General features: G+C 43.8%; 54 protein-coding genes (2 of these 54 cut by a window edge). 29 read left to right on the top strand and 25 right to left on the bottom strand.

All coding sequences use genetic code 11. The features are described 5' to 3' along the window. Positions 1-3125 carry the 3' portion of an exodeoxyribonuclease V subunit beta gene (recB, locus tag IW644_RS13620; RefSeq protein ID WP_269918064.1) on the top strand. 733 nt of this gene lie to the left of the window's left edge, so only the last 3125 of its 3858 coding nucleotides appear in the window; the start codon falls outside the window, past its left edge; its stop codon occupies positions 3123-3125. Between the two features lie 31 nt (positions 3126-3156). After that, positions 3157-5370, top strand: coding sequence for an exodeoxyribonuclease V subunit alpha (gene recD / locus IW644_RS13615; protein ID WP_269918063.1), 2214 nt, complete (start codon positions 3157-3159; stop codon positions 5368-5370). A gap of 53 nt (positions 5371-5423) precedes the next feature. Here the strand turns inward: recD and IW644_RS13610 are convergent, their stop codons facing one another. The 3 genes from IW644_RS13610 to IW644_RS13600 form a co-directional block, all read right to left on the bottom strand. After that, a complete protein-coding gene (locus tag IW644_RS13610; protein WP_269918062.1) occupies positions 5424-5819 on the bottom strand; it encodes a hypothetical protein in 396 nt (131 codons plus the stop codon). Positions 5820-5988: 169 nt separating this feature from the next. Beyond that, on the bottom strand, positions 5989-6201 hold the full coding sequence (locus IW644_RS13605) for a hypothetical protein (protein ID WP_269918061.1): 213 nt from the start codon (positions 6199-6201) through the stop codon (positions 5989-5991). 15 nt (positions 6202-6216) lie between these two features. Then, the gene (locus tag IW644_RS13600; protein WP_269918060.1) at positions 6217-7416 is read right to left on the bottom strand and encodes an aminotransferase-like domain-containing protein; all 1200 of its coding nucleotides are present in this window, start codon (positions 7414-7416) and stop codon (positions 6217-6219) included. Between the two features lie 256 nt (positions 7417-7672). Here IW644_RS13600 and IW644_RS13595 point away from each other — a divergent pair, with 256 nt between their 5' ends. The 4 genes from IW644_RS13595 to IW644_RS13580 all read left to right on the top strand — a co-directional run bounded on the left by IW644_RS13595 (position 7673) and on the right by IW644_RS13580 (position 9480). Beyond that, entirely contained in the window at positions 7673-8275 is a 603-nt protein-coding gene (locus tag IW644_RS13595; RefSeq protein ID WP_269918059.1) for a LysE family translocator, read from the top strand. Between the two features lie 83 nt (positions 8276-8358). Next, positions 8359-8697, top strand: coding sequence for a nuclear transport factor 2 family protein (locus IW644_RS13590; protein WP_269918058.1), 339 nt, complete (start codon positions 8359-8361; stop codon positions 8695-8697). A 37-nt stretch (positions 8698-8734) separates the two neighbouring features. After that, on the top strand, positions 8735-9115 hold the full coding sequence (locus tag IW644_RS13585) for a VOC family protein (RefSeq protein WP_269918057.1): 381 nt from the start codon (positions 8735-8737) through the stop codon (positions 9113-9115). Between the two features lie 29 nt (positions 9116-9144). After that, positions 9145-9480: a hypothetical protein gene (locus tag IW644_RS13580; RefSeq protein WP_269918056.1), complete on the top strand. Its 336-nt coding sequence runs from the start codon at positions 9145-9147 to the stop codon at positions 9478-9480. 35 nt (positions 9481-9515) lie between these two features. Here IW644_RS13580 and IW644_RS13575 read toward each other — a convergent pair whose 3' ends face one another. The 5 genes from IW644_RS13575 to IW644_RS13555 all read right to left on the bottom strand — a co-directional run bounded on the left by IW644_RS13575 (position 9516) and on the right by IW644_RS13555 (position 13883). Continuing rightward, complete coding sequence (locus tag IW644_RS13575; RefSeq protein WP_269918055.1) at positions 9516-10136, bottom strand: DNA-3-methyladenine glycosylase; 621 nt, start codon at positions 10134-10136, stop codon at positions 9516-9518. Positions 10137-10163: 27 nt separating this feature from the next. After that, positions 10164-10382, bottom strand: a complete 219-nt coding sequence (locus IW644_RS13570) for a DUF2945 domain-containing protein (RefSeq protein WP_269918054.1) — start codon at positions 10380-10382, stop codon at positions 10164-10166. A gap of 209 nt (positions 10383-10591) precedes the next feature. Continuing rightward, on the bottom strand, positions 10592-11476 hold the full coding sequence (locus IW644_RS13565; protein WP_269918053.1) for an EamA family transporter: 885 nt from the start codon (positions 11474-11476) through the stop codon (positions 10592-10594). 152 nt (positions 11477-11628) lie between these two features. Then, entirely contained in the window at positions 11629-12978 is a 1350-nt protein-coding gene (locus IW644_RS13560; protein ID WP_269918052.1) for an MBL fold metallo-hydrolase, read from the bottom strand. An 8-nt stretch (positions 12979-12986) separates the two neighbouring features. Then, positions 12987-13883 (bottom strand): class I SAM-dependent methyltransferase, encoded by an 897-nt coding sequence (locus IW644_RS13555; protein WP_269918051.1) that lies wholly within the window; start codon positions 13881-13883, stop codon positions 12987-12989. Between the two features lie 187 nt (positions 13884-14070). On the opposite strand from IW644_RS13555, the gene IW644_RS13550 reads away from it, so the two are divergent. After that, positions 14071-14520 (top strand): GyrI-like domain-containing protein, encoded by a 450-nt coding sequence (locus IW644_RS13550; RefSeq protein ID WP_269918050.1) that lies wholly within the window; start codon positions 14071-14073, stop codon positions 14518-14520. 203 nt (positions 14521-14723) lie between these two features. Next, positions 14724-15578, top strand: coding sequence for a hypothetical protein (locus tag IW644_RS13545; RefSeq protein WP_269918049.1), 855 nt, complete (start codon positions 14724-14726; stop codon positions 15576-15578). 17 nt (positions 15579-15595) lie between these two features. Here IW644_RS13545 and IW644_RS13540 read toward each other — a convergent pair whose 3' ends face one another. Together IW644_RS13540 and IW644_RS13535 are read right to left on the bottom strand one after the other, a co-directional pair. Further along, complete coding sequence (locus tag IW644_RS13540; RefSeq protein WP_269918048.1) at positions 15596-16084, bottom strand: hypothetical protein; 489 nt, start codon at positions 16082-16084, stop codon at positions 15596-15598. A gap of 107 nt (positions 16085-16191) precedes the next feature. Beyond that, positions 16192-17382: a DUF3500 domain-containing protein gene (locus IW644_RS13535; protein WP_269918047.1), complete on the bottom strand. Its 1191-nt coding sequence runs from the start codon at positions 17380-17382 to the stop codon at positions 16192-16194. Positions 17383-17686: 304 nt separating this feature from the next. Between IW644_RS13535 and IW644_RS13530 the strand changes: the two genes are divergently transcribed. From IW644_RS13530 to IW644_RS13520, 3 genes are read left to right on the top strand one after another with little or no spacing between them, the layout of a single operon-like run. After that, entirely contained in the window at positions 17687-18571 is an 885-nt protein-coding gene (locus IW644_RS13530; RefSeq protein WP_269918046.1) for a YHYH protein, read from the top strand. A 13-nt stretch (positions 18572-18584) separates the two neighbouring features. Next, positions 18585-19190, top strand: a complete 606-nt coding sequence (locus IW644_RS13525; RefSeq protein WP_269918045.1) for a toxin-antitoxin system YwqK family antitoxin — start codon at positions 18585-18587, stop codon at positions 19188-19190. Further along, complete coding sequence (locus tag IW644_RS13520) at positions 19141-19827, top strand: SCO family protein (protein ID WP_269918044.1); 687 nt, start codon at positions 19141-19143, stop codon at positions 19825-19827. The genes IW644_RS13525 and IW644_RS13520 overlap by 50 nt, the downstream gene beginning before the upstream one ends. A gap of 156 nt (positions 19828-19983) precedes the next feature. On the opposite strand, the gene IW644_RS13515 is transcribed toward IW644_RS13520, so the two are convergent. The 5 genes from IW644_RS13515 to IW644_RS13495 form a co-directional block, all read right to left on the bottom strand. Next, complete coding sequence (locus IW644_RS13515) at positions 19984-22827, bottom strand: TonB-dependent receptor plug domain-containing protein (protein WP_269918043.1); 2844 nt, start codon at positions 22825-22827, stop codon at positions 19984-19986. Between the two features lie 601 nt (positions 22828-23428). After that, positions 23429-25171: a GGDEF domain-containing protein gene (locus tag IW644_RS13510; RefSeq protein ID WP_269918042.1), complete on the bottom strand. Its 1743-nt coding sequence runs from the start codon at positions 25169-25171 to the stop codon at positions 23429-23431. 299 nt (positions 25172-25470) lie between these two features. Then, positions 25471-26511: a methionine synthase gene (locus IW644_RS13505; RefSeq protein ID WP_269918041.1), complete on the bottom strand. Its 1041-nt coding sequence runs from the start codon at positions 26509-26511 to the stop codon at positions 25471-25473. Positions 26512-26656: 145 nt separating this feature from the next. Next, on the bottom strand, positions 26657-27646 hold the full coding sequence (locus IW644_RS13500; RefSeq protein WP_269918040.1) for a DUF1852 domain-containing protein: 990 nt from the start codon (positions 27644-27646) through the stop codon (positions 26657-26659). A gap of 150 nt (positions 27647-27796) precedes the next feature. Beyond that, a complete protein-coding gene (locus IW644_RS13495) occupies positions 27797-28375 on the bottom strand; it encodes a GrpB family protein (RefSeq protein WP_269918039.1) in 579 nt (192 codons plus the stop codon). Between the two features lie 206 nt (positions 28376-28581). Between IW644_RS13495 and IW644_RS13490 the strand changes: the two genes are divergently transcribed. Next, the gene (locus IW644_RS13490) at positions 28582-29451 is read left to right on the top strand and encodes a sterol desaturase family protein (RefSeq protein ID WP_269918038.1); all 870 of its coding nucleotides are present in this window, start codon (positions 28582-28584) and stop codon (positions 29449-29451) included. A 319-nt stretch (positions 29452-29770) separates the two neighbouring features. Next, a complete protein-coding gene (locus IW644_RS13485; RefSeq protein ID WP_269918037.1) occupies positions 29771-30313 on the top strand; it encodes a hypothetical protein in 543 nt (180 codons plus the stop codon). A 188-nt stretch (positions 30314-30501) separates the two neighbouring features. Here the strand turns inward: IW644_RS13485 and IW644_RS13480 are convergent, their stop codons facing one another. Continuing rightward, positions 30502-30765 (bottom strand): DUF7218 family protein, encoded by a 264-nt coding sequence (locus IW644_RS13480; protein WP_269918036.1) that lies wholly within the window; start codon positions 30763-30765, stop codon positions 30502-30504. Positions 30766-31139: 374 nt separating this feature from the next. Between IW644_RS13480 and IW644_RS13475 the strand changes: the two genes are divergently transcribed. Next, positions 31140-32321 carry a pyridoxal phosphate-dependent aminotransferase gene (locus IW644_RS13475; protein WP_269918035.1) on the top strand — a complete coding sequence of 394 codons (1182 nt, stop codon included), beginning with the start codon at positions 31140-31142 and terminating at the stop codon, positions 32319-32321. Between the two features lie 89 nt (positions 32322-32410). Here the strand turns inward: IW644_RS13475 and IW644_RS13470 are convergent, their stop codons facing one another. Beyond that, complete coding sequence (locus tag IW644_RS13470) at positions 32411-33586, bottom strand: saccharopine dehydrogenase family protein (protein ID WP_269918034.1); 1176 nt, start codon at positions 33584-33586, stop codon at positions 32411-32413. A gap of 136 nt (positions 33587-33722) precedes the next feature. Then, positions 33723-34937, bottom strand: coding sequence for an aminotransferase class I/II-fold pyridoxal phosphate-dependent enzyme (locus IW644_RS13465; protein ID WP_269918033.1), 1215 nt, complete (start codon positions 34935-34937; stop codon positions 33723-33725). 194 nt (positions 34938-35131) lie between these two features. Between IW644_RS13465 and IW644_RS20015 the strand changes: the two genes are divergently transcribed. The 3 genes from IW644_RS20015 (at position 35132) to IW644_RS13455 (ending at position 37842) form a co-directional block, all read left to right on the top strand. Beyond that, complete coding sequence (locus tag IW644_RS20015) at positions 35132-35326, top strand: type II toxin-antitoxin system CcdA family antitoxin (RefSeq protein ID WP_442864445.1); 195 nt, start codon at positions 35132-35134, stop codon at positions 35324-35326. Between the two features lie 425 nt (positions 35327-35751). Continuing rightward, entirely contained in the window at positions 35752-37164 is a 1413-nt protein-coding gene (locus IW644_RS13460) for a choice-of-anchor L domain-containing protein (RefSeq protein ID WP_269918032.1), read from the top strand. Between the two features lie 60 nt (positions 37165-37224). Further along, positions 37225-37842, top strand: coding sequence for a peptidoglycan-binding domain-containing protein (locus IW644_RS13455; protein ID WP_269918031.1), 618 nt, complete (start codon positions 37225-37227; stop codon positions 37840-37842). Positions 37843-37901: 59 nt separating this feature from the next. Here IW644_RS13455 and IW644_RS13450 read toward each other — a convergent pair whose 3' ends face one another. Continuing rightward, complete coding sequence (locus IW644_RS13450; RefSeq protein ID WP_269918030.1) at positions 37902-38144, bottom strand: YdcH family protein; 243 nt, start codon at positions 38142-38144, stop codon at positions 37902-37904. 223 nt (positions 38145-38367) lie between these two features. Between IW644_RS13450 and IW644_RS13445 the strand changes: the two genes are divergently transcribed. Both IW644_RS13445 and IW644_RS13440 read left to right on the top strand, forming a co-directional pair. After that, the gene (locus tag IW644_RS13445) at positions 38368-40815 is read left to right on the top strand and encodes a zinc-dependent metalloprotease (RefSeq protein ID WP_269918029.1); all 2448 of its coding nucleotides are present in this window, start codon (positions 38368-38370) and stop codon (positions 40813-40815) included. 15 nt (positions 40816-40830) lie between these two features. Further along, entirely contained in the window at positions 40831-41487 is a 657-nt protein-coding gene (locus IW644_RS13440) for a hypothetical protein (protein ID WP_269918028.1), read from the top strand. A 315-nt stretch (positions 41488-41802) separates the two neighbouring features. Here IW644_RS13440 and IW644_RS13435 read toward each other — a convergent pair whose 3' ends face one another. The 4 genes from IW644_RS13435 to IW644_RS13420 all read right to left on the bottom strand — a co-directional run bounded on the left by IW644_RS13435 (position 41803) and on the right by IW644_RS13420 (position 47323). Then, the gene (locus IW644_RS13435; RefSeq protein ID WP_014950646.1) at positions 41803-42276 is read right to left on the bottom strand and encodes a (2Fe-2S)-binding protein; all 474 of its coding nucleotides are present in this window, start codon (positions 42274-42276) and stop codon (positions 41803-41805) included. A gap of 3 nt (positions 42277-42279) precedes the next feature. Next, on the bottom strand, positions 42280-44601 hold the full coding sequence (locus IW644_RS13430) for a molybdopterin cofactor-binding domain-containing protein (RefSeq protein ID WP_269918027.1): 2322 nt from the start codon (positions 44599-44601) through the stop codon (positions 42280-42282). A 741-nt stretch (positions 44602-45342) separates the two neighbouring features. Beyond that, on the bottom strand, positions 45343-46461 hold the full coding sequence (locus IW644_RS13425) for a succinylglutamate desuccinylase/aspartoacylase domain-containing protein (RefSeq protein WP_269918026.1): 1119 nt from the start codon (positions 46459-46461) through the stop codon (positions 45343-45345). Positions 46462-46552: 91 nt separating this feature from the next. Then, on the bottom strand, positions 46553-47323 hold the full coding sequence (locus IW644_RS13420) for a HesA/MoeB/ThiF family protein (protein WP_269918025.1): 771 nt from the start codon (positions 47321-47323) through the stop codon (positions 46553-46555). Positions 47324-47447: 124 nt separating this feature from the next. Between IW644_RS13420 and moaB the strand changes: the two genes are divergently transcribed. The 7 genes from moaB to IW644_RS13385 all read left to right on the top strand — a co-directional run bounded on the left by moaB (position 47448) and on the right by IW644_RS13385 (position 52445). After that, a complete protein-coding gene (moaB, locus tag IW644_RS13415; RefSeq protein ID WP_269918024.1) occupies positions 47448-47954 on the top strand; it encodes a molybdenum cofactor biosynthesis protein B in 507 nt (168 codons plus the stop codon). Continuing rightward, positions 47951-48430 (top strand): cyclic pyranopterin monophosphate synthase MoaC, encoded by a 480-nt coding sequence (moaC, locus tag IW644_RS13410; RefSeq protein WP_269918023.1) that lies wholly within the window; start codon positions 47951-47953, stop codon positions 48428-48430. The genes moaB and moaC overlap by 4 nt, the downstream gene beginning before the upstream one ends. A 153-nt stretch (positions 48431-48583) precedes the next feature. Then, positions 48584-48832, top strand: a complete 249-nt coding sequence (locus tag IW644_RS13405; protein ID WP_269918022.1) for a MoaD/ThiS family protein — start codon at positions 48584-48586, stop codon at positions 48830-48832. 2 nt (positions 48833-48834) lie between these two features. Next, entirely contained in the window at positions 48835-49308 is a 474-nt protein-coding gene (locus IW644_RS13400) for a molybdenum cofactor biosynthesis protein MoaE (protein WP_269918021.1), read from the top strand. Beyond that, positions 49308-50534: a molybdate ABC transporter substrate-binding protein gene (gene modA / locus IW644_RS13395; RefSeq protein ID WP_269918020.1), complete on the top strand. Its 1227-nt coding sequence runs from the start codon at positions 49308-49310 to the stop codon at positions 50532-50534. The genes IW644_RS13400 and modA overlap by 1 nt, the downstream gene beginning before the upstream one ends. Before the next feature lie 2 nt (positions 50535-50536). Further along, positions 50537-51232, top strand: coding sequence for a molybdate ABC transporter permease subunit (modB, locus tag IW644_RS13390; protein ID WP_269918019.1), 696 nt, complete (start codon positions 50537-50539; stop codon positions 51230-51232). A 1-nt stretch (position 51233) separates the two neighbouring features. Next, complete coding sequence (locus IW644_RS13385) at positions 51234-52445, top strand: ATP-binding cassette domain-containing protein (RefSeq protein ID WP_269918018.1); 1212 nt, start codon at positions 51234-51236, stop codon at positions 52443-52445. 2 nt (positions 52446-52447) lie between these two features. Here IW644_RS13385 and hemN read toward each other — a convergent pair whose 3' ends face one another. Next, positions 52448-53824, bottom strand: coding sequence for an oxygen-independent coproporphyrinogen III oxidase (gene hemN / locus IW644_RS13380; protein WP_269918017.1), 1377 nt, complete (start codon positions 53822-53824; stop codon positions 52448-52450). Positions 53825-53903: 79 nt separating this feature from the next. On the opposite strand from hemN, the gene IW644_RS13375 reads away from it, so the two are divergent. From IW644_RS13375 to IW644_RS13365, 3 genes are all read left to right on the top strand, one after another. After that, positions 53904-54692 carry an SGNH/GDSL hydrolase family protein gene (locus IW644_RS13375; RefSeq protein ID WP_269918016.1) on the top strand — a complete coding sequence of 263 codons (789 nt, stop codon included), beginning with the start codon at positions 53904-53906 and terminating at the stop codon, positions 54690-54692. Between the two features lie 107 nt (positions 54693-54799). Then, the gene (locus tag IW644_RS13370; protein ID WP_269918015.1) at positions 54800-55468 is read left to right on the top strand and encodes a DsbA family oxidoreductase; all 669 of its coding nucleotides are present in this window, start codon (positions 54800-54802) and stop codon (positions 55466-55468) included. A 27-nt stretch (positions 55469-55495) separates the two neighbouring features. Beyond that, positions 55496-56488, top strand: a complete 993-nt coding sequence (locus tag IW644_RS13365) for an XdhC family protein (RefSeq protein ID WP_269918014.1) — start codon at positions 55496-55498, stop codon at positions 56486-56488. On the opposite strand, the gene IW644_RS13360 is transcribed toward IW644_RS13365, so the two are convergent. After that, positions 56485-57671: the final stretch of a TonB-dependent receptor gene (locus IW644_RS13360; RefSeq protein ID WP_269918013.1), read on the bottom strand. It continues 1426 nt past the right edge of the window; only the last 1187 of its 2613 coding nucleotides appear in the window; its start codon lies beyond the right edge, outside the window; the stop codon is at positions 56485-56487. The two genes, IW644_RS13365 and IW644_RS13360, sit on opposite strands and share 4 nt — an antisense overlap.

Here is a 57671-nt window from a genome sequence, read left to right as displayed (position 1 = left end):
CCTATGTGAAATCTTTACTGCAAAGTGTGGAAGAAAACGAAGGCCTAATCGTAGAGCAGCTTATTAAAACACCGGCCCATAAAAAAGAAAGGCCCCAAGAATTGGCAGCGCTTAAAGCATGGTTAGGCTCTTGCGTAAGTGAGCAGCAGTATTATCTTGCACCACCAGAAGCAGAGGCTTTTGTTAAGGGGAATCGATATGCTCGGAATTCTTCAGGCGTAAAGGAGATTTTAACGCCAATTAAGGAATTTGCTAGTGCGCTTAAAAAAGCATTTGCCGAGAAAGATAAAGCACTAGGTAAAGTACCTGTTTTCAAGTTGGTTATTGAAGCTATTGCTTTTATCAAAGAGCGAGTTGAAAAGCAGAAAAAACAGTTGGGTGTTATCGACTTCGACGACCTTATTCGCATGTTAGCTGATGAGGTTATAAAGCCAAACAATACCCTTGTGCCAGAACTTCGTAAGAAGTTTCCAGTCGCGCTAATCGATGAGTTTCAGGACACTGATGCTAAGCAATACGCTATTTTAGACTCGGTATATCCTAATTTAGCTGAAGCTGATGAAAGTGCGCTGCTAATGATTGGCGACCCGAAACAGGCTATTTATCGCTTTCGGGGAGGCGATATTTTTACCTATTTAAAAGCGGGTAGGCAGGCGGATTACCGCTGGGTTATGAACACTAACTGGCGTTCAGTGGAAGGTATGGTAAGGGCCTACAATCGATTATTCTACGGTGCGCCAGTGGCATCGGGTAAACCCGCTGATGTATTTGGCTTCGGTATTAATTACAACCCTGTTGAATTTACCCCTAAAGCCGCAGCTGCTAAGGCACCTTTGGTAGACCCCGCTGAGCAAAATAATGTAGCGAAACGCAGTGCAATGAATTACGTGAGCATGTGTTTAGAGGAGAAAGAAAACACTAACATTATGCGGCGTAAAATGGCGCAGTGGATTGCGCAAGAAATTTATCGCTTGTTGAATGAAGCGCATTTTAAAGCGGCGGACGGTCACACTACGCCAGTAAAACCTCAAGATATCGCCATTCTGGTCAAAGACAGAACCGAAGCAGGCGCTATCAAAAATGTATTACAGCAAAAAGGGCTGGCCTGTGTTTATTTAAGCGATCGCAGTAATCTATTTGCCAGTGCTGAGGCGAAAGACGTGCTTAGGTTGCTTAATGGCATTTGGCATGCGAACGACACCAGTAAAGTAGCGTCCAGTTTGGCATCTCCGCTTTGGGGCTATAGCGCAAATACCCTTATCGAACTGCTTTATCACGAAGATGATGCTCAGTGGGATGCCGCTATCGATAAAGTACTATCCCTGCGTGAGATGTGGCTGCAAAAAGGCTGTATGAGCGTACTGCTGCACTTAATGCAAGACAGTTATCAGCCCCATGCCGACAGTGTGGAGCGGGCGTTAACCAACTATCAGCATTTAGCGGAAGTACTGGAAAAAGCTAGCACTACACACCAGCGCCCTGAGCAACTATTGGATTGGTTGAATAAGCAAATCCACAAGCCGGAAAGTGACGAAGAGCTAACGCTTCGCCTTGAGAGTGATAGTCAGCTTATTCGTCTTATTACTCAGCATGGCTCAAAAGGCCTTGAGTATCCAATAGTTTTTGTACCCTATGCCACGGGCTATAAAGACGCGTCGAAAAATGGAAAGGCGACATCGCAAATCTTTACCTATTACGACGAAGAGAAGCAAGACTTGCAGATGCAGCTGGGGCAAACGCCACAAGCCATAGCTCGGGTTCAACGTGAAAGCGAAGCGGAAGATATGCGCTTGGCCTATGTGGCAGTAACCCGTGCAGCGCACCGCTGCTACATGGGGGTTGTACCTCTTGCCAACAATGAAAAAAGCGCACTGGCTCGAGCCTTAGGCGTAAGTGGGGATAGCGGCAACAACGATTGGCCAAGTGTATTAAGTAGGGTCGCCGCAGAAGTTGCGTCTCATGCAAGCCACATCGATGGTGACGAGTTCGAAGAAGTGTATTCAGGCTTTGAGCAAGAAGATGAGCTGCCACAACTTAGCGCGTTGCAATTTACCGGCACGGCGAGCGAAGAATGGCGGCTGTATTCATTTTCAGCGATGAGCCGTTTAACTACGGTAAGCACGAGCGCGAACACGACACCAGTAGAAGCTTCAGGTCAAACACTTCCGAGTGTGCCCGTACTTCAAACCATTCGTGATGAAGAGGTGTATGCGGCGGATTCACTTGTGGGGAGAGAAGAGCTGTTAGGCGCAAGTAATGCAGATCCTTCTTTTAGCACTACAACTATAATCAGTAAAAGTGACTTGCGTTTTACTTTGGAAAAAGGTGCAAGCGCAGGTAACTTACTTCACGATATTCTTGAGAACAGTGATTTTAGTGCGCCTGAATGGGAAGAAACTGGCAAAGAACTCGTTAAACGCTTTGGTCTAGATGAAAAGCGCACGCCGCTACTTTACGAGTGGCTTGAAGAAACGTTACAGACGCCTTTGTATCCTAAAATGCAATTAAGCATGAGTGATTTACCGTTAGCGCAAACCCTGCGTGAAGCGGAGTTCTACTTTCCCATGAACGATACGCAATGGGTACAGCTTCGTGATGTTCTTACTCGCCACCGCCAATCTGTAGCTGACTCCATTGGTGGTAAGGCCGAGGCCGCGCCTCAGCTAATCACGACGAAATTGCAAGGAATGATGCACGGTTTCATCGACTTGATTTTTGAGCATGATGGTCAGTTTTTTGTGGCGGATTACAAATCAACCTGGCTGGGAGATACCTTAGATAGCTACTTACCCGTTGCGCTGTTTCACAATAATCAGCACCACCTTTACGATCTTCAATATTTAATTTACTGCTTAGCGTTACATCGCTATTTAAAAAATACCCTGCCTGATTACGACCCTGATGTTCATTTCGGCGGTGTGTATTACCTATATTTACGCGGCATGCACCCAGAGAACGAACGGGGTGAAGGCGTGTTTTATACCGATATTCCTTCGTCTTTGCTCATGCAAATAGATTCAGTATTTGAAAGTGGTGGCAATAGTCAGCAAAGCGATAATTTGAAAAGTGCAGGCACTACTCAACAGCATTCAGAACAGCAGCAGTTTAGTTTCGATGACAAGTAGTGGCATCAAGGACAATATAGTTAGGAAAATAATGAACAACAATCAACATTCTGTATCGTCGTTTTTCGATAACTTGTTTGGCATCGAAGCTATCGACAAATTTGTCGCGAAAGAATTTGGCTTTATTGATGAACTAGCACAAGAAGAGAGGTTTATCTGGGCTGGGGTACTGGCGTATTTGTCATACATGCAGCGTAACGGGCATAGCTGTATCTATCTTAAAGAAGTAGCTGGAACGACCCTTTTCAAAGAGACTGACACCGAACAAGCGGCTGGCTTGTCGGCACAAGTGCAAGAAAGCGAAAGTGCATCATCTATTCACAATCCCCAAGGGGTCATATATCAACAAGAGCCAGAACAACAAGAGTCAGAACAGACCCTTAAGCCAGGTTTAGAACTACCTCAGCTTACTCCGTTACTAAAAATCGTAAAAAGCGCGCTGGGAAATGAACAAGTTGCTCAATTATTTGTTTATGAAAACGGTAGGCTTTATAGCCGTCGTTATTATGAGTTTGAACAAGAGGTAGCGCGAGACATAGTGAAACGGGCGGCGCTTACGCCGTTAACAGAAGACGCGAATGACAAAGTAAAGCAACTTTGGCCCGCTATATTCCCTACCGAAACTACAGATCAACAAGATTGGCAGCAAATTGCTGTTGCTAAAAGTTTAATGCAGGGTTTCTGTGTCATAAATGGTGGACCTGGAACCGGTAAAACCTATACCGTATTGCGCCTATTACTGGCGCTGCAGGCGTGTGACAAAGACCTAAATATTGTATTAGCTGCCCCAACCGGCAAGGCGCAGCAACGTATGACCGAGTCTATCGTTAACAGTATTGAAGGGCTTCGCGGCAAGGTGAACGATGCTGCGCTTGATAATGTTCCTACTGACGCTGTAACGCTGCATAGATTGTTAGGATTGCGAGAATACGGTGTATCAACCAAGTACAATCAGCACAATCAATTAGCCGCAGATGTGCTCATTGTCGATGAGGCAAGTATGGTCGACCTAGCGTTAATGACGCGCATTGTCCGCGCATTGCCGGACCATGCACGACTCTATTTTATCGGTGATGCCGACCAGCTTCCAGCCGTTGAGCTTGGCAATGTGTTAGAGCAACTGGTTAGTGACACAACAAGCTTTGACGTAGTAGAGAATGTATCGTCGAGCAGCGAAAGTAGTTCACACAGTGATAACGGCCCGCTTTCATTGGGGGGCGTGCCTTCGTTAATACGCCAGCATATTGCCACGCTATGCCCACATCTTCCTATGTTACCTGTTAATGAGCAAGCCAAAAGCTATGTGGCAACACTGCAAGCACCGCAGCGTTTCAAAGGCCAAGTCGCAAAAGTAGCGACGGCCATCCAGAGAGGGGATGCTGGTGGAGCGATCACTGCCATCGCCGAAGGAGGTGATGAAAGTAGCAAAAAAGCAAAGCTACCTCCAAACGTAGCTTCAAACTCGGATTCAAATAGCAAGCCTCGCTTAAAAGAAGGCGTGCATTTATGGTCAGAAGATGAAGTTGGCAGTCGTGATCTACATGAGTTGGCTAAAGAAAGCTTCTTTCCCATTTTTGATGCCGATAGTGCCGAAGAAGCGCTTAACCGCTTAAACTATGTCAGGTGGCTCACACCGGTTCGCAAGGGTGCAATGGGAGTAGAGGGCTTAAATAGCTTAGTGTTCGATGCCATCAAGCACAAAATCAAAAAGCGAGAAGGGCATTTCTATCAAGGTCAGCCCATAATGATTGTAAAAAATCATCATCCACAGCGGCTATCTAATGGTGAAGTAGGCGTAATCTGGCCTGATAGCACGGGTAAGCTGTATGCATGGTTTTACCAAGACGCAAAAGGTGCAGACCAACAAGCCTCGCCAGGTACGGGCGAAAATGCTACTGGCGTACAAAACCAAATGCAAAAACAAGTGTTACGCAGCATATCGTTATCAAGAGTGCCACAGTTTGAAACCGTATATGCCATGACCATTCACAAATCCCAAGGCTCTGAATTCAACCACGTTGTACTCATACTGCCCAAGCCCGATAGTGAGAAAGCCGCCAACCTATTTCATCGGGGTTTAGTGTATACCGGCTTAACCCGTGCAAAAGGCGGTTGTTTGATCATTTCAAACAACACGACATTTAGCCATATGGTTCAGCGAGTAGATAAGCGCTATTCAGGACTGTCAGAAGCAATCAGCCAATACCTAGAGGGTAAGACTGGCGAAGTCACAAAAACAGAGTAGAACAAATGTACTCTGACCCCCAAATTTTGGGGTCAGAGTACATTTCTGCGTTGTTATTTCACAGGCGTAAACAGACAAAGGCCGTTTTTGTTAATAGCAATTGGCGTTTTGCTTATCAAATAAATACGGGTGGGTGCGCTTACGCGCAAAATACCGCCTTCAGCGTTTAAAAACTGTGAAGGCAAAAGCACAGAATTGTCATCATCTTCAAGGCGATTAGTTTCAGCTTTTATGGAGAAGTGCGATAAGCCGAAATGATCTAGCCAGCCCAATATATTATTTGGTGTCGCAACAAAATGATCGTGCTTTAATAAGCTGCTGTGTAACGTAATGTTCGCACCGAAAACGGGTTTGTTTTCTATAGCCATCTGCGTATTCGGCTTTATATGCAGCCGATATAGCCCATGTGACTCCGGCACAATATCATCATTTGCATCTGTATCATTCACTAGCGTTAGCATACAAAGTTTCACGGGGTAATTCTGATGACTTTATTGTGGTGGAGTTACGTTTGTCCTGCGTTGATGTGGATCAATCAGAGGCAAATACTGGGCTACAAGCTATTTTTAAAACGGTGGTCGTATGAAAAGGTCAGCACCAAATATTTTGGATAGTGAACTAAGCTATTTGCGCATTAAGCAATTCGCCAAGGCGCCTAATAGCTTCGGTCCGTTCAGATTGAGTACTATCAATAAAATTAAAACGCAAACAATGCCGATATTTCCCCGTCGCTGAAAACAGCTGTCCGGGCGCGACATAAATACCCTGTTGTTTGGCCTCATCGGCAAGCTTAACACTGTCGTAACGGCTGTTGAGCTCGACCCACAGCACATAGCCACCTTGAGGCTAGCTAATACACGTGTCTGAAGGGAAAAAGCGTTTAATGTCTGCACGCAGAGCATCTCGCGCGCTCACGTAGTAATGGCGCATGGACCTAATGTGTTTGTCGTAGCCACCCTGCTCAATAAAGCTTGCTATAGCTAACTGGGGCAAGGTAGGGCACATAGAGCTACTGACATACTTAGCATGTAGTACTTTGTTTCTATAGCTACCGGGCGCTATCCAACCTACGCGAAAGCCAGGTGCGAGGGTTTTTGAAAACGACGAACATAGCAAAACGCGACCGTCCTCATCGAACGATTTTATCGTTTTTGGTCGGGGGTAAGAATAAGCTATATCGCCGTAAATATCGTCTTCGATAATGGCAATGTCGTATTCTCTCGCCAACTCGTATAGCGCTTGCTTTTTTGCCTCAGGCATAACGAATCCCTGCGGGTTATTCACCGTTGGAGCGACTAAAATTGCCTTTATCGGCCATTGGTCAAGCGCTAGTTTTAATGCCTCTATACTTAGCCCCGTTTCAGAGTCGGTGGGAATTTCTAACGCTTTCAACTCTGCGCCCTTTATAGCCTGCATAGCACCGTAGAACCCAGGAGATTCTACCGCTATCACGTCACCAGCGCTTGCCACTGCACGAAGACACACTGATAGTGCTTCTTGGCAGCCAGAGGTCACAATAAATTCATCGCTTTGTAACACACAGCCAGATGCTGCGGCCAATCGGCTTAGCTGTTTTCGCAGAGTTTCATCACCTTTTACGTCACCGTATATCATGCCGTCTAAGGCTCTATGTTTGGTTAGTTCATGCAGACGTTTTATCAGCGGTTTAAGGGTTTTGGCGGTCATGTTAGGCATGGCATGCTGGAACTGACAAAGGGTATTAACATTGTGGTCTTTACTGAAGGTATTCAGCAAAGTGTCTAGCACATCTTCCCATTGAGACACATCCATAGGACGCTGAGGTGGCTTCGTCATGCGTGGCGTGTTGTCTATTAATACACTACGGGCAACAAAATAACCTGATTTAGGCTTTGCCTCTACCAGTTGCTGCGCTTCTAAAACACGATAAGCTTCCTGCACGGTAGCAATACTTACTTTATGCTCCGTTGACAGCTGCCTTACAGAAGGTAATTTGTTTCCCACCTCAAAAACACCACGTTCGATTTGGGCTTTAAGTTCATGGGCTAATGTTTCATAAAGCGTCATCGTAACCTTTATTCTTCTGAAGTCACCTGCATACAGATAACTATATCTTAGATAACGGGTGCTTTTAACCATACAGATTAGTCAAATAACAACCATACAGAGATGAATATGGCTAAACTGTATGGCTGTTTTTAAAAGTGTTTGAGTCTGATGCATACAGAAATATGGCTGTAATGTGTTAGCGAAAAACAAGCGTTTGGTTAACCCAGTTTCTCTCAAAGAAACGCATTACTTACCTCAACACATAAGGACTGTCATGGAAACATCTCTTCTCATCGCACTGGCGACATTCGCATTCATCAGCACGGTAACGCCTGGCCCAAATAATATGATGCTTTTGGCTTCAGGGGCACAATACGGTTATAAACGTTCGCTGCCGCACATGTTGGGTATCGTGATTGGCGTTGCAGGGCTAATGGTAAGCACATTGCTAGGCATTGGCGCGCTGTTCAACATATTCCCTGTGCTGTACAGTGTGCTTAAGATACTTGGCGTTGCATATCTGTTATGGTTAGCATTTAAAATTGCCACCGGGCCAGTGGATGAAATTGAGATAAAATCAGCCAGACGTCAGGAGCCACTCAAATGGTGGGAAGGGGCATTATTTCAGTTGATAAACCCTAAAGCATGGATGATGGCGTTAGCGAGTGTAGGCACATTTTCCCTGCCTGGAGAGCATTATACGGAATCTGGCATTGCAATTGTTGCCGCCTTTGCAGTTATTGGGTTTCCTTGTATTTCGCTATGGGCTGCAGTAGGTGCAAGAATTCGTGTATGGTTGAGTTCGCCAATTCGAAGACGACAATTTAACCTTACAATGGGCGCGGCCACAGCTGCAACGTTGTTTTTAATTGTGTAACCTTTGTATTAACTTGGTGCAAGCTCTTAGAGAAAGGCGACTAACTAGTATCTCTTAAAAACTTGATGAAAGGAACGCGAATAATGAATTTGGTCGGTAACTTCATTCAATACCTAAATGCTTATGAAAAAAAGAACTTAGACAGCATTTCCGACATGTTTTCAGATGACATCGCATTACGTGATTGGAAAATTTCCGTACAAGGTAAATCTTTAGCAATTGACGAAACACGCAAAAACTTTGCGAATGCAGACTCAATAGAAATACACGTGCTATCAACCATGGCAAACGATAATATGGTGTCTGGAGAGCTTAAAATTGTGGTTGATAAAGCAGAAACATTATTTGTCGTCGATGTCTTAACATTTGATGAAGACGGTAAAATCACCTCTATTCATGCTTATCTAGGACGTGAAGATTAAGCTAAGTTGCAGTAAAACCCTATAGGAGCAAGTGCTCATGGAATTGAATCAAGTTACACTACCTGTTACCAATATGGCTGAAGCGGTTGAGTTTTATCTTACCCTTGGGTTTACACAAATAGTAGATACACCGCATTATGCAAGGTTTACGTGCCCAGAAGGCACCTCCACATTTTCACTCTCTTTAGAAAGCGAAAACGTGCAAAATCACAGCGTGATTTACTTTGAACATGAAGCGTTAGACGAGCTATATGCATCGCTCGTAGAAAAGGGTATTCATTTTGATCAACCGCCCACTGAACAACGTTATCTTTGGAAAGAAGCTATTTTAAAAGACCCATCTGGCAATAAAATAAAGCTTTATTGGGCGGGAGAAAACAGAGTAAACCCGCCGTGGAAAGTAGAAATTAAGCAGTAACTATTTAAATAAATATACCGAGACAATTAGTGACAGAACCCCTAATAAGCGTGCACTTTCGCTTAACAAAGTTAGATGCCATGCAGGCCTATACGCTAAAAAGAGAAATTGAAGGCGCTTATTTTATTAAGCGTGAAGGGAGTGTTGATGACCAAAAAGCTGACGTTTTTGTCGGCATGGTGCCTTTAAAAGAAACGTTGTTTGACGAACTCAACGACTATGTTATACGCCAGCAAATTAAGTACGATGACTGTGATATTTTTGTAGAAGCCAAAAATGCTAATGGGGATATCGCCGTACCAAGGGTAGTCAACAAACTGCTGAAGTATATAGACTGTAAGCTCACGTATGCCCTAACTAACTAAGGTCTTCGCGAAGGAAATTGTCACATTAAGCCTTTTTATACACCCTGTTTCAGTGTGAAGCGCCAAGGTAGGCTTGTATCATCCCTTGCGGGACGCGGTTTACCTTTATCGTCTTTTTTATCTTCTTTGGCGTAATCTATGCCTATGCGAGGTGCGCTGATGATACTTTCGGCCGCATTAAATTCGGCGTTGCTCTCAATCCAAATAGTATTGTTGTTTACCACAGGTTCGCCATTTAGCGCTGGTGTTAACGCTAAAGCTTGTGAAAGCTTCGCCGGGCCAGAACATAAGTTACGCACCGCAATGTTTGACCCTCGTCGTTCCTGCATTATATCTAAGCCCACGGTAGGACTGATTGCTCGGATAAGCACAGAATCAGTATAGCCCACCTCGTTAGTGACAATATTGAACATGCTGTGGTAACCGTAAACCGTATAGATGTAGGCTATGCCGCCCTTTTTCTTAAGCGTTGTTACAGATGAGGGCCGGCGCAATAGGTGTTTTTGCATGGCAAGATCCCGTTCACCGCAATAAGCTTCAGTTTCTGTGATCATTCCTCCGGTAAGTGAACCACCGACACTGCTAAAAAGAAAATTGCCAACAAGTGACCTAGCAATGTTGACCACATCACTGTCGGTGAAAAAAGAAAGCTGCATTTATTTCAAAGTAGATTAAAAGGTAAGTTATGACGATTTTTTAATTTCGCTGTGAGATTTTAAAACCTTACTGCCGTCGTCTTGTTCAATAAGGTAGGCAGGGTCGCTGTCGCTTGCTTCACGCTTTACCGATGAGCCTTTAATAGTGCGTGTAACATCATTGGTAAATTTCTCTCTTATATTGCCTGTGGCACTGCCATTACCCCATTCCCATTCAACTTCTGTATTTACCGCGTAGTGCTTCATCATCATTCCCTGTAGCGTAAGTTTTACTATTTACACAGTGTTAAACGGGGAAAATAGTCGCTTAGTTCATAAAGCAATACAGTGGAAAGGCGAAAGGTAAAGAAAAAGCCAGGTAAGGTACAAGAAACTAAGGTAAAAAGAACTAAGGTAGAAAGAGCTAAAGCCAAAAGACCTAAAGCAAAAAAAGCTAAGCAACTGAGCTTGAAACACTAAGAAAGCGTTTCAAGCTGTTTTTGTTTGGGCACTTGTTTCTGAGTAGCAGAACTTCCAGCGGTAGCTATGACCACTAAAGCTACTGCAAGCCACTGAGTCGGAGTGAGGGTTTCATCAATAATGATAAACGCTGCTACAGCTGCAACAGCAGGCTCTACACTCATCATTATGCTGAAAGTTTGCTTGGGCATATTGCGCATGGCACTCATTTCTAAGGTGTAGGGAATAGCAGATGAAAAAATCCCTACGGCGCAGCCTATAAGGACCGCCTCTGAAGATAATAAAGCACTGCCTTGACTCACTATACCAATGGGTACCACACAAATGGCGGCTACTAGCATACCTAAGGTAACCGACACGCCGCCTGAACCTTCATTGCCCGTTTTGTTACCAAATACAATGTAGCCGGCCCAAAAAGCTCCCGCGGTTAGCGCTAGCATTACACCGATAGGATCTAGCCCTTCTGCTGATGCACCGAAAATATCAGGAAGCAGTAAGCAAACGCCAGCAACAGCCAAAATGGCCCACGCAAAATCACGTTTTTTTCTTGCACTAAAAAAGGCCACTGCCAATGGACCTGTAAATTCAAGCGCAACGCCTATACCTAATGGAATACGTGCAATGGCAAGGTAGAAGATGATATTCATTGCCCCTAAACAGGTGCCATAAATAATGACGTTTCGCCATCCTTTCGCACTTAAACTTGCTTTCCAGGGTTTAAAAATTACTGTTAACACCAAGGCTGCGAAGAATGCACGCAGGGCGCTTGTACCTTCAGGCCCCACGATAGGAAAGAGTTGTTTGGCAAATGATGCACCCGATTGGATAGTTATCATGGCCAAAAGCACTGCGAGTATGGCAAGTAAAAAACGTTTATTCACAATGTATTGCAGTTTCAAAGAGATAAAGCAGAATTATATTTGTTCTGAAGGGGAAATGCGCGTTGATAAGAGTAAGTATTGAAAATAAACGTTCAACAACTAGTGTCTACTGACACTAGTTGATTATGTACTCGTATCACTATTTCAAGTTGTTACAATTTGAAATAGGCCATTAGACTTCGTAACGTTGGGTCGAACTGGTCGGGAACCCGTTCAATAGTCATGTGGTATTCAGCCACGTTCCAGAACGTTCCGCCTAAAAGCAGAGCGATAAGCACTTGGGTCGTCATCGAGAACACAATATAGGGTTTGTCTTTTGTAGGTTCAAAAATTGTGTCTATCTTAACCCGCTCACTGTCCATGCTTATCTTGGCGTAGATTGGGCTCTTTAACCCAGCTGGTAGCATCTCTACTGGCTCAATATGCAAAAACACATCAGTGTCTGGGTACGTAGATAATTTCTCTTGAGCACGCCAAACGTTTGCTCTAGCTTTAAATAACAAGCTGTTAATGGGCATCATTAGCCCCTCAGGCCAAGCTATACTGTGAAGCTCGCAAGGGAAATTTTTAAGCGATTTTGCGTAATCTATCCTATCTTGCTGAGTAAAGTCTCTATCAAGAGCAAGCGGTGAGAGCGACGTTGAACGCGAAGATAAATCGAGCACGTCTCCAGTAGATAACATAGCCAGTTTAGACTCTTCAAGTTTGTGCTGATGCCAAGTTGATTTTATTTCAGAGGGGCATGCTTGGTGTTGATACTGCGCATATTTATAACCTGTGCCACCTATCACAAAAGAGCCTGCTGCTGGAATGCTAAAATCGGCATCGATGATTTCGGCTAGCTGACAGAATTTTTTCAATCGAGATGACTTTAACTGCTCTACGCGAGCTTTTTTCTCATCATCAGAATAGTGAGAAAAAACGAAGGGGTAAATGCTAGCACCACTATACGCAAGAATAGCAGCATCAAGCTTGCCAAAGGTTGTTTTAATCTGCTCAGCGTGTCTAATTTGCATTGGATTATCGACGGCGAAAAACACGCTGTAGCCGTTTTTGTCCTCTAGATATATAGAAGAATCTACAGGTATGTTGGTTTCATTAACAATGTCATCGGACGACCCAGAGAATTCCTTTATGATGGTGACACTGTTTTCACCCAACTTCCAAGGTTCATCAAAGGAACATTCTTTTATATTGGTAAACCCCAATTGCTGTAAAGCTAGACGAAGTGCGGGAGTGGGAAACTTGCCGATAAGTATGGGAATACCTTTATCAAAATGGGAGAGCGTGAAAGGATTAAAGTGGTCACCATGTATGTGGCTGATATATAAATAATCGGGCTTTAAATTAAGGTAGCGCTCTCGCTGCTTGCTATGAATAGGAGGATAATTAAATAAAAGCCCATGATAAATACCGTCTTCATACCATGGGTCAGTAAGAACGGTAGTCCCATCACTGAAAGTAAACAAAAAGCTAGCATTGGTTACGTATTCAATCTTCATCGACAGTCCTAAGGCTTTCGAGCAATAACAATGGCTTCTCTACCCAAATTTAGGTTAGAAAAAGCCCGGTATATATCTTGGCGTAAGTTGCTCAACCCTGCATTTTCCATAAACCATTCAAAATTAACCCTTTTAAGATGGCATTCGCGGCCGACGCTGGGTGTTTCGATATAGTTAACGCCCATTGTTAGGAATAGGTCCAGAGGAAAACTTGAAAAACGACTCACTGGCTTGAAACCGCATTTTTCTACAAGTGCTTCAAGCGAGTCGAAGTCAAAGTAATTCAAGTGATGTGGAACTGAAACCCACCATGGTTTGTAGTCTTGCGTTTTTCTTAGGCCTTCTTGAAGTGGGTTGAAGTCGTTGGGTACACCCACAACGAGTATTCCACCACTAGCAAGTTTGTCGTACGCTACTTTGATAAGCGAAAAGGGGTCAGGCACATGTTCAAGAATATTCCGCATGTGAACAACCTCAATATTTTTAGGAAGGTCATCTAGGTCCGCATCAAAACTACTATTGACGATAGACAGACCTTTGTCACGGCAATGTTTTGCCGCGATAGTGCTTATTTCTACACCAACAGAATTCCACCCTTCACCTTGAGCAGCTTCCAAAAAAAGCCCTGCACCGCATCCAATATCTACTAATGTATTGTTATCACTAGGCGAAACAAACTGCGCGATTTCACCGAGAACATCTCGATAGCTCATAAGCCACCAATCTCGGTCTCGCTCATAATAGTTTAGCCTATCGCGTTCACCGTCGTCATAGTGACTATCACGATAAAGATTTTCATTTTCCTGTTTGTCTGGAAGTGGCGTTACATGCTTGAATCCGCACGTTTTGCAGTCGATAACATCATAACCATCGCCTGAAATAACGACGTTTCCTGAATGTGCCATGGCGTGTCCTAAATTTGTTCTTTGTTTTGTAAATCATTTGTCATTTTATCAAAAAATAGCATCAAGAAACGTACCACTAAAATCTATACTTAGGTTAATGTATATCTAACCCTCCAAACGAGTGTGACTTAACTTTTACTTTTTTCGCTTAAGTAAAAACAGCATGTATATTGATTAGGAAGCAAATATGGAAGTACGGCACCTTGCCAAACCGATAGACATTGGCGGTTTTTCGGTGGTAACGAATAACGAAGCAGAGTTTTCTCAAAACGAAAAAATTCCTGGGCTATGGCAACGCTTCGACAACACCATACCTGTAGATTATGTGGCTGGCGAACGCGTATATGGTGTGTATTTTAACTATGAAAGTGATCATGCTGGAAACTTTTCAGTGCTAGCAGGCTATGATGGTGAGAAAGAGCCAGAAAATGCAGAAGTCGAAAACATTACTATTCCACCGGGGAAGTATCTTGTTTTTACGAAGCAAGGAGAAATGCCGCAAATCGCTATTGATGCTTGGACCGATGTTTGGAAATACTTTACCCAAGAAAACGCGGAGTATGAAAGAACATTTACGGTAGATTTCGAGCACTATGTGAACGGCAATCACATTGATGTATATATAGCGATAAAGTAATGCTTTTTAGCGAAGTTGTAATAATCGGCATGAAATTAGAAATAGAAAATAGAAACTAGTTGCAATCGCTAGCGTACTCTATACTGAAATGTAGATTATGGCGTGAAGTCGTCGAATTCACTTAATTTCAGTGATTTTAAATACACGAGGTTTGTGTCTAATTACTAAATAATCAGTTGATGTTCCTCTTTTAAGGAAAGCAATTGCACAAGCTTACCCAATTACACATAGACATCGCTCGAAATGCCACGGACGATTTCAATTTATTTCACGACCCTATGCGTTGGCAGTGCATTTCGGGTAACCCGTTTCAAGGCACTATAGCGTTGGGGTTTCAACTTGGCCTTTATGTAGAAACTCAAATAAATCAAAGTGCACCTGCCATCGAGCAAAGGCAATATTCAGTTTACGAGTTTACTTTCGTTAACCCAGCGAAAGTGGGAGACGAACTCAATCTAGTATTAAAACGCGCCCGTGTTGCTCAAACGGAAAAGGGAGATCAAGAATCGCAGCGTTTAATTTTAAAAGCCTCGGGCAAAACTTGTTTAATGGGCTTTTATCGTCAGTCTGACTACCAGTCTATTACTTCCTCGTTATTGAAATATAGCAAAGACCAAGTTTCAAAGAAGGCTGACCGAACGCTGTTAGACGACGGCGTTTTTTTAAAACGAAAGTGGATGATTGTTGGAAACGTTAAAAATTATCTATTAAGCGCTTTCGCTGATCAAGCACAGTATGTAGATGAGTTTGCGAATAAGGTTCGCTTTCCCAAATTTTACCCGCTTTCTTTGATGTCATCGGCGATGTTAGAAAGGGCGCAGGCCCTTGATTACGACTTAACACAAAACCCAATGATCTATGTTTCGCAAAACATGTGCATCGACAACCAGCAGTTAGCACAACTTAAAAGCAACGACTGTCTAAATATATTGGTTGCGCCCGTTGAAACAGATCCCTGCCATCTTACCTGCGCTGGCTGGGTAAACAGTGAACAGCCGCTCTTTTGTGCTGAGGTAAAGCTTATGCCGTTGTCAGATATGCTAAAGGCAGATGACTAACCGCTAAGTGCTTTCGCTCAACTAACTGGGGAAAGGACATGCACGGTAGGATTGCCATTAGTTTCGCTGTAAACAAAGTCTGTAAGTCTTGTTTTACCGCTTCGCGCACTCTTAAAAAATACCGCTACTCTGTGACTTCTTATCTCATGCATAATCGCGTCATAGCGCAGGGCTAGCGGGAACAAATCACGCTGTAGTCTTCCTATATCTAATGAAAATTGCACTTTAACCCGTTTATAGTTTCCAACATGCTCATTAAATGCTTCAGTAACAATAAGGGAGTGCAATGAGGGCGATAAGAATGCGTGTTTTGACTGGTCATTGACGGGTTTAAGCTGAATATGCTGGCTGAAATACTTATTTAATTGTGACTTCTCGACATTTGTTAAGTCGCCAAGATTGGAAGCACGCTCGATGAAGTCTAGTTCTGGCGCTGCAATTATAAACTCTTCTAAAGGAAAGCTTAAAGATAACGCCGCTTTCGGATCTACATCCTTGAATACCAATTCACTGCCCGGTAATGAATGGGCATTTACGCAGCATGTAAGCGCAGTTAAACAGCAAAATAAAGCGCGCAAAAATAAGTGAAAGGCCTTCAAGGAATTGGAGGTTATCACTGGTCTTGCCCACCATAATCGGTTTGTCTGTCACGCCAAACAGAATGAGGGTGGTTACCTGGTTTATTGGTAGACTTATTAGATTGCATTGAGAATTCTATCCATAGAGAAGGCCCGTGAACGCGCACATAATCATCCTCAGAGTTCAGCGCTGTCGTACCAGAAAATCCAATAACCGTACTATCAAACTCATTCGCATATTTCTCCATGTACTTTTTAGCCTCGGATTCATGGATATCACCAACATAGGTATAAATGGCTTCTTTTAGTAAAGAGACTTGTTCCTTAGATAAAGAGGACACCGCTAAACCTTCTTGGTCACTGGGTATGGCATCATCGAACTGCGGGCCTGCAATAATGTCTCTGTAAGTCCCTTTTAACGTCGCTTGTTCTTGCTGTTTGCTGGTGAGTGATGTGAGCAATTTTGCAAAAGCATCGCGTTCTTGCAAAAGCGGTTTATTTTCACGCCCGTTCATTTCAAAAGAAGGGAAGGGCTCAATCCCCCGAAAGGACGGCGTAGCGCCTATAAGCTTTCCGTTGCAATAAGTGTTTGAAAAGGCGAAATGATGGCCGCCGTAATATAGTTCCCAAAGTCCGTCTTCTGTGGGCTCACCTAAAAAAGCGAGTTTACCGTTGTAGGATGAATACGCCGCCTTATAGTCTGTGCTAATGGTGCCAATATAGTCATCCGCATTAAGTGTTTGCACCATCTCGTCAAAACCTTCATCCATGGTTTCACTGGCGGCCTCTTTCAAAATCGCTTTAACAATGCCCCTTTGCTCAATGGATAGTTCACCCAAAAAGATACCGGGGCGATCGGGAAAAGCACCGGCTGGTAAATTACTCCAGTTTTTCGCCTCTTCCACAGAGTATTCGGTTTGTATGTGTGACAACGCGTCTTCAGATAAAGTTGATTTTAGAAGTGAGGTAAGACATATCAGCGACGTAATATGATCATCATTCTCGCACTCTTTGGTTGAAGCAGGAACACTAATATCGCCCATAAGCGTACTTGTATCGCCCATTCGAGCTTTTATAGCTAAGGTCTCAGGCGTGTCGGGGCGCGGAGGCGGTGGCCCATCAGGGTGCGGGCCTTTTGGATGTTCCTGAGAAAATGTACAAGGTGATAACGCGAGGGCGATAGCAAGAATACTGGTAGAGACTTTGTATCGTTTAGCTACATTCATGGGCAAGTGTTCCTGCTTTGTTAGGTCTGCTTAATTACTCTGATACTTCATTAAAGTATTTCGACCTCTTTACTATTTCATTGACAACAATAAGGATCAACGCCGACCACTTTGTGACTCTGACAATGTGTTTATCTTTATAGTTATCAACACTGCGCTACAGATAATGATAAGTAGTGCCATTACAGTTTTATCGTCGCTATTTTAATTACTATTTGTGCGATTTCTGCACATTCTCTGCACAAACTTTCAGTATCTTAAAAACACAAACTAATAAAAATTACGGTTGCTGAGGTAGTCAGTTATGAAAAAGCCCATTTCTTTGGCGCGTCCATTTATCACAATGGCGTTGGTTGGAGCGCTTGTCGCTTGCGGAGGCTCAGACAGTGATAGTTTAACCGTCGATGCTGACTCATCTACAGACAGCGGCGCAGATTCAGGCGACACTGGTAATACTGGAGCCGATAGTACCGCTGGTACTTGCGATAACCCGGCAACAACTTTACCCGCCATTTTCCTTGAATTTAACGCCTCACCAAACGTGACTGCTGTACTTTCCTCAGACGGCTGTACTGTAACCGTTGAAGCGAATGGTAAGCCTAACCACACTTCTTCGTATTGGGACTCAGGGAATGAAAGCGGCCTTTATGTAGCGCCTGAAGACGCAGATTTATTTAATCAAAAGCGTTCACCCGGTGATATCGAAGATTATGTAAATTTATTTCAACTTACGGTACCAGTTAACCCTGAGTTGGCTGAATCTTCTTCTGCGACTCCGTTAGGTGCAATAGGTATTGCCACCAGTGGTGCGCCTATTTTTAATGACTCTGAAGGCAACGGCGATGTTTCACTGGGCGTAATTCAAGGTTTTGATAGAAACGGTGCACATACCGGCCCACAAACCTATCATTATCATCTTGAGCCTAAAGCTATTACCTATGACGACGATAGCTTGGTCGGTATTATGTCAGACGGCTTCTTTATCTACGGTAGACGTTGTTATTCAAGCGCAGACTATCCCACCGATCTCGATGCATCAAACGGCCATGTGGGTATCACTCAATTCACCGACCCGTCAAATGAGGAAGGCGAGTACCATTACCATGTCTCAACTGAACAATACCTAAACGGCGATTATTACCTTATTTTTCCAGGCGATTTTCAGGGTACGCCAAACGGAGTGAATTAAGCTGCGCTTTTTTATGAAGTATTTAATCGCTTTAATCATAGGGTTGTCTGTATTAAGCGCGGTTGTGTATTTAAAACCCCTTTTTCATGGGAACGAAAAGCAGACTGTGTCTAATAGCGATATTTCGATAAGTCGCGAAGGTCTTCGTATATTCCAAGGAAAGCCTTTTACTGGAGAAGTCGTCACACGATACCCGAACGGTACTATTGCAGCTCGTGAGCAGTTTAAAAGCGGCCGACGTCACGGTGAAACGAAGAAATGGTTTAAAAACGGCACACTTGCGTTTAGCGCCACTTTTAACGACGCGAAACGGGAAGGGGAAGCAACTAGCTGGTGGGCTAACGGCAATATACGTTCACAGCGTTACTTTGAAAAAGGAAAAATTCAAGGTGTTGCGATGGAATGGTATCGCAGTGGCGAAATATTCAAACGCTTTAATTTCAAGTCAGGGCAGCCAAACGGGCTACAGCAAGCGTGGCTAAAAAACGGCAAGCTCTTTAGTAATTTTGAGTACAAGAATGGCCGAATATTCGGCTTAAGAAAAGCAAATAACTGTGTAGGATTAGAAGATGAAGAAATTTCTATTGATTACTATCGCCTGCAATCTCTTGGTCTGTAGCGGTTTTTCCCATGCTGAAAAGCCCGAAGTATTGACCGAAAAGAACAACAGCGCCAGTGTTGAAGAGTTGCCATACTATCAAGATGCCTCATTTTCGCCTTATTGGTTATCAGAGGGTGAGGTAGACTTAACCTCTTTTCACAGTATTCCTGCCTTTAGCTTTACCGACCAAAGCGGTAACACAATTAGTGACAAGGATCTCGACAACAAAATTTACGTCGCGGGTTTTTTCTTCAGCACATGCCCAGGTATTTGCCCCACAGTGCGTTCAAAACTTATACGAGTACAAGAAACGTTTAAAGGAAATGATAACGTAAGAATAGTTCAGCATTCGATAAGGCCTTCAACAGATACTATCGAAGTGCTGCAAGCCTATGCCAATAAAAACAAAATAAATAACGATCAGTGGTATTTGCTAACCGGTGATAAAGACGAAATTTATACTATTGCCAAACAAGCTTATTTTGCCAGTGAAGATCTAGGTAATGTGCAAAAGAATAAAGATTTTCTGCATACAGAAAGCCTGTTACTTATTGATAAAAACAAACATATTCGAGGGATATATAATGGCTTAAATGCCGCCTCTGTTCAGTACTTGATAAAAGACATCCAGACCTTACAGAATGAGAAATCTTAGAGGGTATGTCAGAGATTATGGGGTTGGCACCGAAACTACCACTATAACAAGTCTTGAAAGATCCCAGATTCTGCAGCTTACCAAAGTTAAGAAAAACTCAAATAAAAAAACCGGCGTAAAAACGCCGGTTTTTTGGTTTACGTACTAAATCGTAAATTACATTTTGTACGCTACAGTTACATAGCCAAAACGCCCGATGTTGTCGTATGCAGCGTCAGTTGAACCAGTACCTGTTGTACCTGTAGGTAATGCGCGGTTGAACAGGTTATCAATACCCACGGTTAGGCTTATACCATTTTTAAAGTTATAACCCGCAGTTACATCAGTTACTGCGTATGAAGGCAGTTCCATACGGTTACTTGGGTTAGGGTTACGTGCTAGTTCTTGATTGTCGTAAATGCTTGCGCGCTCAATGTAGCGCGTTTTCCAGCTTGCTTCCCAATCGCCACGGCTGTAGTTAACCGTGAATACACCTTGCCAATCAGATTCACCAGCAGTGCCAGCGTTTTGATAAAATAGCTCTGGGTTGTCTTGGAATGGAAACTCTTTACGATCTTTTAGGTAAGTCGCAATTAGGCTTGTACGGAATGCACCTTCAAGTGCATCAAAGTCGTAACCTAATTCGAAATCTACACCTTTTGCTTCTTGCCCTGCAATGTTCAGCGCATAGCTGCGAATTTCGGTAATTTCGCCTGATTCTGAATCACGGTCGATAAGACCACAGTAAGGATTATCGATGCCAGTTTCAGAGTCAACGCAACGATCTAGAATAGTTTGACCATCAATGTTGGTGATAGCGTCAGTAAGCTCAATTTCCCAGTAATCGACTGTCGCAGTAAAGCCTTCAAACCAAGCTGGAGTATAAACCAAACCTAGGGTTTTAGAGATAGACTGTTCTGCTTGAAGGTCGATGTTACCACCATTTACGCCTTCCAACGTTGCCGCATCATAGTCAGAGTTGAAGTCTGCCGGAACGCCAAGTGCTGCGCAGTTAGCAATACGCTGGTCGGCATTAGCTAGGTTTTCTAGGTTATCTGTACGGCACGGGTCGCTAACGGTAAAGAACGTCTGGCTGGCTTCACCGTAAAGCTCGCTAATGTTCGGTGCGCGAAGGGCAGATGACTTAGTTGCTCTAACACGTAAGTCTTCAAAAACCTGCCAATCTAAACCAAGCTTCCAGCTTTTCGCGTTGCCAATAGATGAGTAATTAGCAATGCGCGCCGCTGTGTCGAACGTAAGCATATCTACGCCTGGTAAACCTTCAAGAAGCGGGATAGTAACTTCAGTGAATACCTCAGAGACGTCGTATTCGCCCTTGTCTTCGCCTAGCGCATTGAAGAAGGTGCCTGCAGCGTTGTCTGGCTCATCAATTTCACTTTTTTCTTTGCGGTATTCAACACCTGCTGCGAAACCAACGTAGCCCGCTGGCAGCTCGTAGATACCTGAGTTTGCGATTGTTGCACCTGCGTTGTACTGCTCAATTTTGCTAGTACCTACAGACGTGGTATTCACATAGTCGATAGCTTCTTGTGAGGCTTGACCGTATCCCATAATATTTAGAGGTACACAGCCATCTTCGCTACCTGATGCACAAACGATCTCGCCGGTGTTCTCATCTGTGACAGCGTCTATCGCGTTGTAGAAGTTTTGCAAAATCAGGTTATTGCGGTTTTCACGCTCTAGCTCTGTTTTACCGTAGTTTACAAACGCTTCGTAGTTCCATTCATCATTGATATAGCCTTCTACACCTAACACGTAACGATAGGTTTCACGCTCGTCAGCTTCCGTACGAACACCTAAATCGGTCATCATGCGGTTTAGGACGATGCTATCTAGACCGTTTGCGTCCATATATTCGACAACGCTTTCATCTAAGAAAGGGTTGCCTTCTTTAATCTCGGTTTCGTCGCTGTAGAAAAAGAACGCTGGTTGCGCCATAGAAATAGCACGCGTGCGTGCGTACTTAGCTTGCGCATAAACCGTAGTGTCGTCATTAAGCTCGTAGTTACCTTTAACGTTTAGGTTAGTACGGTCAAATTCTGGCTGTAGCTGTGTGAACTGGCGAAGGTTGAAAGAGTCACAGTTTGCGCAGAACACACCATCTACTTGGTCACCAATATAGATGTCTTTAATTGAACCGTCGGCGTTGAAGGTTTTCGTGCCATCGCCGAATACACCCGCATTGTTTATAACGTAGTAACCCGCGTTAGCGGTGTAAATATCATCCGGGTAGGCCGTTGAATCTAGCTGATCTTCACTGCGCTCGTAACCCATGATGCTTTCAAAGCTCATGTTGCGATAGGGTGTAGCAGTCCAAGGGTTGTCCAAGGCATCTAACGACTCTTGAGAGCTGTATTCAGCAGCAAAAGCGATGTTGCCGCGGTCGTTGTCAAAGTTAAAACCATAAGACGCTTGGTACTTATCGTTTTTATAGCCATTTTCCTGCGCAAAGCCTTGCGTTGCGCTAATATCAAACCCTTCAATGTTCTTTTTAAGAATGAAGTTAACCACACCGGTCACAGCGTCGGCACCGTATACGGCAGATGCACCGCCTGTTACGATTTCTACGCGCTCAATCCATGAAGTTGGAATAGTGTTGGTATCGACAGCAGCAGTACCCGCTGATGAAGAGACATGACGCTTACCGTCAACCAAAACAAGCGTGCGGTCGGTGCCCATACCGCGAAGGTCTAGAATGTTTAAACCCGCAGTACCGATGAATTGACTTGAGTTACCTAGCGAGAACGTATTCGCTAAAGAAGGCAGCTCGTTAAGCACTTCACCAATGTTCATCGCGCCAGAGTTTAGTAGTGACTCGCCAGAAATAGCGGTAACAGGAGATGGTGCGATCGCGCCCTGACGTGAAATACGTGAACCTGTAACTTGAATTTTTTCAACATCAGCGCTTTCAGAAGCTGAGTCTTGCGCTAATACGTTGCCAGATGTCAAAGCGACACTACCAGCCAATGCTAACCGAACAGCAGTTGCAATGTTTTTCATGGATTGTTCCTAATGAATTAGAATTTATATGCTTGTTGTTAAATAAGGCCCAAAATTGTAGGCAAGCCTTACTAGGTCGATTTATAAACGGATTTATACTTATGTCTAAGAGGGCGCGCATTCTAATTAGCATGAACAAGCGAAATCAATTTTTTTCGATGAAACAACTTACTCCCTTTGGGCGGTTAACATTTAATTGATGTTTATTTAAATAGTAGGGTTTTACTATGTATTGCAAGCATTGTTATAAAAGTGAGCGGAAGTAGTTCTTTTTATAACCAGTTGTTCAAAATGTAGTTTGGATGAGCGTTTTTTGACCTGATTTTACTTCGCGCTCAAGCAACTAAAAATACAGACTTTGCAACCGAAATTAGGGTAATTGGGGTTAATGGTTCAACTATTGAACACTTGAAAGTAAGTTCTGCATTTCAGCGTAATAAGTTGTGTTTTTATCGACGCGGTGAGTGTGTTAATTAAATTGTTGTAAATAGGTTAATTGTGGGCCGCATTTTTACTTTCAATTACTCACTACCACCCTGATTACACGTGTGGGAAATGTGTTGCTCACCGTCGCGCTATTAATAGAGGATAAACAAACAAACTAAATATTAACTCGGTTTTTGCCCGAGTTTTTCGATTGGTAAAGTGCTTTATCTGCGTTTTCAAACAAAGCTTCAAAGTCGTAGGCGACCTTAGGAGCGCTAGCTACGCCGAAGCTTGCTGTAAGTTTGAACTGTTGTGAACCTGATTGGTTGGTGAGTTCTATTTGTTTCCGGCAGCGCTGGGCAACTGTCATAGCGTGTTCTAAATCACAGTTCGGTAAAATAATGCCAAATTCTTCACCGCCCAAGCGCCCGATGTAGTCATCTGGTCTGCAGCCTTTTAATGCAGCAGTTACCGCACTCTGAAGCGCTTGATCGCCTACTTGGTGTCCATAGGTGTCGTTTATTTTTTTAAAATCATCTAAGTCAAAAATAATTAGACTAACAGGCTTTCCATGCTGATCAGCATATTTTATAAGCTCAGCTGATATTTTCGTAAAATAGGTGCGGTTGGCTATACCGGTAAGTCCATCCCTTTGCGAGATTTTTTCAAGTGCAATGTAATGGCTTCTTTTTTTGTACAGCCAAAAAGCTGTCACTAAGAACGCCATAAATAGCACAAGATAAATAAGCCTGCGTATATTGCTTTCTTCTTGTGCTAGCTGCGCCTTGGCTTTTAACAGGGAGTTTTCCGCATCAAGTAGGGTAATTTGGTTCGATTTTATTAAACTATCTTGTTGTGCTTTATGGATGCTTAACATTTTATTGCTCATACTAGATAAATTTAGCGATCGCGCTTTTGCATAGTCTTTATGTAACTGCAGTGCCTTTTCATAATTTTGCTGTTTTTCCGCAATTTGATATAAGACTTCATAAGCATCTATGTCAGAGATGACAGCGTAACCTGTATCTTCTTCCTCACCTAGCACCTTGTAAGCGTATTCTTGTGCTTTCTCATATTCTTCGCGTAAAAAATAAATTTTGCTTAATAATGCGTAATACTCTTCTAACAACGGTGGATATTTAGTGCTTTCAACTTCGCTTAGATGCTCGTTTAACACCGCTAGCGAAGCTTCAATTTCGTTTTTATTATACAGGTAGGTAGCGTAATGTGTGTAAATGGCAATAAGTGCTATCTTTTCTTCTGCACTTTCACAGTAGTTTAGCGCCTTAGTAAAACTATCTTCAGAGAGTGAATCACTCTGGGTAGAGACCAAAGCAACGATAAGCTGCATATGTAAAAAGCACGTGAATCGAGGAGAGTGTTGCCCGCTAATCAACGAGTTGCCATAACTTATTACCGTTTCTTTCTCGTCAATAGAGCTGTAAAAGTTGATTATCGCATTATGGGCCTGTTCTTTAACTAAGGGATCAGTGACCCTATCTATATTCTCAGTTAAAAAATCCATCGCGGAGAATGCCTCAGCCCAATTTTGGGTTGCTGCATTGATCGCAGCAAGCGCTGCGTATGATTGAAACTGATAGCGAAACGAATAATCACCTTCGGCGATCTGTCGATACGCTTCTGAGGCACTCAACAGGTCTCCAGCTACAAGCTCCATATAAGCTGCAGTAAAATCGTAAAGCTCCTTATCATCTTCGCTTAAGCTTGCTTTATCTAAACTTTTAAACAGCTCTCTTGATTTTTTAGGGTTTGAACTTCGTATTTTATAGGCTTCTTCTAAAATGCTGTTACCAGTCTCAGCTGCAAACGATAGAGAAGAGGTAAGTGAAAAAAGTACTGCTAAGATGCTATAGGTTACTAGTTTAACAGGGCTTATTATTAATAGTTTTAACGTCATTATCGCTTTGAACAGTGGAGTTAGTTACAACATGTAATCTTCAACTCCCTTTCTGCCAAAATTGACGTTACATAAATGCGTCTTCTGATACCGGGAGCGAGGTTATTGTTTTAGTTTAGACAATAAATGAATAAATGCTTCTGATGCCTAATAAAAATTATATAAGCGTTAAACGATTGGATGTTGGTCTGCGAAAAACGGACGAGCAGTGTTTGGCTAGTTAATGAAAGTAAAGGGGAGCAAGTTTGCCTTATTGCAAACTTGCTTTAAAGAAATGAAGGTAATCAATAAAACTAGCATTAAGCAGGGCGCTTAAGGCTTAATTCTCGTCTTACTATCGCAGCTCCCGCGCTAAGGGCTTCAAGTTTCCCTCTTGCAACATCTCGTGAAAGGGGAGCCATACCACAATTAGTACAAGGGTAGAGCTTATCTGCGTCTACGTACTTCAATGCTTCACGCAAAGTAGCGGCTACTTCTTCTGGGGTTTCTATGGTATCGGTGGCAACATCAATGGCACCTACCATAACCTTCTTTCCTTTTAGCAAGGAAATGAGTTCGATAGGTACATGGGAGTTGTGGCATTCCAACGACACCATATCTATGCTCGACTTCGCTAGCTTAGGGAAGCTTTCTTCATATTGACGCCATTCTGAGCCTAGCGTTTTCTTCCAGTCGGTATTTGCTTTAATGCCGTAACCGTAGCAAATGTGTACCGCAGTTTCACATTTTAGCCCTTCAATAGCGCGCTCTAGCGCGGCAATTCCCCATTCGTTTACTTCATCAAAGAATACGTTAAACGAGGGTTCGTCGAACTGAATAATATCAACGCCAGCAGCCTCTAGTTCTTTCGCTTCTTGGTTTAGAATTTTTGCGAATTCCCACGCGAGCTTTTCGCGGCTTTTATAGTGATCATCATACAAGGTATCAACCATAGTCATTGGACCTGGTAATGCCCACTTAATAGGTTGATCAGTTTGGCTTCGTAAAAACTTGGCATCTTCAACGAAGACCGATTTTGGCCGTTTAACTGCTTGCGTTACAACAGGAACGCTTGCATCGTAACGATTGCGAATACGCACAGTTTTACGGTTCTCAAAATCAACACCGTCAAGGTGCTCAATAAACGTGGTTACAAAGTGTTGTCGGGTTTGCTCACCGTCGCAAACAATATCGATGCCAGATACAGCTTGCTCTTGAAGCGTAACGCGAAGCGCATCTTTTTTACCTTCTTTCAAAGCCTTGTCTTCTAGTTTCCATGGCGACCACAGCGTTTCAGGCTCAGCAAGCCATGAAGGTTTTGGAAGACTGCCAGCAATAGAGGTGGGGAGTAATTTTTTCATGTGATTCGTATTCTTTAAGTCAGTATTTATTGTGAATGCCTGTGGGGCAGGCCGTAGCGCCCCACCAAAACTTAGAGACTCACCTTAGCGAGCCCTTGATTGCAATTGGCTACGAGCAAGTTACCAATAACCAGTATCAGAGGATTTATCTGGCGTAACTTGCTGTAAATTGCTGCAGCTTATGTTGATAAGGTTTAATAAAGTTCTCTTCCACAAACTTGCCTTGCTCGACGGCGAGGTGACTGCGTTCGTCGCGGTCGTACACAATGCGAGTGACCGAGTGATCGCTATTTTTCAAATTCGGCTTATAGCTTAAACCCGCTTGCGCATTAGCGTTATAGATTTCAGGGCGATAGATTTTCTGAAACGTTTCCATAGTCGCGATAGTGCTTATAAGCTCTAAGTTTGTGTAGTCGTTCAGTAAGTCGCCAAAGAAGTAAAACGCAAAAGGCGCGGCACTGTTAGGAGGCATAAAATAACGAACGTTTAAGCCCATCTTTTTGAAGTACTGCTCGGTCAACGAGGACTCGTTAGGTTGATATTCAACGCCTAAGACAGGGTGTTGGTTTTCCGTTCTGCGATAAGTTTTGTTGTCAGAAACACTTAAGCAAATAACAGGGAGTTTTGAAAAATGCGCTTTATAGGCTTCTGAGTTAACGAAATACTGAAACAGTTTACCGTGTAGGTCGCCAAAATCGTTGGGGACGCTGAACGACGATTGGCCACGATTATGATTAGAAAGACGAATGCTAAAATCATAATCGCGAACATAAGACGAGAAGTTGTTACCCACAATACCTTGTGTACGCTTCCCTGTTTTTTTATCGATAATGTTAGTTTGCAAAATCTCAATCGTAGGGAAGGTTTTGCCGTTACCCTCTACATCAATATCTACCGATACTATTTCTAATTCAACGGCATAGCGATCGCCACGCTCATTATCCCAGCTCGCTAACGCGTTGAAGCGATTGTTAATCATACTTAACGCATCGCGTAAGTTCTCTTTCCGGCGCTCACCTCGCGCTAAATTAGCAAAATTAGTGGTGATTCGCGTGTTATCTGAAGGGCGATAATCTTCATTAAACTGAACGCTGTTAATGGTAAAAGAAAAGTCAGTGCTAACGTTGTTGTTCATGAGAGTGCGCTTCTATTCCTAAAATTAAACCGAGTGCTGTAAGTGCTGTAAAAACTATAGTTAATTTATACGTGGTTTTATTTATGAATAAAAATGACTTAATTTCATTTTTATATGAAATTATCTCATGCTTTGTTCGGGCGAGAAGAGTTACTTGGTTTTATCCTTCCACCGCCTAGCACTGATCATAATTAGGTCACAGACCGGATCTTTCAGTTGTGAATATAAGTCTCTATCGTCGGGAATTCGAGAGGCGAGAGTTTGCTTGAAGAACGCGTAACACTTTGCGGTATCGTCATCAATGCTAAGATAATCTCTGAATAGAAGAGCATAATTAAAGTTTTTTGCGCCTACTTTTCGTATATGAATATTCGCTTTAAACGACCATTGGTCTGTGACCCCTTGCAGGTAAATTTTACGCCAGTCCGCAAGGCATGATTCGTTAGGCGGTAAATGATCTTGACTCATGTGAGCGTTAGGCAAGTTTAATTTACTTGTTCGCTGGTTTATCGTGTCGCAAATAGCAGGAGATATTTCACTAACCCCAACTTGAATATCGATACGATCTTTCGCTGGCATGTTAGGAATAGAAGTAGAGCCAATATGGTCAATACAAACGCAAATATCGCCCAGCGCCGTTAATAAACAGCGCTTAGCGATTTCAAACTGCTCAAGCCACACTTTTTTATAGGGGACAATTTCAACTTTATCTCGCTCTTGGTGTTTCATAGTGCAACCTTTCTGCGTGAACTAACAAACTCAGCTCGTTTTTCATTTTGAAACAGGAAGGTAGCAAATTGTAACAACTTAAACCATTTCGCTTGTTTATTAATCAAATTCGCTCTAGTAAGGTACGAAAACCTCAAGGGCGATCTGTGATGTTAGTACACTCAACGAATTTCGCAGATGGAAGGGAATTTGAAAAAGGAATTGTTATGAGTGCTGAAACTTCGTTTACTAAACTTTTAATACGCGGAACGCGTCAACTAGTCTATTGGGCGCTACAGCCTATTTTAATAGCTGCTTCTCTTTACTTGGCACATACTAACGCCTCCCTTGATGCGCATATTTTATTTATCACAGCAGCGTTTTGTATTATTACGCTTTTTGAAATTACTATACCGGCGCGCCCAGAGTGGCGAAAAAGCGCGGGTGAAACTGCCGCACTTTTGGTATTTGTGTTCCTTGCAGGGGCAGCATATGCGTTAATAGAAACACTGTATGAAGCATCACTTTTTAAGTGGATAGCGAGTTTAAGCGAAGCATGGCAATTAGATATTTGGCCTTCGCAATGGCCTAAGATAGCGCAAGTGTTGCTAATTTTTGCAGCATTTGAATTTGTCAATTATTGGTATCACAGGGCGTCTCATCGTTGGGGAGTTTTGTGGCACTTATCTGGTCATAGTGCACACCATGCATTTAAAAAACTAAGCGGCTTAAATGCGGTTGCTAACCATCCGGTTGAAGCTTTTTTTCTTATACTTCCGCGCGCTATTGTTGGAGTTCTATTAGGCGGCGACGCGGTAGGAGCTGGGGTCGTTTCTTTAACTGCAGTTACTGCCATACTCGCACATAGCAACCTGAATTTAAACTCCGCGGTGGTTGGCTGGTTCTTCACAACTAATCGTTACCATATTCATCATCACTCTCAAGTTATCAGTGAAAGCAACACTAACTATGGCTGCGTATGTATTGTATGGGATCGTTTATTTGGCACGTTCAAAGACGCAGATACGAAAGATACTGGCATTGGTGATACTCAGCCGAGTTACAAAGCAATTTTTGCAATGCCGTTCATACGATAGGCGCGTGCATTAAACCTAACGCTTCTTTGAAACTGCGCTTAGTAAAATACGGTATATTTAGCAACCAACAACGTTACATTAAAACACAATGTATTTCGTTGTAGGCTAGCAGTTGAAATCACAAATTTTACTTAAGGCCTTTAAAAGTAAACAAAAGCAGCAAAGAGCGCATTAGGTTCACAAATACTTACATAGTATAAATTAGATGTCTTGACTTACTTAATTTACAACTTAATACTTGAAACCAGTCATCTAACACTAGAAGTTATTAAGTCTAGTTTTTTTATTTTTGTCTGATAGGACCGCAAGGAGGCACCCAGTGAATCTCATCAAACGTATTAATTTTGTTTCGCCCTCGCGCTTTTCATTACTTTTAGCTTCTGGGGTATTTATTAGCTGTATGGCTAATGCAACACCACAAACTAGCGACAAAGAAGAGTTCGTTGAACCCAAAGATATAGAAGTCGTTGAGGTAAAAGGGAAAGTTAATAAGAATAGTGGTTTTTTCCTACGTAAAATTCAGCGAACTGAGCTGGATTTTTACAGACGATTCAACGCATTAGCGGACAACAAAAAGTTCAAAGTAAGATGTAGAAAAGAGTCATCCGTAAACAGCCGAATTAGGAAGACTGTCTGCTACCCCCAGTATGCGCTTGATCGGATGTACAAGGAAACTCAGCAGGCACTTAGGCAAAACCTGCCTAGCCCGACGATGAAAGATATCGAAGACTTAACAGTTAGCGACAGAGAAGAGTCTTTTGCCTATATGGAAACAGTCATTAAGAAAGATCCTGAACTAACTAAGTTATTAATAAATATGCGCAAAGCCCAACTTGAATATGAAGAGTGGAAGTCGCAATAGTTGCGCAATTGTATAGTTTATTTAATTGTATCTGTTGGATTTTGTGCCACAGATACTTTCGCTGTGCCCTGAAAGTTCGGCCAATCCCTCGGACTTTTAATTAGGGTTCAATGATAACTGTGCGCTGACACTCAATAATGGCCGTATATGCGTTCCCTTAACGCTGTGTAGTGACGGCCAAAGCCCCCTCAGTGATTACGCAGCGCATCAATTAACTCGTCTTTACTCATGTTTGAACGCCCGTCAATGCCCACTTCTTTGGCTTTTTGATAGAGTTCATCTTTAGTGCGATCTTCGTATTTATTTGCTTTGCCGCCGTCTTTTGACGGAGTTTGTTTACTATTGGCTTGTGCATTGGCAATGCGCGCTGACTTTTCTTTGCTATAGCCTTCGTCGCGAAGGGCCTCATAGGTATCGTCGTTCTTAATTTGGTTACCGTGGTCCTTAGCCATTTTAAAACTCCTGTTGTGCATGGTGAGAGAAGCTGTGATGTTTATAGTATTTCATACTTGGTATTCGCCTAGATGGTTTAGGTTCGGGTAGCAACTTGGAGATTCAGGCTAAAGAACAATGGGTTTAGTCAGCAATAGTTTTGCTTCTAATACGAGAAAAAATGTCATTCATCGCAAACGCCTAAATGGGTAAGAAGGCGCTGCACCGCAATGTTACCGCTTAACACGTTAAAACTTCTTATGTTGTCTATTTTAGTGCGTTTTGTGCACAGGGAAAGTGCAGTTGTGTCAATGGTTTAGCATTTTTAGGCTATTGCGCGTTGAAAATTAAGCCATTAGTCTAAAGACATTGTAGATGGAAGGCTGAGCGAAATATGAATAAAAATGTACAACAAACCACGATAAATTCTTCACGTCGAAATTGGTTAAAATCAGTGGGGTTAGGGGCTGGTGCCGTGGCACTAACCACGAGTGTCGACAGTATTATGGGCGACCTGCATGCGGCGGGAATGCCCACCGAACATTTTCCGTCGGCTACACCTAACGTGAACGATGGTCTTATTCGCTTATCGTCAAATGAAAACGCCTTTGGACCTTCGAAAAAGGCCGCTAAGGCCATGCAAAGCGAGCTTTTGAACCTAGCGCGTTATACCGACGCTACGGTTGAAGTATTAGCGCAAAAAATTGCTGAGCAAGAAGGCGTATCTGCTGACCAAATTGTTATCACAAACGGTTCTTCACCTATTCTTTTTGGCTATGCCGACTGGATCACGAAAAATGGTAATAAGCTAGTAACGTCTATGGCAACCTATGAAGGTGTGCCGCGAGGTGCTGAGTTTATGGGGGCAGAGGTAACTTACGTTCCACTTGCTGCAGACATGACTTTCGACCTAGATGCCATTGAAGCAGCAGTGACTGAAGACACTACTGCTGTTTATGTATGTAACCCAAATAACCCAACAGGCAGCATGGTAGATGCGGCCAAACTTACCGCTTTTGCGAAACGCGTGTCGAAGAAAGCGCAAGTTTTTATTGATGAAGCTTACATTGAAATGTCTGATGCTTATCCGGCTAACGTACAGTCGAAGCTTATTTCGGAAGGGCATAATGTAGTAATTTGCCGGACATTTTCGAAAATTCACGCCATGGCAGGCCAGCGTTTGGGTTACGCCATTATGCCAGCAGAGCAAGCGAAAACCATGGGCGGAATGTTGCGAATGGGTGGCGTAAACTACTTGGCACTTGTTGCGGGTATGGCCAGCATGGATGACCACGCGAACCTAAACACCATGCGCTCACGGATTAAAACTGAACGTGACAAGTTAGTAAAAGTCGCCAAAGAATTAAAGCAGCCATATGCGCCGAATCCACAAGGGAATTTCATTTACATGGATACGGGTATGCCGCACGACAAGTTTGCGGAAAAAATGAGAGCTCAGGGTATAAAGGTAGTCGGGCGTACCTGGCCAGGTTACGATTCATGGTCGCGAATAAGTGTGGGTACCCCAGCAGAAACAGACGCGTGCGTTAAAGCATTAAAAGCAGTACTTGCTTAGAAAAAACAATAATAACACCTAGCGCAGAAAAAAAGGCTGAACACTATTTGTGTTCAGCCTTTTTCATATTAATTGTGCGAAAATGCACGCTACTTTTCGATAGCAAACGTTAAGCCTGCTTTTTCTTCTAGGCGGCTAATTAACTTATCACCCAAGGCTGCTGCTGGTGTGAAAAAGCCCCCAGTTAGGTATACGTCTTTACACAAGCAAAGCGCCGATTCTGAAATCATCTTGCTGGTAGAGCCATAGCCAGGGTCTTTATCGCCTTTAACCGATACGGCTAGCATATCGCCATTGTTGGCTGTGCCTACAAACATTACATCGTAAAAACCGTTCTCACGTTCTTCCTTGCTTGGGCCTTCCCCAGGCTTAGGGCCATCATCGCTAGCCAGCGACTTATCTTTAGCGACGTGGTTTGCCATGGCTTCACCTTTCTCGCCGGGCCCCGTCATCATCATTTCATCGTACTGAAAGTTCTTACCGTAAGCGTAGCCCGCTAAATAGTTAGAGCGGTGAACGTTCTTAGTATTTATTGCCGCCATAATAAAGGGCGCTACCCACGTACCTAACTGTTCGTCAAAATATGGTTTGTTGCCATCTGGCTGTGGTTGGTTAGTCGAGCCGTCGGTAAGCGAGAGAGGGTTGATAAGCGCTGCCATTACTGACTTGTCTTTGTGCGCTGCAGCCATCGTTGCTTTTAGGCTAGCCGCTGTACCGCCAGAGAACGTGCCCTGCATTTTGCGAACACGACCTTTTACATATTCGATTACTTCGCCGGTTTGTTTCTTCGCATGTTCTTGTAAATAGTGAACACCTAAATCGAAGGGCACAGAATCGAAGCCGCAAGAGAACACAATGTTTGCACCCGTTTCCTTAGCTTTTGCTTCGTACTTGTTGATCATTTGGTGCATCCACGCTGGTTCACCACATAAATCTGTATAGCCTGTACCATTATCAACACATGCAGAAAGTAACTTTTCGCCGTAAATTTGATAAGGCCCTACGGTAGTTAGTACAACGGCTGTGCGCTTTGTCATTGCGTCAAGTGCGTCGGCATCATCACCGTCGGCTACAATACTAGCAACGCTATCGCTAATGCCCAGTTCTTGTTTTACATCATTGAGTTTAGCTTCGTTACGACCTGCCACTGCCCATTTAACATTGCTGTCACTGCCATACTGCGCCTGAAAATATTCAGCCACTAGTTTGCCCGTAAAACCTGTAGCACCGAAGATAACTACATCAAATTCGCGTTCGTTACTCATTGTTTTGTCCTGTTTTATTTCGTGTCGACACGTGTCATCAAAATGCACTTCCCAATATACGCACAAGCGCCCATATCTATCATTTTTTTAGGTAATATTTGTCTATTCACGAAATTAAACAGTGGATCCAAAGCAACTAGCACAATGATTTAACAAAAGTAGCCAGCCGAGCCAGTCCCTCATTCAAGCGCTCTATACTGGTCGCGAAAGAAAGTCTTACATAATGATCTGCATTGTGCTCGCCAAAATCATTGCCTGGTGTCAGCGCCACATGATACTGCGAGAGCAGAGCATCACAGAATTCAACAGCACTTAAGCCTGTATGCTTAATGTTGATGTAAGCGTAAAATGCCCCGTCGGGCTTTGCATCCAAACTAAGCCCCATATTTTGAAGTGCATTAAAAACAAGAGATGCACGCTCTGCCAGCGTATGGCGGTTTTGCTCGCACTGCGCCAATGCTTCAGGGGTAAAGCACGCAAGTGCGGCTTTTTGAGAAAGGGTAGAGGGGCAAATAAACAAATTCTGCGCGAGCTTTTCGACTATTGGGGTCATAGTCTCTGGCACTACGCACCAGCCAAGACGCCAACCTGTCATACCAAAGTATTTTGAAAAGCTGTTTATAACTACCACAGTTTCCTGCAGTTCTACGTTGGCAAGCACAGTTTGCAGTTTGTTGTTATTTGATTTAGACGCGGCAGTATCCACTTGAACATCCAATGAAAGCGCTAGGTCTAAATAAATTTCATCAACAATTAAAAAGCCACCCTTGGCTTTGCAGTATTGTCCAATCTTATACAGCTCGTCTATATCTATCGCCGTGCCTGTAGGGTTGGCAGGTGTGGCGATTAGCACGCCTTTCGTGTTGTGCTTCCAGTTATCGGCAACACTTTCGGCGGTTAGCTGAAAACTATCCTCACTGCGTGTTGGTACTAGCGTTACTTCTGCGCCAAACGCGTTTAAAAATCGTCGATTGCACGGATAAGACGGGTCGCCCAATATCACGTTATCGCCAGGCTCTACTAAAGCGGCGCTTGCCAAAAGTAGCGCGCCTGAAGCACCAGCGGTAACTACGACTCGTGATGGGCTTACCGGAATGCCGTGCTTAGTTTCATAAAAGCTAGCGATTGATTGACGTAGTTCTGGAATACCCAATGCAGAGGTATAAGGAAAATCAGGAATATCCAAGCTTTCTTTCATTTCCGCGAGTACTGCCGCAGGTGCGCCGAAATCAGGCTCGCCTAAATTAAGCCTAATAACATCTTTACCTTGCTCTTCTAGTACGGTGGCTTTTTCGCCATAGGCCATGGCAAGAAACGGAGAAATAGCGGTAGCGCGAGAGGTAAATTTCAAAATTAAACCCTTCATAGTTTGAGCTGGTTAAATCGATAGCGCAATTAGGGCTTACTCTTGGCTGTGATTCAAGTAAATGTTTGAAAAAGGAAAGGGACTGCGTTCGCTATGCGCACAACTTTTGCGCATAATATTTTTAGTTGATTAGCTTGAGGTAGTTATGCGTCAAAAAGTTTCTTGTAATACATCGATAAATTAGCGACCTTCTCGATGAGGCAAAGTCTCTCGATATAAAGCTTTCTGAGGTTTTTGAAGCCGCTTTAATTAGGGCAGTAAACATGAAAGAAAAAGTAGAATGGTTCAAGCAGAATGATGGCGCCCTTAAAGCTCATAATGACAGAGTAATTAAGAATGGAACGTTTTCGGAGTCAATCCGTCAGCTATCGTGATAAGTCAGTTTTCAGTATGTAGATATTCATCATCTAAATTGCGATAGCGATTTGCTTTTTCGGCATAGTCAATGCTATTCGCATTTAAACGGTTAATCGTATTTTTGTGTTCCGGGAAGTCGCATGGTAATGAGCTATTTTCGCCTAATACGTCGAGTTAGGTGTAGTTGCACCTTCTTCTTGGTGGATAACGGTAACTGCCGTAAATCAAATACCGTGAATTGTATTGGTTAGTTTGAGGTGCGCAGTCAAATTAGTTTGTGTTTTTAGTGTCAGTATTTTTTACGGTGCTTTAATGTTATGGCAGTTAATTTTCATTATGTGAATATTAAGTATATGTAATTATTAGTTTATTTTTGTTTGGCGTGCAAATTGCTGAAACAGATTAAGTATAATAAAAAACTCATGTATAAGGGAATATAAAAGTGATAAAAGTCCTGTCAAAAGCCTCCGCGTTTGGAGTTGCCATCGCACTAGGTGCTTCTCCGGTCTCTGCGATTGTTATTACAGAAACTCAAGATGCTCTCAGTTTGGCTAACGCCTTATTAGTTCCAGATTCAAGCATTACCATTAACTCAGCGTCTTTAATTGGAGGTGCATTTGGAAATGAGTTTTGCGACGGCAATGATTGCGAAGTTTTAATCCCTTCCTCCATTGACGTTATAAATGCTGCCTCGACTATTCCTTCACAACCAGCTCTTGGTCAGGCTGGTATTTTTTCCAATGCTTCTGGGACTTACAATTTACCAGCCGCAGGCGGTATTGTATTTAGCACAGGAAATGTCACTGACGCGCAAGATTCTGAAAGCACCCAGAACTTCATAAGCGGGGGCAATGGTAACTCGGCAACAAGTATTCAAAATGAGTTGTTAGAGCCTTTGACCGGTATTTCTGCACATTTTGATCCTGTTCAATTGGATATCAGCTTTACTGTCGATGGTGACCAAGCTTCAACAATAACGTTTTTTGGTGCTTTCGGCTCAGAAGAATTTCCAGACTTTGTTGGCGACACTTTTATAGACGGCTTCGGTTTGTATGTAAACGGTGAAAATGTTGCAGGTGCTCTTACAAGTGATGCTGAGATTGGTGATTCTCTTGCTCCAATCAATATTAATCATCCAGATTTTGTTGAAATGCCAGGTACAGCACTTAACGGTGTGTTAGCACCTAATGGCAACCCACTTCTTCGATTTGATGTACCGGTTTTACCGGGTGACAACACCTTTACTTTACTTTTAGCTGATGCTGGCGATAGCAGCCATGACTCTGTAATGTATTTGGCAAGTTTTGGAGAGTTAGGCGAATCAGAGTTTACTCCAATCCTTCCAGACTTAAGTAATCCAACTAATGATGATGGTGAATTTGTATTCGAACTGCCTGAAGTTGAAGCGGAAGAGACTATATGGTTCGACCCAGATGTCGCATCAGGTTATGTTTATACATCAAATCTAGCGATTGCTTCTGTTACTGCGCCATCTCTAGCAACCGTGCCAGACCCAGACGGTTATATACTTGAGTTTACTTCTGGCAACACCCTGCAACAGTTTACTCTAGATGCAGGCGAAACGTTTGATTTTGGTTTAAATGGCTTTGACGATGTTTTCGATTTCTCAATATTAGGTATCAATTTAGATTTGGCGCTAGATCCAACTAACCCGCAAGCATTTGTAACGGGCGTGTCTTTCGCCGAGTCAGGTGATCTCTCATTTACGCAAGCACCGATAATCACATTTGTTCCCGATGATCCTGTAAATAGTGTTCCAGCACCCAGCTCAGTTTTCATGTGGGGCATTAGCCTATTAGGTCTTTTGATTACGAAAAGAAAACTGAAAAAGTAACATAAGTAAATTTTATAAGCCTAAGTGGAAGCGCTTGGGCTTTTTTAGTTTTGAGGTTTTATGAAGGTTTTTATTCAGTTTGCATGCATTTGTTTTATTTACATGAGCTCGAACGTTTTTGCAGCAGACAGCGAAGGCAAGTTCGCTGCTAAAGGAGCTGGCCGGAAAGCATGTGAAGATTTCGTAGTCAGTTTTCAACAAAAAGATTCTGAATTTTTACTCTACGCTGGATGGCTAGAGGGATACTTATCAGCTTATAACCAGTTCCAAAAGAACAATTACGATATTGCTCCTTGGCAGACAACTGAGTTATTTTTAATTTTGTTACAGAGGCATTGTAGTGAAAATAGCAATGTTAAATTTCTGGATGCTACCAATACGATGATAAGAGCTTTTTATCCTATTCGGTTGGACTCTGAAGGGGCGATCGTGAAAGTTCAAGTGGGCGATGCTACTGCCTATTATTACAAAGAGATTTTGTTGAGAGCAAAAACACGGTTAAAAAAAATGGGGTTTTATCCAAAAGAAATTTCTGGCGATAAATTTACAGACGAAGATATCAAAGCGTTTTCTAACTACCAGCAGAAATTTAATTTAAAGGTTACCGGTTTACCAGACCAAAACACGTTAACTACACTCTTTCTAAAAGCTAACCCCAACAAATCATTCACTGATTAATTTGCAGACGGAAAATTACGTACGATAAGCCGCAACACTAGAGGCTTATCGTATTCGCTTTACTTAGCATGTTTCAACACCTGATAAAGCACATCTTTCAACTCGGCGCGGTCGTGTTTTAACTGGTGTAGCGTTTCATCGCTAGCGGGTGATCCAAGCTCTTCGAGGTTTCTAATTTCATCATCTAAACTGTGATAGCGTTTTGCTTTTTCGGCAAAATCAGTGCTAGTCGCATTTAAACGGTTAATCGTATCTTCGTGCTCTGGAAAGTCGCATAGAATTGAGTGGTTTTCGCCTAACATAATTGTTCTCCCGATTGTCTTTTTTCATAATAGCCAAGTTAGATTATCACCACTTTCTTCGATATATAATGCTCTGAATACTGTAATCAGTTTCAACGAATCATTGATAATATCAGTCAATGCCTAGAGTCGAGCGAGGAGTAGCGTAAAAACGACGAATTACCATGGGCAAAATCTCTTACATAGGGTAGGCTAGAAATTCACAATAATAAGGACTAACTGCATGCTGCAATTGAACATTTTTCACAAAGCCGCGCGACAGGTGAAAGCATCGGCTAAATCAGCTATTGCGTTTACGGTATTGTTTGTCGTGTCTGCCTCTTCAGCTTGGGCAGCGTTACCAAGCATTGGTGAATTCACCAGCGATATGACCAAAAAAGATGGTTTAATTCCTGTTTATTATGACGATGAAAGCGACAAAGTTTACTTGGCTGTGCCTACAAGCAATGCCGAATATTTATTCCAAAGCAGTTTGCCATATGGCGTTGGTTCAAACGATATAGGCCTTGATCGCGGCCAGTTGGGCGATACGCGCTTGGTCAGCTTTGAAAAATTTGGTAACAAGGTTTTATTGAAGCAGCACAATACTAAATATCGTGCAACCCACGGCAGCGACGCCGAAAAACAGAGTATTGATGAAGCTTTCGCAGATTCGGTTATTGCTGGTTTTACGCTGGTAGCTAAAAGCGATAACACTAGCCTTATCGACTATACGCCTTTTCTGCTAAGTGATATTCACGGTATCGGCAACCGTATGGCACGCACCAAGCAAGGTAGCTTCAGCGTAGATAAAATGCGAAGTGGCGTGTACTTACCAAAAACCAAAGGCTTTGAAAAGAATACTGAATTAGAGGCTCTAGTCACTTTTGCTGGTAAAAAGCCGGGCGAATACGTGCAGCAAGTTACGCCCGATCCAGAAAGTGTGACGGTTCACTTGCATCACTCGTTTGTGGCACTACCTGACGATAACTACACACCCAGAGAGTACCACCCATACTCGGGCTACTGGAAATTTAGCTACTTTGACTATTCCACGCCTATTAGTGAACCTACTGAACAGCGTTTTATTACCCGCCACCGTTTACACAAGAAAACCCCTCATGCAGCGAAGAGCGAAGCAGTTGAGCCTATTGTGTACTATCTAGATCCAGGCATTCCCGAGCCAGTAATGACAGCGCTTAAAGAAGGTGCGAGCTGGTGGAATCAAGCCTATGAAGCTGCAGGTTATAAAGACGCGTTTCAGGTGAAAGTACTGCCAGAAGGGGCCGACCCAATGGACGTGCGTTACAACGTCATTAACTGGGTGCACCGCGCAACGCGCGGTTGGTCGTACGGTTCGTCAGTTGTCGACCCACGTACGGGTGAAATTATCAAAGGTCACGTTACTTTAGGTTCTTTGCGTGTAAGACAAGATTATCTAATTGCCCTTGGCCTAACCAGCCCGTTTAAAGAGGGTAATACCGACACCACTGTGCAGCAAGAAATGGCGCTAGACCGTATTAGGCAACTGTCTGCTCACGAAGTAGGGCATACGTTAGGCATAGCACACAATTTTGCAGCAAGTGAAAACAACCGTGCGTCTGTGATGGATTATCCTCACCCCAAAATTAGCATTAAAAACGGCAAAATTAGCTTAGAAGGCGCCTATGACAAAGGTATTGGCGCATGGGATATACACGCCGTAGCGTATGGTTACCAAGACTTTGCCAACGATGTAGAAGAAGCCGAAGCCTTGGCAAAAATTATCGTAAAAGGTCGCAACGAGGGCTTAAGCTTTAAATCAGACCCAGATACCCGCAGCAGTCGCCATGCATCGGCAAACGGCCATATGTGGGAAAACGGAAGCAACCCGCTGGATGCCTTCGATGAAATTTCAAAAGTGCGCGAACAGGCACTAGCCAATTTAGGCTTGGACACCTTAAGCCCGAACAGCAGTTTATCGTCCCTTGAAAATGCTTTAGTACCTATTTACTTGCTACACCGCTATCAGCTAGAAGCTGTAGCAAAACAAGTGGGCGGCTTAGTGTATGAATATGAACGCAAAGGTGACTATACTCAAGCTCAGGGCCAGCAGTTTGTAGCACCCGCGGTGCAGCAACGGGCAATGCAACAGTTACTGACCGCTACTACCGCCGATTACCTAACTATACCTGAGTCGGTACTCGCGCTTATTCCACCGACAGCCTACGGTGACGACATTACTCGCGAGCACTTTAAGGGCAAAATGGGCTTAATGTTAGACCCTGTTTCTGCCGCTGCTTCGGCATCCAACTTTGCTTTTGAGTTGTTATTACACCCAGAACGCTTAAACCGTTTAGAGTGGCAAACAAGAAGTGCTAAAGATAGACGAAAAAAAGTAGGCGTTTCCATGCTAGTGAAGCAAATACTTAGCGTACACTGGTATAAAAACAAGTCGCAAAGCCCGCTAGCCAAGCGCTTACAGTTAGTGGCGTTAAATGCAGTGATGAAAGCAGTAACTAACGATAAGCTAGCGCCAGAAGTAAGAATGGAAGCTGAACTTGCTTTACTTGAATTTAGTGAGTGGCTAGACGATAAGGCTGACGACAATCAGTATGAAATACTGAAAGAGCAGTTTGATACATATTGGGCTAGTAAGACATGGCCAAGTACCTTTGACGTAGAACCGCTGCCGCCTGGTTCGCCGATTTAGAAAAGCTGATAATTAATGTTAGGGACAACGCAATTAGAGCAAAACCATAGCCCGAGTAACAAGCAAGTGCCGCAAAGAACCTTTGCGGCCTTGGTAACTCTCTTACTCGCTGTGCTACTTTTAATAATCGTTCCATTAGTAGAAAGTCTGCATGGCGGAGTGCTGTGGGGCTTAAACTACCATTCCCCTAAGTTCATGTCACAGGTCGGCGACGCGTTAGCCTTCGTTAAGCTTTTAGCGCTTTGCGCAGGTGTATACCTGCTCTTTACGCAGCAGGGTACATTTAGGCGTCTTTTTAAAAGTAAATGGTTAACTGTTGCTTTGAGCAGTGTTTTAGCAATAGTGGCGCTCATTCAGATTGCAATAGGTCTAATTGGTGTACTGATTGATGCAACACTAGGAACTAATCAAGACTACTTTCATAAAGAATTTGAAATAGGGAATAACACTATCTATGTGTTTACCGCAGACCCAGGTGCAATGGGTACGGCCTACCATTATTTCTATTTAAAATGCCCACTTCCTTTAAACCGCTATGAATTAAAGTTTATTGAAAAAACAAATTGGGTATGGGAGCTAGAGATTAAAACTTCTGATAATGGTTTTGACGTATTTAATCAGCGTGGTGAGTTTAAATATCGCGTTAGTTTGGGTGAAGTAGGATGTGGTTAGTTACCTTGTAACTCTGCTTAGTGTGAATGAAATCTTATGTGGTTATTGGTAAGTGATACTATAGCGGTACATTTGATGAAAACAGCAGTTTTTTTACTTCCGGCTTGTGCCAAAAGCTGCCGTTCAAACATTTGCAATTAAACGGCAGAGAGTACGTTAAGCAGCCCCTTATTAAAAGCAGGTGAAATTCCTGCAATTCGCTTTAAGCAGTCTACAAGACTACTAACCCTACAGGCGAAATACTCAGATTAGATCTGAGCTTATACAAATTAAAGCGTTCTTCTCAGTCCAACCCTTTTCCCAAAAATTAGCTTCTTATGTCGTCTGCTGAATCAAAGCTGCAGCATGTTTAATGGCTTTTCGAATCCTATGATAGGTACCGCAGCGGCAGATGTTGTCGCTCATAGCATCATCAATGTCATCATCGTTGGGATTGGGATTAGACTCCAATAGTTTGACGGCGGTTAAAATTTGTCCCGCCTGACAAAAACCACACTGAGCGACATCTTCGTTTATCCATGCTTCTTGTACCGGATGCAGAATATCATCGACCGCAAGCCCTTCAATAGTGGTTAGCGATGCACCCTCAACTTCTTCCATCGGAACAATGCATGGGCGAGCTAGCTCACCGTCTTTGAAGATAGTGCAAGCGCCACACACGCCAACACCGCAACCATATTTTGGGCCAGTAATACCAAGTCGATCACGCAAGAGATACAGGAGCTCATCGTCGTTTTCAGCGTCGATAGAAACCGGGTTATTGTTAACATTAAATGTAATTTGTGGCATGAATTAACCCTCTGGATAGAAGTCACGAAGTGGAAAACGACGTGGTGCGATACCCGTCGCCCTGGCAAATGCGTTGGCTATCGCCGCTGCCGCCGCAGGCACTACCAACTCGCCTGCACCTCCCGGTGTTTCTCCGTTAGGCGGCATAAAGTGCACTTCAATTTTTGGTGGCGTGTTGCGCATTCGAGCAATCTCAAAATCGCCATAACTGCTCTCGCGTATTGCGCCATTGTCGAGGTGTAAACTGGTGCGAATCATATAGGTAATGGCGTCGGTTGCCGCACCGATAACTTGCGCCTCTAGGCCGGTTGGATTCAATACTCGGTTCACATCCAGCGCAACAACAATCTTAGTGACTTTACATTCTTTCTCCGGATTTTTGAACGTTTGTAATTCAACAAGTACTGCGGCTCGAGACTTATACTCTTTATGTAACCCGAGGCCCTGGGCACGTCCTTTTTTCATTCTCCTTCCCCACTTGCCCTCTCGAGAAACTTTCCGCAGAACAGCTTTAGAGCGCTCATCATCAAGCATTTGTAATCTGAACTGGCATTCGTCCTTGTTCATTGCGCGTGCCAATTCGTCAACAACTATCTCGTTTGCGACGGCAGCTGTGCCGGAGTAGATGCCGCGCCAAGAGGAGGTTGGCACAACGAATTTTTTTTCGTTTAGTAGCAGGGAAGTTACACCAAACTTATATTGCACTAGTTGCGTTGAGTGCCAGACTGTCTGGCTGAAAGCAGCAGGAGCTAATTCTCCTCCCAATGCAGTAATACCGTCGCCAAAGCCATGTTCGAGATCCAATTCAGCGGTCGCAGCGCGATGGTCAAACGACAACACTTTTTTACCAATTAAAAAACCTCTATTGTAAGTCGCTTTTACGTTGTGCAAGCTGAGCGGTCGTGCGCGGCCAAACTTTGTGTCGTCCTGTCGGGTAAACATAAGTTTGATGGGGCGGTTTACAATTTGTGAAATACGCGCGCCTTCAACTGCTGCATCAAAAAATAAGCGACGGCCAAATGAGCCGCCGCTCTGAATTACATTCACCTCAACGTCAGTGGGTAAGACTCCAAGTTCACGCGCAATTTTGGCTTGTGCTGCAAGTGGCGTCTTGGCGCCAGTCCATACCCTGATCTTTGAGCCGGTTGCATCGGCAACTGCTGTCATGGTTTCCATAGGGGCATGCGCCAAATAAGGAAAGATGAACTCGCCGCCAACCGAATCGGTAGCCAGAGGAATTTTAGGTAAGGTTGGCAGGTTTATCGCACGTAACTGCTCAATGACCTCGGCGTCAGATAGATGTTCGGCAGCACCCACACTCCATGAAATTTTAAGTGCATCCCGCGCCCGAAAAGCTTCGCCAAAGGAACGCGCAACAACGGCCACGCCAGAGGAATTTGCATCAACATCCAACGGAACTTCTTTGATAGCAAGGACACCGGGCAGGCCTATTGCCTCAGAATCATCAAACGTGATCACGAAACCACCTAAGCTTGGTGGTCTAGCGACCAAAGTGGGCATCGCGTCTGGTATGTCAAGATCCATCGCGAAATCTAGTTTTCCGGTAACAATATCGCGCGCGTCAGCCCGCTTTTGCGGCGTACCGATAATTTTGTATTGAGACGGGTCTTTAGGCTTTGCCAGTCGAGCTGCATCGTTGCGTCCCTCAACACCTGCGGTGAGCTCAGAGTAAGCAATGCGGCTGCCATCGTGACCAATTGCAAAGCCATTTTCTGTGCTAATGTCGTTCACATAAATCCCAAAATGCACTGCGGCTGATAATTTTATCTTATGTAACAGCGCTGCCGCGACCTTGCGCAAAGGATCCCAAAGAGAGGTTACGGCGTGAGAGCCCCCTGTAATTTGACCAGTCGCTCGTCTGATTTCTGCCGGAGATAAAGTCGCATCAATGGAAGACATTTCAACGTCCAGCTCTTCTGCAAGAATCATCATTGCAGCAGTTAATATACCTTGCCCTACTTCCATTCTTGGAAGCTCAAAACGGACACGGTTGTCACTCGTTATCTTAATTAGATAATCGTAGTAGAAAGGGTCACCTGAGATAAGCAACAGATCTGTTAAATCCAGTTCATCTGCAAGTTCCGGTATTCCTAACAACCGGGCGTTGGCATCCTGAGGACGTATAGCTCCGCTAGTTATATGTAACGCAACAGCAAAACTCGAACCCTTAAGCATGTAACCAATAAACTTTCTTCGTCCGGTGTTTTCTAACTCGACAACGTGTTCGTCATCACTACCGGATTGATCATGTTTCTGTGAGGAGGTAATCGCCTCTATTTGTTCTGCATGGTTGCTTTTTGTCATAAATTCTCCGTTTCAGATCAAGATCTTCAATCGTTAACTTCAGCTTAAGAAAATTCGTTTGTTTAACGTAGCTATTTGCAGCCTGCTAAATAAAAGTTAATGAGATGTTAACATTGCGTGCACTTTATTAAACATTAATAATAAATAATGCTAAATAGGGGGGGTCCCTTATTGTAATAGCGACTTTACTCACTGCGAACGCGATTTTCTTGATCAAAAGGGCAGAAGCTCACCACGGCCCGTGCTGGCTAATGGATAACTATCCGACTGGGCATTGCTGGTTGCCATTAACATGCCGGCACTGTTTGAGGACAGAGCATAAGAAACATTAACGCTATAGGCTAGGCATAGTGGCAGCTGTATTTGAGTCTGGTACGTTTTCCTGATAGGTGTTTTGAAGAAAATATGAAATGAGTTGTCGTCAAGATAAGTAAGTGAACTGAACTGTGGTGCTTAAACTCAAAATGAGATTTGTGGAAGTTCTTGCCTCAGCATATTGCATGCTAAAGCTCTCGCATGTTTTGTAACTTATGCATCAAGGTCTGCTTTACGCTCATTGCAGCCATCGAAGTGCCTTTGTGCGATGGGCAGCTTAAGGCACTCTTCTGCCGTTAAATTTAATGTATTGAACGACAGGAATTAATTCAAAGAACAAACCAGCAGCTTGTGTGAGCCGTATCTACATACCCTAATCAACCATGTTGTAATAAAGTTTTACTCCATGCAATTTGCATAAAAAACCTACAACTCCTTATAATTCGTAAACACCTTATACAACTGCGTTCCGCTCAATACCGAAGCTGAAGGGAAGTGCAAAATAGGAATTAAATCGCAAGGTGCTTTTAGCGTTCTGCTGCCATTGTCGGTGTCGAGATCATCAATATTGAGAATTTGCGCCAGCGGTTCGCCTTTTTTCACGGTTTGGCCTGGTTTTGCCATGTACTCCACCATGCCACCCCAGTTAGTAAATAGGGTTTTATAGTCTTTTAAATACACGCCTAAACGCTGCATTGCTTTCGGTTTAATATCGCATTCGTGCAGCACGCCTTTGGCATTTAGGTAGCTAAGAATACTGGTGGCGTCTATGTTACCTTCGTTAAAGTCGATCACTTCTTGGCTACCCATTTCAAGGGTAAAGGCTTCAACGTTAAAGCTTACCTCACGCGCTAAATTACTTTTTATGCTTTCTTGCAGTGTCCACCACGGGCAGAACGTCGCTTCGTCCAGTGCACCTGCAAATACGTTAGGTATAAAAATACAGTGGGGGATGTTAAATAGCTTGGCGCTGTCTTTGGCATATTCGGGAATATAAACGTGACGGGTAGACACCGGGCCGTTGTGAAGGTCTAGTACAAAGTCGGCGTTCACCGCCATTTGTTGTAGTTTTAGGTTTAGCTGCTGCGCCAAGCCTAAACCCCAGGGTTCAGCCAGTTTGTTGTCGATAGCATTGGAAAGGTGCGCACGAAAACGTTGTTTTATGCCTTCAATAGACTCTTCGCGGGTTACCGTTTTGGCGAAATGCTCAACTGCTTCTTTATCGAAAAAATAGCCGCGGTTCCAGTTTGTGCCGTTCACAGGGTCGAACCGGCCTAATGTGTACTCACCGGCTTTAATATTAGTACCAATGGGGTTGCAGTTGGGCACTAGGATAATTTCGCCGCAAATATCCATGTTTTTTAAGCGCTGTATAAGATGGTAAATAACCACGTTACCTTGTACTTCAGCGCCGTGAATAGAACTTTGAATGTACACGGTGGGGCCAGGGCGCGCGCCCTTCATTCGATAAATTGGCACGTTCATGTTACGGCCAGACGCATTTTGCGCAACTACCATGTGTTTTTTTACTACTTGGGTTGTCATTTAAATCAACCTATTTTCTGTCTTGTTCTTTGTTTAAATATGCTGCTTTTAAACACAGCTTTTATCATTAATGTTGCGAAAGTACGTATAGTTAGCAAGCACATAGCTCACAGTCCACACCTTTGGGTAGTTTCCAATTTCGCCATTCATGCGAAAGCGCATCAAAGGTCATTAACGTGTTTTTAGGAATATTATCGAAATCCATTAATACTTGCATCGCTAGCATTGCTTGGTAAGTACCTACAATATTTACTACTGGCGAAAATATACCTGCCTCAACACAGCTTAAATCGGGTGATTCAAATAGCGTTCGCAAGCATGCATAGCAGCGGCTTTCACCGGGTATAGCTACGAAAAGCTGGCCTTCAAAGCGAATGGCTGCGCCCGATACCAGCGGCGTATTTAGTTTAAAACACAATACATTTATTAAATCTCGCGAGTCTGTATTGTCTGTGCAATCTAATACTACGTCGGCACGCTCTATGGTCTGTTTTAACGCTGGTGACAGCTCAGTAGTGTTCGGCGCCGAAAACGGTTCTGCCATTACGGTAATGTCGCAGTCGCTGTTTATTGCAGTAAGCCGCGCTTTTGCAGCTTCTACTTTATTTACTCCTACATCTTGCTCGCTAAACAAGGTTTGCCTTGGCAAGTTAGTTGCCTCAACAGTGTCGTGGTCGATAAGCGTCAGGGAACCTACGCCACTGGCGCAAAGGCTAGTGGCGGCAGCGGTGCCAAGCCCACCAATACCAATAATACAAATATTGGCGTTTAGCAGCGCTTCTTGTCCGTCTAGGTCCACTTTAGGAAGCACAATATGGCGGTTATAGCGCATAGCCTGCTGATGAGTTAGGCTTTTAGACATAGTTTATAGCAACTTAGTTGTTGAATTCATGGCATGCACCCTTATAAAGTGATTACCAAATAGTATTTTGGCTGGTACTTTATCAAAAACCGCCAAAATGTCGCATATCAAATTAGGATTTCATATGTCAGTTGTCAGCCAACCCCTTAATATTGCCGTACTCACTATTTCAGATACGCGCACTCTTGAAAACGACAAGTCGGGAGACTACTTGAAAGAGGCGCTTACCTCGGTTGGCCATAACCTTTACAAACGCGATTTGGTGAAAGACGATATTTATCAGCAACGCGCTGTGGTCTCGAAGTGGATTGCCGACAAGAACATTCACGCGGTATTAATTACTGGTGGTACAGGCTTTACACATCGCGATTCAACGCCAGAGGCCATTAGCGTATTGTTCGATAAAGAAGTCGACGGCTTTGGTGAGCTATTCCGTCAAATTAGCTATGAAGAGATTGGTACATCAACCATTCAGTCTCGCGCGGTTGCGGGCTTTGCTAATAATACGGTTGTTTTTTGTCTGCCAGGCTCAACAGGCGCGTGCCGCACGGCGTGGGAAAAGATTATTGCTAGCCAACTTGATGCCGATTTCAGACCGTGTAACTTCGTAAAGCATTTGGTGGAAGCATGAGTACCTTTAGCCATCTAAATGCTGGCGGCGAAGCTAATATGGTAGACGTTAGCGACAAAGATATTACTAAGCGAGAGGCCACAGCAGAAGGGTTCTTGTACGTAAGCGAAGACGTCATTCGCCAAATTTCTGAAGCGAAAATTGCAAAAGGGGATGTATTCGCTGTTGCCCGAGTAGCAGGTATCCAAGGGGCGAAACGCTGCGCCGATCTTATTCCTCTTTGCCACCCACTGGCACTGTCAAAGGTGGATATAAACTTTGACATTCAGCCCGACCAAAACCGGATTAAAGCCACCTGCTATTGTAAGCTAAGCGGTAAAACCGGCGTTGAAATGGAAGCGCTCACGGGTGTAAATGTGGCGCTGTTAACTTTGTTCGATATGTGTAAAGCCATTGACCCAGCTATGCATATGGAAGGGGTACGGGTACTGGAAAAAAAGGGCGGTAAGACAGGCCACTGGAAGTCTGACATCTAGTTCACATACAAAGTAGCGACCTTTAAAGAAACGTACAAAAAGTGTACGTCCGCTTAATGGGCAACCTACTCTAGGTTTAATGTATTTTCGAGGCTTGGAAAGATTAATCAGCGCACACCAAGCGACGTTAACAAAGTAGATAACAGGCAAAGCATGCAGGTAACGGTAAAAACATTCGCACAAACCCGAGAGATTACGGGAGAGGACAACATCGCGCTTAATTTAAGTGATAACAGCACGATTGAAGCCGTAATATCTCAGCTTAAGACGCGCAGTGACAAGTGGGCATTGGCCCTAGAGGGCAGTGTGCTAACTGCCTGCAATCAAGAACTCTGCGACCTCCAAACCGTACTCAGCGACGGCGATGAGCTGGCACTATTTCCACCTGTGACGGGGGGCTAGCTATGTTTGCACTAGTTCAAGTAGAAGATTTCGACCAAGGAGAGCTTTACGCTAGGCTGAAACAGTCGGCAGACGAAAAGGCGTGCGGCAATACAGGCGCGATTGTTACTTTTACTGGGTTAGTGCGTGATTATAATAATTCTGGCGACATAGACGGCATCGAGTTAGAGCATTATCCCGGTATGACTGAAAAAGCGTTAATGCTTCTTGTTGAAAAAGCGAGCGAACGCTTTTCACTTAACAGTGCTGGCGCACTGCATAGAGTAGGGCGTATACACAACAACGAACAAATTGTATGGGTAGGTGCCGCCGCTCCCCACCGCCAGGCGGCGTTTGACGCTGCCTGCTACTTAATGGACATGCTTAAGCAATCAGTTCCCCTTTGGAAGAAAGAGTTCAAGGGCGATAAATCTGAATGGGTTGCGGCAAAAGCGTCTGACGATAAAGCCGCACTTAAGTGGATGCATAAAAAGTAATGCTTTTTTCTTTAGCAATGCGACTTTCAAGCTTTGTTTACTTGGCCATGCTTATTTTGGTGAGTGCCAATGCTAGTGCAAGCGCAAGTGTAGCCCCAAGCGTTACGACTTTTTCCAGTTCAGCAATGCATGCGAGTGATTTTGAGGTGGGCAGTCACGCTGAAATTGACGGCGACGTTATTAGTGCCGATAAGCAAAATCAGCCAGTAAATTTCAAACGCGATGAAAAAATCAACGTAGCCGTTGCAGCAAACTTTGCAAAACCACTTAAAAATATCGCCGAGCAGTTTACCGAGCTTACCGGTATAGAAGTCGCGGTAACCGTATCTTCTAGCGGTACTTTGTATGCGCAAATTCAACATGGTGCTAGCTTCGACGTTTTTCTATCTGCAGATCGCGCTCGGCCGCAAGCCTTGGTTGATAATAACTTAGTGCACCACGGCAATCTGGTGGATTACGCTAAAGGCAAGCTGGCGTTTGTCTATGCTGGCGACTTATCAAGTCAGGCATTCAATGAAATATCTAGTAAGACATCTAGCGAAACAAATTGCAGGGAAATCGCGGGATCAACGACGGAAGACACAGCTGAACAACTAAACATTCAGCTTACCGATTGCTTGTCGAGGCAGCTTGTTCAATTAATGGAAAACCCACAAAACAAGATAGCTATCGCGAACCCTAAATTGGCGCCCTATGGTGACGCAGCACAGCAGACGCTGCAGAACTTGTCTCTATGGCGACAGTTTTTACCCCACAGAGTAATGGGTAAAAACGTGCTACAAACTTTGCAGTTTTATACCACAGGCAGCGTAAAAGGGGCGTTCGTTGCCTACTCATTAGCTTTAGATTTGCCTACAAATTTACCTTCAAGTTTCATAACTACCGGTAAAACCGAAATTGCTGAGGCCACCACGGTTATCATTCCAGTACCAGAAACCTTATACCAACCCATTGTTCAGTCGTTGGTGGTTAACAGTAAAACAGCAGCTTCACTATCGCCGAATCTGTTCGAACCACGTCCAATTACAAATTCAACGGCAACAACGCAAGTTGACGAGCCTGCTCACAAAAACCACGTTGAAACAACAAGGCCATTTAATTTGGCTGACGCTGATGGTGTGTCATCACCAAGCCTGTTTGTCCAATATTTAATGTCGCAAGGGGTGCAGCACAGCTTAATTGAGTGGGGTTATGAACCCACAAATGCATCAGGTGTCGGTAACTAAGTATGCTCACAGAATTCTTCGGGGCATCGACACTTGAGGCCATATTACTTACCTTAAAGCTGGCCTTTATTACTAGTGGTTTGTTGCTGTTAATCGCATTGCCACTAGCGTGGTTTTTAGCGAACTGGCAGAGCAAGGCTAAGCCCTTGGTTATGTCTGTGCTTGCATTGCCGTTAGTGCTACCGCCTACTGTGCTGGGGTTTTATCTGCTTATTGCTTTTTCGCCGCAAAATGCATTGGGGCAGGGATGGCAAAGCCTAACGGGTAGCAATTTAGCATTTAGCTTTGAAGGTTTGGTATTGGGGTCTGTCATCTATTCCCTTCCATTTGCTCTGCAGCCTTTGTACAGCGGCTTTTCACAATTGGATAACCGTTATTTAGATGTGGCAAAAACGCTGGGGTTTTCGGCTTTTGAAGCTTTTATAAAAATAGTACTGCCTTTAAGCAAAGCGCCCATTGTAGTGGCATTAGGCTTAAGCTTTGCCCATACCATTGGCGAGTTTGGAGTAGTACTAATGATAGGAGGCAATGTCCCTGGTGAAACGCAAGTGCTGTCTATCGCGTTATATGAGCAGGTAGAAGCGCTGGAATATAGCAGTGCACACAACCTTGCGTTGGCCCTGTTGATTTTTTCATTCGTGATGCTCGCGGCGCTCTATCGTTTTAACGGTGTCACCCGTAGTGATAAGGCGCGTTAACATGCAAATATCTGCGCTACTACCAAATCGCATTAACGCACAAATCTCATTGCAGCCACAAAGCCGATTCATTGGGGTTACCGGTCCATCAGGTGCGGGAAAAAGCAGCCTGTTCCGCGCCCTAGCTGGCGTAGAAAAAAGCGCAAAAGTGCAAACCCCATGGGATGCTAAAAAAGTTGGTATCGTGTTTCAGCAACCCATGTTATTTCCCCACACCGATGTGCGTGGCAACTTGGCCTTAGCACAGCGCCACGCAAGCTTGAATGCGCTGTCTATTGAAGAGAGTTTGCGTGGTTGCTGCAGCGAGCATTTAATCGACAAACCGGTTCAAGCACTTTCTGGTGGAGAAGCGCAGCGGGTAGCGATCGCGAGAGCCTTGGTAAACGGCCCTGATGTGTTATTGCTAGATGAATCGTTAAGCGCAATTGATATCTTCACCCGGCGCAAAATTTACCAGTTTTTGAAAAATTTGTGTGTGTCGCAGAAGCTAATATGCTTTGTAATCTCTCACGACCTAGACGATCTTGCCTTGTTCAGTGACGAACTAATTTATATTGATAGAGGCCATGTTGAGCTTTGTGGAAAAACTCGCGAGGTATTGACTCAAGTATTTGAAAAAGAAGGATTTGCAACACCGTCTAGCGTGCTTGAAGGGGTTAAAGCTGTATCACCAAACACAGCTCTCGATAACAACCGGTCGCAAAATACCGATATCGACCCCAAAAAGGGTAGCGATACGCAGCAAAGTCAAAGTGTTTTGCCATTACAAAGCAACGAGCCGTGTCAGTCGGAAAACGGAATTGAGCAAGTTACGGTAGCGGGGCAAGAGATATACGTTACTGCAGAATCTTTGTCTTATTTGCCCCAGACAAGCGATGGGCAGATTCCGGTTCGGTTTGCGGTTAAATCTTGTGATGTAAGTATCGATACCAACATCACTGAATTAGGTACTGCTAGTACAAGTAGTATTTTAAATGCGTTGCCGTGCGCTATATCTAGTATCGAGCATGTATCGTTTCCGCTTAGCTCTTCAGAAGACTCTGCCAATACCACTCAAACTGAGCGAGTTACTGCAAAAAGCGCCAAAGTATTGCTAACGCTCAATGTACTCGATAGCAGCCAGATCCTCTACGCCAGCATTAGCTGTATTTCCCTTGAGCGCCTTAATCTTGTAAAAGGTATGCAGGTTATTGCGCGTTTCAAATTGCCTTAATTTTAGATGGCCCTGGAGTAGCTACTCAGCGTTTCACTTCTATTCAAGTAGGCGTCGAAACGCGCACAGATAGCCCGAATATAAATGCGTGCTGATTCTGGCACTCGAATATATTCGGATGTGATTTCAATAAGTCCATCTTGTTTCATCTCTGCAAGATTATCTAAAGCTGAAGCAAAATATTCATCGAATTTGATGTGGTGTTTGCTTTCAACAATTTGTTTAACAACCACTAGATTGCACATCAGGCTAGAAATTACGTCTCTGCGTATGAGGTCGTCCACGGTAAGTGAAAGCCCAACCTTTGAGCAGGGTAGGTGGTTGTCTAATCGGCTATAGTATTCCTTTAGATCTTTAGCATTCTGCGCATACGCATTACCTACGGTGCTAATGGCTGACACGCCGAACCCTATAAGGTCAGCGTCGCCACGTAAGGTATACCCTTGGAAGTTACGGTGAAGTAAGCCTTTATTTTTGGCAATGGCTAATGAATCTTTGCTTAAGGCAAAGTGATCAAGGCCAATCATTTCGTAACCTATGCTCGTAAAGCTTTTAACGGCAAGGTCGTATAACGACGCTTTTTCTTCGCTGCTTGGTAGTGTTTCTTCCGCAAATTTGCGCTGCGCGGCAAATCGTTCAGGCAGGTGTGCGTAGCTAAAAAGCGAGATGCGGTCTGGCATCATGGCTTTCGTAGCGGCAATAGTTGATGAAAATGTGTCTATTGATTGGTTTGGTAAACCGTATATTAAATCCAAATTAACTGAGTCAAAACCAAGCGAGCGCGCTTCAAACACTAAGTCGGCAATGTGCGATGTGCTTTGCACGCGATTAATCGTTTTCTGTACGTTGTAGTCGGTGTCTTGCAAGCCAAAGCTGATGCGCGTGTAACCTAAGCATTTTAAATTTTGAAGGTAGCGTTTATCTATGTTCCTAGGGTCTAATTCTATAGATAGCTCAGCCCCTGCCTCAAACGTGAAATGTTTTTTAAGCAGATACATTAAATAGGTATGTTGCGTCTTGCTTAGGAAACTCGGAGAGCCGCCTCCTAAATGGAGTGAAACCACGCGCCTACCTTCTGTTAAATAACGTTTAGACAAAATTTCTTTTTCTAGATAGTCTAAATATTCGTCTGCTTTCTCATTGTGACGGGTTACCATTTTGTTGCAACCGCAGTAATAACATAGCGTTTTGCAAAACGGAATGTGCACGTACAGGCTCACCGCAGGTGCTTTAGAAATGTTTAATGCTTGTGGCAACGGGTCAATTTGCAATGGCTCAAACTTAAGTGCAGTGGGATAAGACGTATAACGAGGAGCATTAAGCGCATATTTGGTAATTGTCGATACGGCTTGGTGTTGTACAGTGATAGCGTGAGTCATATGTTTGCACTTGTCTTTAGGTATATGGCGCGAATTGAGCGTTATGGTTTTAGTTTATGTGATTGCTTAGGTATATGATTTGATCTACTTCAAAGTTTTGGCGTTAAACCTAGCTATTGTTTTACTTTCCCCTGTTGTATTGATTCAGGCGCTGTGGGTGCGAAAAAAGACCACTGTGCTGCCAGAACCTGAAGGAGAGCGTGTACTAGCTTCAGTAGAAGGTTCGTTGTTACCCCTCACTAATCTACTAGTGGTGGGTGATTCTGCAGCGGCTGGCGTAGGCGCTTTAACGCAACAGGGCGCGCTAACTGGTTTATTGTATTCGAGCCTTAGTCAAATTGGACCAGCCCGAGTATCGCTGTATGCCAAAACAGGGTTTAAAAGCGAAGATGTGCTTAGTCTTCTGAGAGATCTCCCCTGCGAAAACTTCTCATCTGCGCTTATTTCTATAGGTGTTAACGATGTCACTAAATTTGTGTCACTAATGCGATGGCAGCAAAATATTGATGCCATCAGTACACTTTTAACGCACAAATTTGGCTGTAAAAGAATAGTGTTTACTGCACTTCCTCCTATTCATTGCTTTCCAGCGCTACCGCAACCTTTGCGCGCACTGTTGGGCTGGCGAGCACTACTTTTAAACCAAGCTTTGGTTAAATCCGTAACAGCATGTTCTAACGCAGAAATATTGTATGTTACCGCGCTTAACTTAGGTGGTACTGTTGCCGATATTCAGCGAAGCGGCTTAATGGCTGAAGATGGCTTTCATCCGTCTTCTAAGGGCTATGAGATTTGGGCGCGCCTGGCTTTAGATAAGATCACACCCATTCACCATGCCGATATAAACGGTTCAAAAAAGACGTTTTAAAACTGACAGGCGACAACGAAAATAATTGCTAAATGGGGTTGAAGTTTCTTTTTGTAACCTTATCTAAGCCCCTATAAATTTACGACTTCAATAAAGCGAGTCCTATCATGGCAGCTAGTGAGAAAGGTACACAAGATGTACAGAAAGTAACGGTTAATATGGTATCTGATGTGGTATGCCCATGGTGTATAGTGGGGTATCAGCGGTTGCAAGAAGCGATTAAAACCCTTGATAACATTGAAGTAGATATCAAGTTCCATCCGTTTGAGCTAAACCCTAATATGCCTGCTGAAGGACAAAACCTTCGTGAACACATTATGGAAAAATACGGCATTAGCGAGCAGCAAAGTGTGGAGAACCGAGCACGACTAGTACAAGCAGGTGAAGAGTTGGGTTTTGCATTTAATTTCACTGACGACTCCCGTATGCAGAATACTTTCAAAGCCCATCAGCTTATTCACTTTGCAGCACAAAACGACCTTGAAGAAGAAATGAAGCTTAGCTTGTTTAACGCTTATTTCACTGATGGTAAAGACGTGAACGATCTTGGCGTTTTAGTAGAACTGGCCGAGGCTGTCGGTCTTAATAAATCTGATGCAGCACAAGTGCTTAAAAGTGAAAAATACGCGCAAGTAGTGCGTGAGGAAGAAACCCTTTGGATGCAGCGCGGTATTCAAAGTGTACCTACGTTTGTGATTGGTAATCAGGGCGTAGCAGGTGCGCAAGAGCCTGAAACATTGGCTGCATTTATTGCTAAAGCAGCATCACAGCAATAAGCAGGTTAGACGGGATTAGAGGTAGTTATGAGTAATCACGTTAACCATTTGCTCGCGCAGTGGCTTCCACTCAAGAAAAAGCACAAATGGGTGCTAGGGTTTATTTTTAAAACAGAAGGCTCATGTTACCGCAAAGCCGGCGCCATGATGCTGTTTAGTGATGCCGGGCATCAACTTGGCATTTTAAGCGGCGGCTGTTTAGAAAGTGATATCGTTAAAAAAGCACAGCGTGTAATGACTGACGGCGTTAGCCGTACTGCAGTTTATGACGATGAAGATGAAGAAGATATTGCGTTTAAGCTAGGTGTTGGATGCGGCGGTGTAGTACATCTGGCACTCGTGCCAGTTAATGAAAACAATAATTATCTATCTTTGGATGTGGTTAGCAAAACCTTATCAAGCGGAAAGGCGTGTGAGTGGCGCTGCACTGTAGACGGTACTTTGGGTGACTGTACGGAATTGGAAGACCATACTGCTACACCTAGAAAGGCCGTGCTAGATACTGTTAATGGCGAGCGTACATTGTCGGTTTTGATGCTGCCGCCTATCCACTTACTTGTTGTTGGAGGTGGGTACGACGCTACCTTTATGACTAAGCATGCTAGCTTACAGGGCTATTTAGTTAGCCTTTGGGACCCGAGGCCCGCACAAGCAAGACTTGAACACTTTCCCGAAGTAAATTACTTAATTGAAGACCCGTCTACGGAAGGCTTACGTCTTCACATGGGTGAACATAACATTCAAGCGGCGGTGCTTATGTCTCATCACCGAGAAATTGACGCAAAAGCGCTTCAAGTGTTAAGTAAGCAGTCGTTAACCTATACGGCAATGCTTGGGCCGCTGCACCGCAAGCAAGAAATTATGGATTTAGCAGGGCTTGGTAATACCGACTTTACGCAGTATTTCGCGAGCCCTGCTGGCTTTGATATCGGTGGTGAACTACCTGAGCATATTGCACTGTCTGTTATTGCACAGTGTCACGCTGTGTTTCATACAAAACCTACGCATTTGAATCGTTAGAAAGACTTTCTAAAAGTAACGCCAAAGCTTCTAGGTGCACCCGGATAGGCCATAACTTTTCCGGTTTGTACCGGCACATCAAATCCGCTTCGTGCAACGTACTCTTCGTCGAATACGTTGCGCGACCATGCAATAACTTCACTATCCCATTGTGGAATAGTGAAACTTAAACGAACGTTAAACAGCAAAAAATTATCTGAGTATTTATACGGGTCATTGGCATCATCAAGAAATACATCCCCTGTGTACTGGTAGTCAATACTTGCAGAGGCAGGGTAATTCCCAACTTCGAAATAGTGATTCAACATAAGTGACAGTGAATTCTGTGGTTCGAAGCCAACGCGATCACCATCTCTTGCGCAGAAAGGGTCGCTAGGGTTCGCCCGGCCAGGGTCGTCGATGCCAGTATGCCATGTAAACGCTACCCAACAGGTACCGCGTTTAAACTCATCAAAGTTCGCTAAAGTGCGCGAGGCGGCGGCATGTAATTCGGTGTTTTCTGTTACCAACCATGTTGCTTCCAGTTCTACGCCTTTAACTATGATATCGCCCGCATTCTGCAAGTTGAAACCTGTTCCGGTAAAGGTCGTCGCCTGAAAGTCGCTAATTTGCGTGTAGTGCGCGGCGGCATTTACTCGAATACCATGTTCTTTGAAATCGTGTTTAATGCCTATTTCAGCACTTCGTGATTTTTCAGCGTCAAACAGCGGGCTAAGAGAAGGCAAGATCCTGTCAGTATTCGTACCGCCTGCTTTATAACCAGTGGCTAAACTGGCATAGGTCAACGTGTTGTCGTTGGGGTGATAAGCCAGTTTTACTGTACCTGTCAGCTGTGAGTCGTCAAGCTGCTCGTTTAAATCAGGGCGAGGCATAACCGCTGCCGAGCCTAAGAAAAAGTACCCCCAGCCTGCCTGCTGAAAAGGCGAAATGGCATTCAGTGAGTCAGCAGAGGGCGCTTGGCCGACAGTCAAGGCTGCAGCAATGTCTTGTAAACCTTGAACTGCACGCCCGATATTAGGCCATTGCGCAGGATTTTGACTTAGCCCATCAATACCGGGGCCTCGCTCGTCATAAGTTCCGTCAATAGATTTTTCTTCACGGGTATAGCGTAAGCCTGTGGTTAGCGTAAAATTGCGGTTTAGCAGCCAATCGAACTGAGAAAATACAGCTATGCTGTCTTGTT

It is taken from the genome of Alteromonas sp. PRIM-21 (assembly GCF_027563165.1).
GTDB classification, from domain to species: Bacteria; Pseudomonadota; Gammaproteobacteria; order Enterobacterales; family Alteromonadaceae; genus Alteromonas; species Alteromonas macleodii_A.
The sequence above is the reverse complement of the archived record's forward strand: the minus strand, read 5'-3'. Positions and strand labels throughout refer to the sequence as shown.

Bases quoted from the DNA above. Each gene is read 5' to 3' on its own strand.
- recD (WP_269918063.1), top strand. From the start codon at position 3,157: ATGAACAACAATCAACATTCTGTATCGTCGTTTTTCGATAACTTGTTT.
- IW644_RS13600 (WP_269918060.1), bottom strand. From the start codon at position 7,416: ATGACGCTTTATGAAACATTAGCCCATGAACTTAAAGCCCAAATCGAA.
- IW644_RS13595 (WP_269918059.1), top strand. From the start codon at position 7,673: ATGGAAACATCTCTTCTCATCGCACTGGCGACATTCGCATTCATCAGC.
- IW644_RS13590 (WP_269918058.1), top strand. From the start codon at position 8,359: ATGAATTTGGTCGGTAACTTCATTCAATACCTAAATGCTTATGAAAAA.
- IW644_RS13585 (WP_269918057.1), top strand. From the start codon at position 8,735: ATGGAATTGAATCAAGTTACACTACCTGTTACCAATATGGCTGAAGCG.
- IW644_RS13575 (WP_269918055.1), bottom strand. From the start codon at position 10,136: ATGCAGCTTTCTTTTTTCACCGACAGTGATGTGGTCAACATTGCTAGG.
- IW644_RS13570 (WP_269918054.1), bottom strand. From the start codon at position 10,382: ATGAAGCACTACGCGGTAAATACAGAAGTTGAATGGGAATGGGGTAAT.
- IW644_RS13560 (WP_269918052.1), bottom strand. From the start codon at position 12,978: ATGAAGATTGAATACGTAACCAATGCTAGCTTTTTGTTTACTTTCAGT.
- IW644_RS13555 (WP_269918051.1), bottom strand. From the start codon at position 13,883: ATGGCACATTCAGGAAACGTCGTTATTTCAGGCGATGGTTATGATGTT.
- IW644_RS13550 (WP_269918050.1), top strand. From the start codon at position 14,071: ATGGAAGTACGGCACCTTGCCAAACCGATAGACATTGGCGGTTTTTCG.
- IW644_RS13535 (WP_269918047.1), bottom strand. From the start codon at position 17,382: ATGAATGTAGCTAAACGATACAAAGTCTCTACCAGTATTCTTGCTATC.
- IW644_RS13530 (WP_269918046.1), top strand. From the start codon at position 17,687: ATGAAAAAGCCCATTTCTTTGGCGCGTCCATTTATCACAATGGCGTTG.
- IW644_RS13525 (WP_269918045.1), top strand. From the start codon at position 18,585: ATGAAGTATTTAATCGCTTTAATCATAGGGTTGTCTGTATTAAGCGCG.
- IW644_RS13520 (WP_269918044.1), top strand. From the start codon at position 19,141: ATGAAGAAATTTCTATTGATTACTATCGCCTGCAATCTCTTGGTCTGT.
- IW644_RS13515 (WP_269918043.1), bottom strand. From the start codon at position 22,827: ATGAAAAACATTGCAACTGCTGTTCGGTTAGCATTGGCTGGTAGTGTC.
- IW644_RS13510 (WP_269918042.1), bottom strand. From the start codon at position 25,171: ATGACGTTAAAACTATTAATAATAAGCCCTGTTAAACTAGTAACCTAT.
- IW644_RS13505 (WP_269918041.1), bottom strand. From the start codon at position 26,511: ATGAAAAAATTACTCCCCACCTCTATTGCTGGCAGTCTTCCAAAACCT.
- IW644_RS13500 (WP_269918040.1), bottom strand. From the start codon at position 27,646: ATGAACAACAACGTTAGCACTGACTTTTCTTTTACCATTAACAGCGTT.
- IW644_RS13495 (WP_269918039.1), bottom strand. From the start codon at position 28,375: ATGAAACACCAAGAGCGAGATAAAGTTGAAATTGTCCCCTATAAAAAA.
- IW644_RS13490 (WP_269918038.1), top strand. From the start codon at position 28,582: ATGAGTGCTGAAACTTCGTTTACTAAACTTTTAATACGCGGAACGCGT.
- IW644_RS13480 (WP_269918036.1), bottom strand. From the start codon at position 30,765: ATGGCTAAGGACCACGGTAACCAAATTAAGAACGACGATACCTATGAG.
- IW644_RS13475 (WP_269918035.1), top strand. From the start codon at position 31,140: ATGAATAAAAATGTACAACAAACCACGATAAATTCTTCACGTCGAAAT.
- IW644_RS13470 (WP_269918034.1), bottom strand. From the start codon at position 33,586: ATGAGTAACGAACGCGAATTTGATGTAGTTATCTTCGGTGCTACAGGT.
- IW644_RS13455 (WP_269918031.1), top strand. From the start codon at position 37,225: ATGAAGGTTTTTATTCAGTTTGCATGCATTTGTTTTATTTACATGAGC.
- IW644_RS13450 (WP_269918030.1), bottom strand. From the start codon at position 38,144: ATGTTAGGCGAAAACCACTCAATTCTATGCGACTTTCCAGAGCACGAA.
- IW644_RS13445 (WP_269918029.1), top strand. From the start codon at position 38,368: ATGCTGCAATTGAACATTTTTCACAAAGCCGCGCGACAGGTGAAAGCA.
- IW644_RS13440 (WP_269918028.1), top strand. From the start codon at position 40,831: ATGTTAGGGACAACGCAATTAGAGCAAAACCATAGCCCGAGTAACAAG.
- IW644_RS13435 (WP_014950646.1), bottom strand. From the start codon at position 42,276: ATGCCACAAATTACATTTAATGTTAACAATAACCCGGTTTCTATCGAC.
- IW644_RS13430 (WP_269918027.1), bottom strand. From the start codon at position 44,601: ATGACAAAAAGCAACCATGCAGAACAAATAGAGGCGATTACCTCCTCA.
- IW644_RS13425 (WP_269918026.1), bottom strand. From the start codon at position 46,461: ATGACAACCCAAGTAGTAAAAAAACACATGGTAGTTGCGCAAAATGCG.
- IW644_RS13420 (WP_269918025.1), bottom strand. From the start codon at position 47,323: ATGTCTAAAAGCCTAACTCATCAGCAGGCTATGCGCTATAACCGCCAT.
- moaB (WP_269918024.1), top strand. From the start codon at position 47,448: ATGTCAGTTGTCAGCCAACCCCTTAATATTGCCGTACTCACTATTTCA.
- moaC (WP_269918023.1), top strand. From the start codon at position 47,951: ATGAGTACCTTTAGCCATCTAAATGCTGGCGGCGAAGCTAATATGGTA.
- IW644_RS13405 (WP_269918022.1), top strand. From the start codon at position 48,584: ATGCAGGTAACGGTAAAAACATTCGCACAAACCCGAGAGATTACGGGA.
- IW644_RS13400 (WP_269918021.1), top strand. From the start codon at position 48,835: ATGTTTGCACTAGTTCAAGTAGAAGATTTCGACCAAGGAGAGCTTTAC.
- modA (WP_269918020.1), top strand. From the start codon at position 49,308: ATGCTTTTTTCTTTAGCAATGCGACTTTCAAGCTTTGTTTACTTGGCC.
- modB (WP_269918019.1), top strand. From the start codon at position 50,537: ATGCTCACAGAATTCTTCGGGGCATCGACACTTGAGGCCATATTACTT.
- IW644_RS13385 (WP_269918018.1), top strand. From the start codon at position 51,234: ATGCAAATATCTGCGCTACTACCAAATCGCATTAACGCACAAATCTCA.
- hemN (WP_269918017.1), bottom strand. From the start codon at position 53,824: ATGACTCACGCTATCACTGTACAACACCAAGCCGTATCGACAATTACC.
- IW644_RS13370 (WP_269918015.1), top strand. From the start codon at position 54,800: ATGGCAGCTAGTGAGAAAGGTACACAAGATGTACAGAAAGTAACGGTT.
- IW644_RS13365 (WP_269918014.1), top strand. From the start codon at position 55,496: ATGAGTAATCACGTTAACCATTTGCTCGCGCAGTGGCTTCCACTCAAG.